General features: G+C 31.8%; 51 protein-coding genes, 1 tRNA gene and 1 rRNA gene. 26 read left to right on the top strand and 27 right to left on the bottom strand.

Annotation, left to right across the window (positions count from 1 at the left end; all coding sequences use genetic code 11):
* The 7 genes from B0A81_RS21740 to B0A81_RS04870 all read left to right on the top strand — a co-directional run.
* Positions 1–224: hypothetical protein (locus tag B0A81_RS21740; RefSeq protein WP_208861305.1), on the top strand; the 224-nt coding region annotated here is incomplete at its 5' end.
* Positions 221–958 carry a YqjF family protein gene (locus tag B0A81_RS04895; protein WP_089056987.1) on the top strand — a complete coding sequence of 246 codons (738 nt, stop codon included), beginning with the start codon at positions 221–223 and terminating at the stop codon, positions 956–958. The genes B0A81_RS21740 and B0A81_RS04895, both read left to right, overlap by 4 nt.
* Before the next feature lie 35 nt (positions 959–993).
* Positions 994–1,353: a hypothetical protein gene (locus B0A81_RS04890; RefSeq protein ID WP_089056986.1), complete on the top strand. Its 360-nt coding sequence runs from the start codon at positions 994–996 to the stop codon at positions 1,351–1,353.
* Between the two features lie 5 nt (positions 1,354–1,358).
* Positions 1,359–1,745 carry a hypothetical protein gene (locus tag B0A81_RS04885; RefSeq protein ID WP_089056985.1) on the top strand — a complete coding sequence of 129 codons (387 nt, stop codon included), beginning with the start codon at positions 1,359–1,361 and terminating at the stop codon, positions 1,743–1,745.
* A 107-nt stretch (positions 1,746–1,852) separates the two neighbouring features.
* Positions 1,853–2,761, top strand: a complete 909-nt coding sequence (locus B0A81_RS04880; RefSeq protein ID WP_089056984.1) for a TIGR01777 family oxidoreductase — start codon at positions 1,853–1,855, stop codon at positions 2,759–2,761.
* Positions 2,762–2,916: 155 nt separating this feature from the next.
* Positions 2,917–3,372, top strand: coding sequence for an SRPBCC family protein (locus B0A81_RS04875; protein ID WP_089056983.1), 456 nt, complete (start codon positions 2,917–2,919; stop codon positions 3,370–3,372).
* Between the two features lie 57 nt (positions 3,373–3,429).
* Positions 3,430–3,825, top strand: coding sequence for a DUF1090 family protein (locus tag B0A81_RS04870; RefSeq protein WP_089056982.1), 396 nt, complete (start codon positions 3,430–3,432; stop codon positions 3,823–3,825).
* A gap of 36 nt (positions 3,826–3,861) precedes the next feature.
* On the opposite strand, the gene B0A81_RS04865 is transcribed toward B0A81_RS04870, so the two are convergent.
* A complete protein-coding gene (locus B0A81_RS04865) occupies positions 3,862–4,674 on the bottom strand; it encodes a UbiA prenyltransferase family protein (protein WP_089056981.1) in 813 nt (270 codons plus the stop codon).
* A 225-nt stretch (positions 4,675–4,899) separates the two neighbouring features.
* Here B0A81_RS04865 and gcvP point away from each other — a divergent pair, with 225 nt between their 5' ends.
* The 6 genes from gcvP to B0A81_RS04835 all read left to right on the top strand — a co-directional run bounded on the left by gcvP (position 4,900) and on the right by B0A81_RS04835 (position 12,303).
* Positions 4,900–7,749: an aminomethyl-transferring glycine dehydrogenase gene (gene gcvP / locus B0A81_RS04860; RefSeq protein ID WP_089056980.1), complete on the top strand. Its 2,850-nt coding sequence runs from the start codon at positions 4,900–4,902 to the stop codon at positions 7,747–7,749.
* 311 nt (positions 7,750–8,060) lie between these two features.
* The gene (locus B0A81_RS04855; protein ID WP_089056979.1) at positions 8,061–9,119 is read left to right on the top strand and encodes a 3-oxoacyl-ACP synthase III family protein; all 1,059 of its coding nucleotides are present in this window, start codon (positions 8,061–8,063) and stop codon (positions 9,117–9,119) included.
* A gap of 134 nt (positions 9,120–9,253) precedes the next feature.
* Positions 9,254–9,781 (top strand): methyltransferase, encoded by a 528-nt coding sequence (locus tag B0A81_RS04850; RefSeq protein ID WP_089056978.1) that lies wholly within the window; start codon positions 9,254–9,256, stop codon positions 9,779–9,781.
* An 87-nt stretch (positions 9,782–9,868) separates the two neighbouring features.
* Positions 9,869–10,717, top strand: coding sequence for a glycosyltransferase (locus B0A81_RS04845; protein ID WP_089056977.1), 849 nt, complete (start codon positions 9,869–9,871; stop codon positions 10,715–10,717).
* Between the two features lie 78 nt (positions 10,718–10,795).
* Positions 10,796–11,542, top strand: coding sequence for an MlaE family ABC transporter permease (locus B0A81_RS04840; protein ID WP_089056976.1), 747 nt, complete (start codon positions 10,796–10,798; stop codon positions 11,540–11,542).
* Positions 11,542–12,303: an ABC transporter ATP-binding protein gene (locus B0A81_RS04835; protein WP_089056975.1), complete on the top strand. Its 762-nt coding sequence runs from the start codon at positions 11,542–11,544 to the stop codon at positions 12,301–12,303. The genes B0A81_RS04840 and B0A81_RS04835 overlap by 1 nt, the downstream gene beginning before the upstream one ends.
* A gap of 86 nt (positions 12,304–12,389) precedes the next feature.
* Here the strand turns inward: B0A81_RS04835 and B0A81_RS04830 are convergent, their stop codons facing one another.
* The 11 genes from B0A81_RS04830 to B0A81_RS04780 all read right to left on the bottom strand — a co-directional run bounded on the left by B0A81_RS04830 (position 12,390) and on the right by B0A81_RS04780 (position 20,696).
* Positions 12,390–12,986, bottom strand: a complete 597-nt coding sequence (locus B0A81_RS04830; RefSeq protein ID WP_089056974.1) for a SprT-like domain-containing protein — start codon at positions 12,984–12,986, stop codon at positions 12,390–12,392.
* A gap of 76 nt (positions 12,987–13,062) precedes the next feature.
* The gene (locus B0A81_RS04825; protein WP_089056973.1) at positions 13,063–13,740 is read right to left on the bottom strand and encodes an SDR family NAD(P)-dependent oxidoreductase; all 678 of its coding nucleotides are present in this window, start codon (positions 13,738–13,740) and stop codon (positions 13,063–13,065) included.
* Between the two features lie 35 nt (positions 13,741–13,775).
* On the bottom strand, positions 13,776–14,750 hold the full coding sequence (locus B0A81_RS04820; RefSeq protein WP_089056972.1) for a M20/M25/M40 family metallo-hydrolase: 975 nt from the start codon (positions 14,748–14,750) through the stop codon (positions 13,776–13,778).
* A gap of 246 nt (positions 14,751–14,996) precedes the next feature.
* Entirely contained in the window at positions 14,997–16,031 is a 1,035-nt protein-coding gene (locus tag B0A81_RS04815) for a D-alanine--D-alanine ligase (protein ID WP_089056971.1), read from the bottom strand.
* An 11-nt stretch (positions 16,032–16,042) separates the two neighbouring features.
* Positions 16,043–16,753 (bottom strand): NRDE family protein, encoded by a 711-nt coding sequence (locus tag B0A81_RS04810; RefSeq protein WP_089056970.1) that lies wholly within the window; start codon positions 16,751–16,753, stop codon positions 16,043–16,045.
* Complete coding sequence (locus tag B0A81_RS04805) at positions 16,741–17,229, bottom strand: DinB family protein (RefSeq protein ID WP_089056969.1); 489 nt, start codon at positions 17,227–17,229, stop codon at positions 16,741–16,743. Before B0A81_RS04805 ends, B0A81_RS04810 begins: the two co-directional genes overlap by 13 nt.
* 20 nt (positions 17,230–17,249) lie before the next feature.
* On the bottom strand, positions 17,250–17,618 hold the full coding sequence (locus tag B0A81_RS04800) for a DoxX family protein (RefSeq protein ID WP_089056968.1): 369 nt from the start codon (positions 17,616–17,618) through the stop codon (positions 17,250–17,252).
* A 7-nt stretch (positions 17,619–17,625) separates the two neighbouring features.
* Positions 17,626–18,084, bottom strand: a complete 459-nt coding sequence (locus tag B0A81_RS04795) for a YHS domain-containing (seleno)protein (RefSeq protein ID WP_089056967.1) — start codon at positions 18,082–18,084, stop codon at positions 17,626–17,628.
* Positions 18,085–18,090: 6 nt separating this feature from the next.
* Positions 18,091–18,687, bottom strand: a complete 597-nt coding sequence (locus tag B0A81_RS04790; protein ID WP_089056966.1) for a peroxiredoxin-like family protein — start codon at positions 18,685–18,687, stop codon at positions 18,091–18,093.
* Between the two features lie 91 nt (positions 18,688–18,778).
* Positions 18,779–19,456, bottom strand: a complete 678-nt coding sequence (locus B0A81_RS04785) for a Crp/Fnr family transcriptional regulator (protein WP_089056965.1) — start codon at positions 19,454–19,456, stop codon at positions 18,779–18,781.
* Positions 19,457–19,553: 97 nt separating this feature from the next.
* Entirely contained in the window at positions 19,554–20,696 is a 1,143-nt protein-coding gene (locus B0A81_RS04780) for an acyl-CoA dehydrogenase (protein ID WP_089056964.1), read from the bottom strand.
* A 469-nt stretch (positions 20,697–21,165) separates the two neighbouring features.
* Between B0A81_RS04780 and B0A81_RS04775 the strand changes: the two genes are divergently transcribed.
* The 3 genes from B0A81_RS04775 to B0A81_RS04765 all read left to right on the top strand — a co-directional run bounded on the left by B0A81_RS04775 (position 21,166) and on the right by B0A81_RS04765 (position 24,318).
* Positions 21,166–21,741, top strand: a complete 576-nt coding sequence (locus B0A81_RS04775) for a chalcone isomerase family protein (RefSeq protein ID WP_089056963.1) — start codon at positions 21,166–21,168, stop codon at positions 21,739–21,741.
* Between the two features lie 142 nt (positions 21,742–21,883).
* Entirely contained in the window at positions 21,884–23,110 is a 1,227-nt protein-coding gene (locus B0A81_RS04770) for a Glu/Leu/Phe/Val dehydrogenase dimerization domain-containing protein (RefSeq protein ID WP_089056962.1), read from the top strand.
* A gap of 302 nt (positions 23,111–23,412) precedes the next feature.
* Positions 23,413–24,318 carry a hypothetical protein gene (locus B0A81_RS04765; RefSeq protein WP_089055378.1) on the top strand — a complete coding sequence of 302 codons (906 nt, stop codon included), beginning with the start codon at positions 23,413–23,415 and terminating at the stop codon, positions 24,316–24,318.
* A 376-nt stretch (positions 24,319–24,694) separates the two neighbouring features.
* On the opposite strand, the gene B0A81_RS04760 is transcribed toward B0A81_RS04765, so the two are convergent.
* Together B0A81_RS04760 and B0A81_RS04755 are read right to left on the bottom strand one after the other, a co-directional pair.
* Complete coding sequence (locus B0A81_RS04760) at positions 24,695–25,090, bottom strand: ExbD/TolR family protein (protein WP_089056961.1); 396 nt, start codon at positions 25,088–25,090, stop codon at positions 24,695–24,697.
* A gap of 3 nt (positions 25,091–25,093) precedes the next feature.
* Positions 25,094–25,786, bottom strand: a complete 693-nt coding sequence (locus B0A81_RS04755) for a MotA/TolQ/ExbB proton channel family protein (RefSeq protein ID WP_089056960.1) — start codon at positions 25,784–25,786, stop codon at positions 25,094–25,096.
* A 131-nt stretch (positions 25,787–25,917) separates the two neighbouring features.
* Between B0A81_RS04755 and B0A81_RS04750 the strand changes: the two genes are divergently transcribed.
* The 4 genes from B0A81_RS04750 to B0A81_RS04735 all read left to right on the top strand — a co-directional run bounded on the left by B0A81_RS04750 (position 25,918) and on the right by B0A81_RS04735 (position 29,047).
* Positions 25,918–27,153, top strand: coding sequence for a bifunctional folylpolyglutamate synthase/dihydrofolate synthase (locus B0A81_RS04750; protein WP_089056959.1), 1,236 nt, complete (start codon positions 25,918–25,920; stop codon positions 27,151–27,153).
* Positions 27,154–27,260: 107 nt separating this feature from the next.
* Positions 27,261–28,067 (top strand): hypothetical protein, encoded by an 807-nt coding sequence (locus tag B0A81_RS04745; RefSeq protein ID WP_123922161.1) that lies wholly within the window; start codon positions 27,261–27,263, stop codon positions 28,065–28,067.
* A 162-nt stretch (positions 28,068–28,229) separates the two neighbouring features.
* Positions 28,230–28,307 (top strand) — tRNA-Val (locus B0A81_RS04740).
* Positions 28,308–28,642: 335 nt separating this feature from the next.
* Entirely contained in the window at positions 28,643–29,047 is a 405-nt protein-coding gene (locus tag B0A81_RS04735; protein WP_089056957.1) for a helix-turn-helix transcriptional regulator, read from the top strand.
* Between the two features lie 79 nt (positions 29,048–29,126).
* Here B0A81_RS04735 and B0A81_RS04730 read toward each other — a convergent pair whose 3' ends face one another.
* The gene (locus B0A81_RS04730; protein WP_089056989.1) at positions 29,127–29,486 is read right to left on the bottom strand and encodes a MerR family transcriptional regulator; all 360 of its coding nucleotides are present in this window, start codon (positions 29,484–29,486) and stop codon (positions 29,127–29,129) included.
* Between the two features lie 298 nt (positions 29,487–29,784).
* Between B0A81_RS04730 and B0A81_RS04725 the strand changes: the two genes are divergently transcribed.
* On the top strand, positions 29,785–30,348 hold the full coding sequence (locus B0A81_RS04725; RefSeq protein WP_089056956.1) for an adenylate kinase family protein: 564 nt from the start codon (positions 29,785–29,787) through the stop codon (positions 30,346–30,348).
* Between the two features lie 118 nt (positions 30,349–30,466).
* Here B0A81_RS04725 and B0A81_RS04720 read toward each other — a convergent pair whose 3' ends face one another.
* Both B0A81_RS04720 and B0A81_RS04715 read right to left on the bottom strand, forming a co-directional pair.
* Entirely contained in the window at positions 30,467–31,252 is a 786-nt protein-coding gene (locus tag B0A81_RS04720) for a TlpA family protein disulfide reductase (RefSeq protein ID WP_165768035.1), read from the bottom strand.
* A gap of 162 nt (positions 31,253–31,414) precedes the next feature.
* Entirely contained in the window at positions 31,415–32,884 is a 1,470-nt protein-coding gene (locus tag B0A81_RS04715; protein ID WP_089056954.1) for a serine hydrolase domain-containing protein, read from the bottom strand.
* Positions 32,885–33,611: 727 nt separating this feature from the next.
* Between B0A81_RS04715 and B0A81_RS04705 the strand changes: the two genes are divergently transcribed.
* Positions 33,612–34,343, top strand: a complete 732-nt coding sequence (locus tag B0A81_RS04705; RefSeq protein ID WP_089056952.1) for a hypothetical protein — start codon at positions 33,612–33,614, stop codon at positions 34,341–34,343.
* A complete protein-coding gene (locus B0A81_RS04700; RefSeq protein ID WP_089056951.1) occupies positions 34,344–34,760 on the top strand; it encodes a hypothetical protein in 417 nt (138 codons plus the stop codon). It begins immediately after the preceding gene.
* A gap of 163 nt (positions 34,761–34,923) precedes the next feature.
* Here B0A81_RS04700 and B0A81_RS04695 read toward each other — a convergent pair whose 3' ends face one another.
* The 7 genes from B0A81_RS04695 to B0A81_RS04665 form a co-directional block, all read right to left on the bottom strand.
* Complete coding sequence (locus B0A81_RS04695; RefSeq protein ID WP_089056950.1) at positions 34,924–36,009, bottom strand: serine hydrolase domain-containing protein; 1,086 nt, start codon at positions 36,007–36,009, stop codon at positions 34,924–34,926.
* 133 nt (positions 36,010–36,142) lie between these two features.
* The gene (locus B0A81_RS04690) at positions 36,143–37,282 is read right to left on the bottom strand and encodes a helix-turn-helix domain-containing protein (protein ID WP_089056949.1); all 1,140 of its coding nucleotides are present in this window, start codon (positions 37,280–37,282) and stop codon (positions 36,143–36,145) included.
* A gap of 251 nt (positions 37,283–37,533) precedes the next feature.
* Positions 37,534–38,910, bottom strand: a complete 1,377-nt coding sequence (locus B0A81_RS04685; protein ID WP_089056948.1) for a hypothetical protein — start codon at positions 38,908–38,910, stop codon at positions 37,534–37,536.
* A 64-nt stretch (positions 38,911–38,974) separates the two neighbouring features.
* Positions 38,975–39,538 (bottom strand): DUF4256 domain-containing protein, encoded by a 564-nt coding sequence (locus B0A81_RS04680; protein ID WP_089056947.1) that lies wholly within the window; start codon positions 39,536–39,538, stop codon positions 38,975–38,977.
* A gap of 39 nt (positions 39,539–39,577) precedes the next feature.
* A complete protein-coding gene (locus B0A81_RS04675; RefSeq protein ID WP_089056946.1) occupies positions 39,578–40,171 on the bottom strand; it encodes a YdeI/OmpD-associated family protein in 594 nt (197 codons plus the stop codon).
* Positions 40,172–40,308: 137 nt separating this feature from the next.
* On the bottom strand, positions 40,309–41,640 hold the full coding sequence (locus B0A81_RS04670) for a sensor histidine kinase (RefSeq protein WP_089056945.1): 1,332 nt from the start codon (positions 41,638–41,640) through the stop codon (positions 40,309–40,311).
* Between the two features lies 1 nt (position 41,641).
* Positions 41,642–42,991: a sigma-54-dependent transcriptional regulator gene (locus B0A81_RS04665; RefSeq protein ID WP_089056944.1), complete on the bottom strand. Its 1,350-nt coding sequence runs from the start codon at positions 42,989–42,991 to the stop codon at positions 41,642–41,644.
* Positions 42,992–43,269: 278 nt separating this feature from the next.
* On the opposite strand from B0A81_RS04665, the gene B0A81_RS04660 reads away from it, so the two are divergent.
* Genes B0A81_RS04660 through B0A81_RS04650 form a run of 3 tightly spaced genes read left to right on the top strand, consistent with a single transcriptional unit; the run spans position 43,270 to position 48,836 of the window.
* Positions 43,270–43,983, top strand: a complete 714-nt coding sequence (locus B0A81_RS04660) for an ABC transporter ATP-binding protein (protein WP_089056943.1) — start codon at positions 43,270–43,272, stop codon at positions 43,981–43,983.
* Between the two features lie 4 nt (positions 43,984–43,987).
* Positions 43,988–46,411, top strand: a complete 2,424-nt coding sequence (locus B0A81_RS04655) for an ABC transporter permease (RefSeq protein ID WP_089056942.1) — start codon at positions 43,988–43,990, stop codon at positions 46,409–46,411.
* Position 46,412: 1 nt separating this feature from the next.
* The gene (locus tag B0A81_RS04650; protein WP_089056941.1) at positions 46,413–48,836 is read left to right on the top strand and encodes an ABC transporter permease; all 2,424 of its coding nucleotides are present in this window, start codon (positions 46,413–46,415) and stop codon (positions 48,834–48,836) included.
* A gap of 102 nt (positions 48,837–48,938) precedes the next feature.
* Here the strand turns inward: B0A81_RS04650 and lpxA are convergent, their stop codons facing one another.
* The 3 genes from lpxA to rrf form a co-directional block, all read right to left on the bottom strand.
* The gene (gene lpxA, locus B0A81_RS04645) at positions 48,939–49,712 is read right to left on the bottom strand and encodes an acyl-ACP--UDP-N-acetylglucosamine O-acyltransferase (protein WP_089056940.1); all 774 of its coding nucleotides are present in this window, start codon (positions 49,710–49,712) and stop codon (positions 48,939–48,941) included.
* 64 nt (positions 49,713–49,776) lie between these two features.
* On the bottom strand, positions 49,777–50,340 hold the full coding sequence (locus B0A81_RS04640) for a Crp/Fnr family transcriptional regulator (protein ID WP_089056939.1): 564 nt from the start codon (positions 50,338–50,340) through the stop codon (positions 49,777–49,779).
* A 592-nt stretch (positions 50,341–50,932) separates the two neighbouring features.
* Positions 50,933–51,042 (bottom strand): 5S ribosomal RNA (gene rrf / locus B0A81_RS04635).
* Positions 51,043–51,104 lie beyond the last annotated feature (62 nt).

Below are 51,104 nucleotides of genomic sequence, written 5' to 3'. Positions count from 1 at the left end.
TATTTATCGGGCTATTTCAAATTATTGTTAGTGGATATATGTTATTTAAAGAGCCTCAAAATAAATATCTTCAATTGTACATCATAGGAGTTGTTTTTTATTTTGTTATGATTTGCATCGATCCTTTTGCATCTCCTAATCTCAAAACTTATTTCGGAATCGGAATACCAACAATACTGGCATTTTATCTTTCAATATTAATCTATAAAAAAGCTGAAAAATGAATTTCTTAAAAGCAGAGTGGAAAAATTTAGCCTTATTTAACTTTGAAGTTAATAGCGGAATTTTAGAAAAATATCTTCCAGCAGGAACTGAAATAGATATTTGGAACAACAAATGTTATGTCAGCTTAGTTGGATTTATGTTTAAAAACACGAAAGTTCTAGGTTTTAAAATTCCTTTTCATATCGATTTCGAAGAAGTCAATTTGAGATTCTACGTAAAACGTTTTGAAAATGGCGAATGGAAACGCGGAGTAGTTTTTATTAAAGAAATTGTTCCTAAAAAAGCGATCACTTTTATTGCAAATACTCTGTATCAAGAACATTACGAAACTCAAAAAATGAAACATAAACTCATTGAGAATAAAAACACCAATACTTTTATTTATCAATGGAAAAACGACAAAAAATGGAATACAATTCAAATAGAGACCAAAAACAATCCTACAGAAATTGAGATTGATTCTGAAGCAGAATTTATTACAGAGCATTATTTTGGTTACACAAAAATCAATACTAAAACCACTTTTGAATATGAAGTTCAACATCCAAGATGGGAACAATTTGAAGTTTTAGATCATAAAATTGACATTGATTTCGAGAAAACTTACGGAGGCGATTTTGGATTTCTCCAAAACAAAAAACCGACATCAGTTTTCTTAGCCAAAGGATCAAAAATCACTGTTATGAATAAACGAAAATTAGAACCGGTAAAAGTTTCAGAACAAATGACATAATAGTTTCTCATTTAATAATTTATAAATCGACAGCTATGAACTTTAATATTACAGGCTATTTTGTATATCTCAGCATTACGATTTTCATTATTCTAAGAGTTGGAAAAATCTGTTATAAAAACGGAAACATTTATGTCGCAGATTTGATTCCGAATCACGCTGATATCTGCCAGAAAATCAATCAAATTTTGCTTTTAGCATACTATCTTTTAAATATTGGCTATAGCGCTATGACTTTAATTTCCTGGCAAAAAATTACTTCCTCTACTCAATTAATTGAAACAATCTGTACAAAAACGGCTGTCATAATTTTCATTATTTCAATCCTGCATTATTTCAATATTTTAATCATAACCAAGTACATTCAAAAAATTATTCATAACAACAAAAACTAAATATCATGGAAACTACAAAAATCTTAATCGGTTACGGAATTTATTTACCAATCGCTTTATTTCTTACTTATTACGTTTCTAAAACTCTTTTCAAAAACGGAAAAATCTTTATGCTCGATATATTTAAAGGCCGTGAAGATATTGCGCAGGCAACCAACAAACTTTTTGAAACTGGATTTTATCTTTTAAACATTGGTTTTGCATTAATGATTTTAAAATTGCAATTATACAGCAACAGTTATCAAGAATTAATTGAGAATTTAAGTTATAAAATCGGCGGATTTTCTATTTATCTTGGCGTTATGTTATTCTTTAATTTGTATTTCTTTTTTAGAGGAAAAAGAAAAGCAAAAGAAGCACAACGAGAAGAAAGATTAGTTTTTAAAGCTTAAAATTAAAATGGTTTGCCACGAATTGCGCAAATTAAACTCCAAGTTGACTTTATACATTTTTAAAAATTTGTGAAAATTTGTGTAATTCGCGGCTAAAAAAAACTCAGATGAAAAAACTCATAATCGCAGCAGGAACAGGATTTTTGGGACAGGTTTTAGTCAATCATTTTCAAAATAAATTTGAAGAAATTGTCATTCTAACACGAGGAAAATCGCAGATAATTAACGGAATTAAATATGTAAACTGGAATGCCAGAACTTTTTCGGGCTGGGAAAATGAATTAGAAAATGCCACGGTTTTAATTAATCTTGCAGGAAAATCTGTTGATTGTCGTTATACGAAAGACAACAAAAAAGAAATTCTTTTATCAAGAATTAAAAGTACCAAAATACTCAACAAAGCTGTTTTAAACTGTAAAAACCCGCCGAAACATTGGCTTAATTCATCGACGGCAACTATTTATCGCTTTTCTCTTGACAAACAAATGGATGAAGTTGACGGCGAAATCGGAAATGATTTTTCTATAAATGTGGCACTTTCTTGGGAAAAAGCATTCTTTAAAACCGAAACTCCAAATACTTTAAAAACCGCTTTAAGAACTTCTATCGTTTTAGGAAAAAATGGCGGAGCTTTTATTCCGTTAAAGAATTTGGCGAAAACTGGTTTTGGCGGAAAACAAGGAAGCGGCAATCAATTTGTAAGTTGGATTCATGAAGACGATTTTGCCAATGCAGCTGCTTTTATTATTGAAAAAGAAATTTCTGGAATTATAAATGTCGTTTCTCCTGAACCTGTCCAAAATATAGTTTTTATGCAGAAACTTCGAAAATCAGTTGGTTTTCCTTTCGGAATTCCATTAAATAAATTCTTTCTTGAAATTGGAGCATTTTTTATTCGAACAGAACCCGAGTTAATTTTGAAAAGCAGAAACGTAGTTCCGAAACGTCTTTTAGAAAATGGATTTCAGTTTAAGTTTGGAGATATTGATACGGCTTTTCGAAACTTACTTCGCTAAAAATGCACGCTTTTTTGTCATCCCGAGGAACGAGGGATCACACTAGAGAATCGACAAAGATTAGGTATTTTGATTGTGGTATTTCTAGTGTAATTTCTAGTGTGATTTCTCCTCCGTCGAAATGACAAGATTGCGCAAAAATAAAATGCAAAACAATGGCAACAATAAACCTGACAACTAAAATAAAAGCTCCAAAACAAATCGTTTTTAACGCTTCACGAAATATTGATATTCATCAGCAATCAGCAAGTCCATCAAAAGAAAAAGCAATTTCCGGCGTAACATCAGGATTAATAAACCTAAATGAAACGGTAACTTGGCGAGGCAGACATTTTGGTTTTTATCTTACACACAAAAGCCGAATTACGGCAATGAATCTCTATGATTATTTTGTGGATGAAATGGAAAAAGGCAAATTTAAATCGTTTAAACATGAACATTTTTTTGAGGAAGAAAACGGCATTACAATCATGAAAGATAAATTACAATATGAAACGCCATTTGGAATTCTAGGAAAACTATTCGATGTTTTACTTCTCAAAAAGCATCTTACTAACTTTCTTTTGGAGCGTAATAAAGTTTTAAAAGAAGTTTCAGAAAAATCTATTTAAAATAAATTTCCTACTTTTAAATAAAATAAATCTTAAAGGGAACTAAAAAATTAAAATATGAAATTGAAATTTATACTATCAACCCTTCTATTAGCTTTTTCTTTTATGGGATTTGCACAAAGCAATTGCAAAGATTTAAAAGGATGTGAAAGAAAATTATGTGAATTAAACATAAAATTAGTTGCAGCTAAAAAAGCTGGAAATCAAAATCAAATCAAAGGAGTTCAAGATGCAATCTCACAAACCAAGAAAAATTGCACCACCAAAACAGTCAATAATGATCTTGACAAGAAAGTAAAAGAGAAACAGCAAAAAGTCAATGAAAGAACTGCCGATTTGAATGAAGCCATCAAAGGAAAAGAAAGCAAAGAAAAGATCGATAAAAAAAGGAAAAAACTAGATGAAGCAAAAGCTGAATTAAACAAGGCCTTGGCTGAACAAAAAACAAAATAAATTCAATCTAAACCGATGCTGCTGCTTCGGTTTTTTTTATAAAAAAATCACCATCAGCCACCAAAAAATTGGTACGCTTTCGACCCAAAAAGAGGTATAATATTTGGAACGATTTGGATTAGCAAAAACAATAAACAACATCAATGTAATTACCATTATCAGACTAATGAAAAGATCATGAACATTAAATGTTGAAATAAAAAGCTCCAAAGAACAAAATGGCACTAAAAGAAGTAACCCTAAATATTTTGTCCATTTGACTCCAATCGTCTGCGGTACAGTTTGAAGATGCGGATCATCATTTGCCAGATCAATTATTTCGAAAACCAAAATCAAAACAAAAACTAGAATAAACCGTTGTATGCATTTTATGAAGAAGTCGGTTGTAAACGGAATTTCGGCATTAATTAACGGCAAAACCAAAGTCGCACCAACCCAGCAAAGTGCTACAATATAAATTTTTACTCCTGCCCAATTTCGGGCATTTTTTCTATTTGGAAAAAAAGGCAAGGTATAAAGCGCGGTTATCGCAAAAATGCCTACCGAAACAATCTGTGTAATTCGCTGCAAATGGAAAAAATAATACCCTACTAAAACCACCGAAACGAGACTCAAAAAAGCAATAATCTTTAGTTGATTTCCTATTGGATTTTTCTTTACTCGAACCAAAGCATCATATTTCACAAAATTATACCCGACAATTGTTCCGAAAAAAACAAACAACGCCATTGGCTCATCATACTGAATATGAAATACATGAAACGTAATTCGCACCAAAGCATAACACGACAAAGCCACGTGAATACTGCTGTTTAAATAAAAATCAAAAATTTGTTTTAGAAGTTTCATATATCCAAATCTAATCAATTGGTAACAAATCAACTCTTTAGTTATAAAATTGATAAAAATTGAAGTTAAAAATACCTATTAAATTATTAATAATACTTAATTTTGCCCCACAAAAAAACAACACATTTACTATAAAATGTAATAAACCTTGTGTTACATGAGATTAGCTCAAATAAAAACACTCGGCAAATTACGTTTTGATCTTTAAAAAATAGACTGCTACAAATGAAAACAGATGCTTTTGCTTTAAGACACATTGGTCCAAGAGAAACAGATCTTCAACACATGTTACAAACCATTGGTGTTGACTCGATTGAACAACTAGTTTATGAAACCCTTCCGGACGATATTCGTTTAAAAGCGCCTTTGAATTTGGATCCTGCAATGACAGAGTACGAATTCGCAAACCACATTCAGGAATTAGGAAAGAAAAACAAAGTATTCAAATCATACATTGGTTTGGGTTATCACCCAACGATCGTTCCAGCTCCAATTCAAAGAAATATCTTTGAAAATCCAGGATGGTACACAGCTTACACGCCTTACCAAGCAGAAATTGCACAAGGTCGTCTTGAAGCAATTTTAAATTTCCAAACTACTGTAATCGAATTAACAGGAATGGAAATTGCAAATGCTTCTTTACTTGACGAAGGTACCGCTGCTGCTGAAGCTATGGCGTTATTATTTGACGTTCGTACACGTGATCAAAAGAAAAACAATACAAATAAATTCTTCGTTTCTGAAGAAATTTTACCACAAACTTTATCAATACTTCAAACACGTTCAACTCCTATTGGAATTGAATTAGTAGTTGGAAACCACGAAACATTTGATTTTTCAAATGAATTCTTTGGAGCTATTTTACAGTACCCAGGAAAATATGGTCAAGTAAATGATTACAGCTCTTTTGTTGCTAAAGCAAAAGAAAATGAAATCAAAGTTGCCTTTGCTGCCGATATTTTATCGCTTGCTGCCTTAACTTCTCCAGGAGAAATGGGAGCTGCAGTAGTTGTTGGAACTACACAACGTTTTGGTGTACCAATGGGTTACGGTGGACCTCACGCTGCATTTTTTGCAACTAAAGATGAATACAAACGTTCAATGCCGGGTCGTATCATTGGAGTTTCTGTTGATACAAATGGAAATCGTGCTTTACGTATGGCATTAGGAACTCGCGAGCAGCACATTAAACGTGAAAAAGCGACTTCTAATATCTGTACAGCTCAGGTTTTACTAGCAGTTATGGCAGGAATGTATGCTGTTTACCACGGACCAAAAGGTTTACAATATATTGCAAACAAAGTTCATGCATCGGCAGTTACTACTGCTGAAGCTTTAAATAAATTAGGAGTTTACCAAACTAACACAGCTTATTTTGATACTATTTTGGTAAAAGCAGACGCTCAAAAAGTAAAAGCTATTGCTGAGAAAAACGAAGTAAACTTCTTCTATCCTGATGCCGATACAATTTCTATCTCGTTCAACGAAACGACTTCAATTGCGGACATCAACCAAATTATTGCAATTTTTGCAGAAGCTTTAGGAAAAGAAACTGTTATTGTTTCTGAATTAACTGAAGCTAGTCAATTACCTGCTTCATTAGAAAGAACATCTTCTTTCTTAACGCATGATGTATTCAACAATCATCATTCAGAAAGTCAGTTAATGCGTTACATCAAAAAATTAGAGCGTAAAGATTTATCATTGAATCACTCAATGATTTCATTAGGTTCTTGTACGATGAAATTAAATGCAGCTTCAGAAATGCTGCCTTTATCAATGCCAAACTGGAACAGCATTCACCCATTTGCACCAGTTGAACAAGCTGAAGGTTACATCACAATGCTTAAAAAATTAGAGCAGCAATTAAATGTAATTACTGGATTTGCTGGAACAACATTACAGCCTAATTCAGGAGCACAAGGAGAATATGCTGGTTTAATGGCGATTCGTGCTTACCATTTATCAAGAAACGAAGGTCACCGTAATGTATGTTTAATTCCTTCATCAGCTCACGGAACAAATCCTGCTTCTGCAGCTATGGCCGGAATGAAAATCATCGTTACTAAAACTACTCCAGAAGGAAATATTGATGTAGAAGATTTAAGAGAAAAAGCGATTGAGCACAAAGATGATTTATCTTGTTTAATGGTAACGTATCCTTCTACTCACGGAGTTTACGAATCTTCAATTATTGAAATCACAAAATTAATCCACGAAAACGGCGGATTAGTATATATGGATGGTGCTAATATGAATGCTCAGGTTGGTTTAACTAATCCAGCTACAATTGGTGCTGATGTTTGTCACTTAAACTTACACAAAACATTCGCTATTCCTCACGGTGGCGGCGGACCTGGAGTTGGACCAATCTGTGTTAACGAAAAACTAGTTCCTTTTTTACCAACAAACCCAATCTTAAAAGTAGGCGGCGAACAAGCGATTACAGCTATTTCATCTGCACCTTACGGATCTGCTTTAGTATGTTTAATCTCTTACGGATACATCACAATGATGGGTGCTGACGGATTAAAAAGCGCTACTGAACATGCAATCTTGAATGCTAACTATATGAAAGCTCGTTTCGAAGGACACTACCCAATTCTTTATACTGGAGAATGTGGAAGAGCCGCTCACGAAATGATTTTAGATTGTCGTTCATTTAAAGAAAACGGAATCGAAGTTGGTGATATCGCAAAACGTTTGATGGATTACGGTTTCCACGCTCCTACAGTTTCTTTCCCAGTAGCAGGAACTTTAATGATTGAACCAACTGAATCTGAAGATTTAGCTGAGTTAGATCGTTTTTGTGATGCTCTTATTTCAATTAGAAAAGAAATTGAAGCAGCAACTGCTGATGATAAAAACAATGTATTGAAAAATGCACCGCACACATTAGCAATGTTAACTACTGATAATTGGGATTTCCCTTATACTAGAGAAAAAGCGGCTTACCCATTAGAATATATTGCTGACAATAAATTCTGGCCATCTGTTCGTCGTGTTGATGATGCTTACGGTGACAGAAACTTAGTTTGCAGCTGTGCTCCTATTGAAGCATACATGGAAAATTAGTCTTAGATTATTTCTATAAAACAAACCCGATAACATCATCGTTATCGGGTTTTATTTTTTTATAACATTCTTAAAAAAGTTTGTTACTTTTTATAACACATTAAAATAATAAAACAAAATAAAAATAGTTTCTAAAAGCGATCTCAAACGTTTGAAATCTCTATAAAATTAAAAAATCATTAAAAAATAGCCAATATATTACTCAAAAAACAATTATTTCACAATTATATGCATGCATAGTATTTTTTATGATAGTTATCATGATTTTATTTATACTTTAGCAATAAATTTATCGGATAATTAAAGGAAAAATGAAAATAAAAATAATTGGCATCGGGAGTTATATTCCTAATTTAGAAGTAAAAAACACAGACTTTGACAAGCATATTTTTTTGAATGAAGATGGAACTCCTTTTGGTTACCCGAATGAAGTCGTTATTAAAAAATTTAAAGGTATTACCGGAATCGAAAATCGCCGTTATGCCGAAAAAAATCATACTGCTTCAGACTTAGCATTTTTCGCTGCTGAAAAAGCAATTGCAAATGCAGGAATCGATGCTGAAACTTTAGATTATATTATTTTCGCACATAATTTTGGTGATGTAAAAGCTGGAACCAGCCAATCTGATATTTTACCAAGTTTAGCAACGCGTGTTAAGCATAAATTAGGCATTAAAAACCCTAAATGTGTTGCTTACGATATTCTTTTTGGATGTCCTGGCTGGATTGAAGGAGTGCTTCAAGCGAATGCTTTTATCAAATCTGGAATGGCAAAAAGAGTTTTAGTAATTGGTGCAGAAACTCTTTCAAGAGTTGTTGATGACCACGATCGTGACTCGATGATTTATTCTGATGGAGCTGGTGCTTCAATCTTAGAAGCTTCAACAGACGAATCTGGACTTCTATCTTACGAAAGTGCAACTTATGCTAATGATGAAGCTAATTTCCTTTTCTTCGGAAAATCATATAATCCAGATTTAGATCCAGATACTAAGTACATTAAAATGTATGGCCGTAAGATTTACGAATTTGCTTTAAGCAACGTTCCTTGTGCTATGAAAAGCTGTTTAGACAAAAGCGGAATCTCAATTGATGAAGTAAAGAAAATCCTTATTCATCAGGCAAATGAAAAGATGGACGAAGCAATTATCGAACGTTTTTATAAACTATACGACAAAACTGCCCCTAAAGACATTATGCCAATGAGTATTCATGATCTAGGAAACAGCAGTGTTGCAACTGTTCCTACTTTATACGACTTGATTCTTCAAGGAAAAATCGAAAATCATACTATTAATAAAGGCGATGTTGTAATTTTTGCTTCGGTTGGAGCGGGAATGAACGTTAATGCTTTTGTATACAGATATTAGTATTCCGTTTACACTCACAGTAATCAATTTTCACACTGAAAACTGTAACTGAACACTGCAAACTAAAAAAGTCCGCACTATAAGATGCGGACTTTTTTAGTATATTTGCGCCTTTGTTGTTTAAAACATATATAATGTACGAAAAAACATTTCCGAATAAAAGATTCAAACTTACCTTAAAGTTTTTACAAAAGCACGTAAACACATCAGAAACCATTTTTGATTTTGGCGTACCAAATCCGTTTTCTAAAATAATGGAAGAGAATGGTTATACCGTAAAAAACACAAAAGGAGAAGATTTAGACAACGATCAAACTGCACTGCAAACAGAAGAATATACTGTTTTTACAGCATTTGAAATTTTCGAACATTTACTAAATCCATACACAATTCTAGAAAACGTAAAATGCGACAAATTGTTAATTTCAATTCCGTTACGTTTATGGTTTTCTCCAGCATATCGCTCTAAAACTGATATGTGGGACAGACATTATCACGAATTTGAAGATTGGCAGTTAGACTGGCTTTTAGAAAAAACAGGATGGAAAATAACGGATCGTCTGCAATTTACACATCCGGTAAAAAAGTTTGGATTTAGACCATTATTAAGATATTTCACTCCAAGATATTATATTGTTGCAGCGGAAAGAGTTAAGAATTAAGATTGCAGATTAACGATTTTTGATTTTTAGATGATTTCCAAATAATCTAAAATCTAATCCCGAGGCTTCGGGACTAAAATTTTTCACATGAAATACTACATCGTCATTCCCGCTCATAATGAACAGGATTTAATTGGATTGACTTTACAATCTTTAATTTCTCAAACTGTTTTACCTTCAAAAGTTGTGGTTGTAAACGACAATTCTACAGATAAAACGGAAGAAGTTGTATTGAGTTTTGCAAAGGAAAACCCATATATTTCTGTTGTAAATAAAACTTCAGACGCTATTCATTTACCGGGCAGTAAAGTAATTCAGGCGTTTCAAAAAGGTTTTGAAACTTTGGATTCTAATTATGACATTATTGTAAAAATAGACGGCGATTTAATCTTCCCTCCTAATTATTTTGAAACTGTAATCAAACATTTCGAATCTGATCCTAAAATAGGAATGGCGGGCGGATTTTGCTATATCGATAAAAATGGTGAATGGGTTTTAGAAAACTTAACCGATAAAGATCATATTCGCGGTGCACTAAAAGCATATCGCAAGGAAACTTATCAGCAAATTGGAGGTTTAAAACCTGCTATGGGCTGGGACACAGTTGACGAATTATTGTGTAAATATTACGATTGGAAAATTGTTACTGACGAATCGTTACATGTAAAACACTTAAAGCCAACTGGCGCAAACTACAACAAAACAGCTAGATACAAACAAGGAGAAGCTTTTTATACTTTAGGTTATGGTTTTTGGATTACAGCAATTGCATCGGCAAAATTGGCTATGATGAAGAAAAAACCATTCTTATTTTTAGATTATATAAAAGGATTCTGGAAAGCAAAAAGCGCCAAAACACCTTTATTAGTAACTCCTGAACAAGCTAAGTTTATTAGAAATTATCGTTTACAGAAAATTAAACAAAAGCTTTTTTAATCTTAAAAAAATTAAAAAACTCCAAACTGAAACTATAAACTGTAAACTAATCCTTAATTTAGCCAATATTTAAAACTTATGATGCTAATTCGTTATTTATCTCAAATAGGGAAATATTTTTTAATGCTGAAAGAAATTTTCAATAAACAGACCAAATGGCCTGTTATGAAAAATTTAATTTACAAAGAAATTGATGATTTGATTATTGACTCTCTTGGAATTGTCTGCTTTATATCCTTCTTCATTGGTGGAGTTGTAGCCATTCAAACAGCACTAAATTTAACCAACCCCTTAATTCCAAAATATTTAATTGGTTTTGCTACACGTCAATCTGTAGTTTTGGAGTTTGCTCCTACTTTTATTTCGGTAATTATGGCTGGAAAAATGGGATCTTACATTACTTCTAGTATAGGAACGATGCGTGTTACAGAACAGATTGATGCTTTAGAAGTTATGGGAGTTAACTCCGTAAATTATCTTATTTTCCCAAAAATAATAGCTTTATTAATGTACCCTTTTGTAATTGGTATTAGTATGTTTTTAGGAATTTTTGGTGGATGGCTTGCGTGTGCATACGGAGGATTTTCAACTGGTGATGATTTTATCATGGGAGCTCAAAAAGATTTCATACCCTTTCATATTACTTATGCATTTATCAAAACTTTAATCTTTGCCATGCTATTGGCAACAATTCCGTCTTTTCATGGATACTATATGAAAGGCGGTGCATTAGAAGTAGGTAAAGCAAGTACAACATCGTTCGTATGGACGTCTGTTACCATAATTCTTCTAAATTATATATTAACTCAATTATTACTAGGATAATGATAGAAGTAAAAAATGTAGAAAAATCATTTGGTGACAGCAAAGTTTTAAAAGGCGTTTCGACGGTATTTGAAACTGGAAAAACCAACTTGATTATTGGACAAAGTGGATCTGGAAAGACCGTTTTATTAAAAACCTTGTTAGGAATTCATACACCAGACTCTGGAACAATTGAATTTGACGGAAGAGTTTATTCTGATTTAGACAAAGATGAAAAACGTGAATTAAGAACTGAAATTGGAATGGTATTTCAAGGAAGTGCTTTATTTGACTCAATGACAGTTGAAGAAAATGTTGCTTTCCCGCTAAAAATGTTCACCAACAATAACAAAGCGCAAATACAAGAGCGTGTTGATTTTGTTTTAGAAAGAGTAAACTTAATCGATGCTCATAAAAAACTACCTTCTGAGATCTCTGGAGGAATGCAAAAACGTGTAGCTATTGCCCGCGCTATTGTAAACAATCCTAAATATTTATTTTGTGATGAACCCAATTCAGGTTTAGATCCAAATACCTCAACTTTGATTGACAATTTGATTAAAGAAATTACGGAGGAGTACAATATTACAACTGTAATTAATACGCACGATATGAACTCGGTAATGGAAATTGGCGAGAATATTGTTTTCTTAAAAAAAGGATTAAAAGCGTGGCAGGGAACTAAAGAAGAGATTTTTAGAACAGACAACAAAGATATTGTCAAATTTGTTTACTCTTCTAACCTATTTAAAAAAGTAAGAGAAGCATATTTGAAAGACTAAAAGCTTTACAATATTCAAAAATATAAAATCCCAAATTCCAAACTATTTAAAATTGGAATTTGGGATTTCTCTTTTTATTTGAGTTCTTAATCTATAAGCTCTACTTCGGCATTTGGATTAAAAAGATACGTTCGTCCTGAGCTTATTTCTATACATTCAAATCGTTTGGTTCTAACAGCAAGTTTCTTAAAGATTTTACCATTTTTTATTCGGAAAACGCTTCCGTACGGTATTTCGAAAACATAATTTTTATCACTTGCAGAATCATATTGTTTTAATGCCAAAGACAAAGTAGTATCTGTATCACTGCTTGCTGATGGATTTTTAAAATGCCTAGCTAATAACGGCAGCAATTGACTTGGAAATATCTCCGGCCTGATAAACGGAACCATCGTTCTTTGAAAGGTGTATTTCCATTCATTGCCGTGTGGTTTTATATTTCGTCCAAATTTTTCGAATGCAACCAAATGTGAAATCTCATGAATTAGGGTAATCAAAAACCTGTATTTGTTTAAACTCGCATTAACCGTTATTTCATGTTTACCACTAGGCCCGCGTCTGTAATCTCCATGCCGCGTTTGACGTTCATTTACAATTTTCAAATGAACCTGATTGGATACAATCAAATCAAAAACAGGCTTTACAGCATGCTCTGGAATATATTTTGCTAAAGTTTCGCTCAATTTAGGTTAAATGTTATTTGTTAAACGTCAAAAGTTCATTTCTATTTGAATCTGGAATTTAACTATTGAAATTTTCTTATGGATTAGTTGAAGAAACCTCCAATACCTTTCCGTTAAAATACTTATTTCCGTTGAGTGTAAAATCATAAATGTAAGTTGCCATTCCTTCGGCAGAAATTGGCGCTTGATAACCTGGAAAAGCTTCGTTCAACATTTCTGTTTGAACAGAACCTAAAGCCAGCACATTGAATGAAATACCGCGTTCTTTATATTCTTCAGCTAATAATTCTGTTAAAGTAATTACAGCACCTTTACTAGAACTATATGCTGCCAAACCAGCAAACTTAAGACTTCCTCTAACGCCGCCAATTGAACTGATGGTTACAACGTGACTTCCTTTTTGCAAATAAGGCAGACAAACTCTTGTAAGGTTTGCAACTGCAAAAACATTTACTTTATAAATACTTTCAAAATCGGCTTGAGTAGTTTCTGCAAAAGGCTTCAATAATAAAGCTCCTGCATTATGAACTAAGGCATCGACTTTTTTCCATGTCGAAGCAATAAAATGCTCTACTTCCTGCAAAGCGGTTTCATCTGCTAAGTCGATTGATAAGCAGGTTACATTTTTATGTTCTAAAAGCGTTTTTGGTGTTTTTCTAGAAATAGCTAAAACCTGATTTCCAGCATTTGCAAACTGCAAAGCCAGCTCATAACCAATTCCTCTACTCGTTCCTGTAACAATAATATTTTTCATAAAGCAAAAATAAACAAATACAATAGAAAGAAAGACTATTTATTCATTGTAATTTCTTCAGTTGGAGTAACTGCAATTTTTGTAACCGCTGGCAAAAACTCTTGAATAAATGAAGTAATATGAGGAATATCCATCACTTTGAACTCATCAGAAACATGGTGATAAAACTCAAAATTTTCAAAATCAAAAGTACTTATAGATTGACATGGTTTCTTGAAAACTTCATAAAACGAGTAGTTATCTGATCTATAGAATAATTCGTATTCAGCTTCTTTTGGCAGGAATCCGATTGTTTTTTTACCAGTATATTGATTGATTTTCTCCGCCATGTTCGATTTATCAAAACCTGTAACATAAGCCAAATAATCACGTTTCATTGGAACTCCAATCATTTCAATATTTAATTGTGTGTACAAATTAAAATTTTGCTTTTTTAGTTTTTGAACTAAACTTTTTGAACCAAGCAATCCTTTTTCTTCTCCGGCAAAAAACACAATTAAAATGCTTCGTTTATTCGATTTTGTTTCTGCAAAGTATTTAGCCATTTGAGCAACAGCAGTTACACCAGAAGCATCATCATTTGCTCCATTATTTATAACATCTGCTTGCTGCTTTTTCTCTATACCAATATGATCGTAATGTGCACTTAGAACTACATATTCATTTTTCAACGTTGGATCTGTCCCTTCAAGAACACCGACAATATTAAACGCTGGAGATTTAAAATTTGTTAATGTATCTCGATATGTTTTAAAATAAGGCTTGACATTGTTCTTCTTTAAAAAATCCTCTAAAAAAACAGCCGCTTTTTCGATTCCTTTTGTTCCAGTTTCACGTCCTTCCAGTTCATCTGAAGAAAGATATTCTAAAAAATTAGAAACTTCATTTTGATTGACTTTATAAGTAACTTCAATAGGTTTACTTGACTTTGATTTTTTTTCGCTTACAGCAGTAGGGTTTGTTTTACATGCAAAAAAAATAAATGGCAAAAGAAAGTAGAGTTTTTTCATAATAATGATTTAGATTTCTATAGAAGACTGGTTAAAATACGTTTTTAATATCTGTTGATTTTTTAAGACAAAAAACGGTATTGCAAACTTTGAAAACTGATCTCTATTTGAAAATGAACTTGTTAAATCATAATCAAACAAGCGTTTCAAAAAACAGCTGTCAAAGTTCCTGCAATATAATACTATTTTAACTTTTTTTCAATTGCAATCTACTTTCTGGTAAGTAAATATAAATTCAGATAGATTTCAAAAATTTACGATCTTATTGTTTTGAAGTACATGAAGTTTGTATTCTCGCATTCCAACTTTATAATCTAAATATGGAACTCCCATTTTATGATTCTGCGCACTTATTTCGTACATATAGGTAATATGTTTGGCAAGTTCTCTCCAGGCAAACCAAACTGAATGTTTGGGATCGTAGATATGCGTTGGCTCGCTTGCAGCTCCATTAAGTTCTACTATTTGAAATTTCTCTCCTCTTTCTAACTCTTCAAATGTATTGTACATGATATCAAAACGCCCATAATAAAACTCTGGAATCTGATCTGCAATTTCATTAATCATTTCGGTTAATTTTGGCGTGATTAAATTACTTCCGTCAAGAAATTTAGCACCGCGAGCATGATTGCCAAACGGAACTAAATTTGTGACTTCTCCATTTTGTAAAACACGCTGCAGCTGATCGCCATATTCTTCTTTTAAAACTTCAAACTGAATATGAAATCTTGGTGTTTTATATATCAACTCTTCAATAGTCGAAACTCCATCGCCCATAACATTCAAAAATTCTTTATAAACAATTCCTGTAATCTTTCCTTTCTTTTGTGATGGATAACGCACATAAAAAATTCCAACTTCATTTTTAAACGGAATTAAATCTTGAATTAAAAAATCAAAGTTTGCTTTATCTGCATATCTTTTCAATTCAGAAACCGTTTTAATCAATTTTACTCCAGAACCACGAAGACCAATATCTGGTTTAGCAATTAAGGGAAAACAAATTTCATGTTCGATTATAGTACTTACAATCTTTTTTAAATCTGTGTTTTCTTTAATTAAAATTGTTTTAGGATAATGCTTTTTAGGAAGTAAATCATAAATTCTCTTTTTGCTTTCCATCAAAAAACCACCGTTTTTAATTCTAGGATTTGAGGCATTAAAGAAGAAAACTGATCTTGCTTTAACGGCATAATACGCCCAAAGAAAATATATGGGAAAATAGAGAACCTGAAACGGCCAATACTCCCAATTAGTAATTTTATGAAAGAAGAGTTTCATCTTTACGTTTTTTAAATACTTATAAAAGAGGTTGAAAAATCTTGTGCATTCACTAAATCACAATACCTGATTGTTCCTTTATTTTTTATGATAATCACTTGTGTTACACTCAGCGTTTTTATTGTATTTTCTCTATTGATAATCAAACCATTTCTAGAGTCATCACGTTTTGTATAACGATGAAAACCAAAAATTTCTGAAGCCGAAACTTGATTTTTCTTACTCAAAAAATCAAAAAACCAAGAAGCTCTTTCTTTTCTAGTTTGATCTGAATATAAAGTTGCAGAAGACCAGATATAATTTTGCAATTCATTTAATTGCGTTGTTCTTTTCTTCAAACCATCCCAAATTAACTCATACAATTTGTGCTGTTGACACAGAATCAAGGTAAACGGTTCGATGTTTTCTAAATCAATCAGTTTCCAAAAATCCTTTGGTGATTCGCTAGAAATAATCTCCAAAGCAATTAATCCTCTGCTTTTTCGATAAGCAAACGAAGAAATATGCTTTTTAAGACCTCCGTTTAGAAGTACCAAAACATTTCCGTATTCATCTACAGCAAACCAAGTTCCTCCAGCTTTAGGATCTTTTGGATACGTGATATTTTTACCATTGTGGTAATAATTTCTAGGCGAAATTGCTTCTGGCCGAATCACCTTCTCGTCTCGATTTGAAGTTATTATCACAACTCCATTATTATTTACATAACTTACTGTGCACATTGTTTTCTATATTCAATGGTTGAACGAGCTACACCAAAATTTTCATCAATCAAAATATTCTCAAATTGTAAAACAGCCACTTTTATCAAAGCTTGATGATGAATGCAATGTTCTAGATTATAAAGTAATTCTCGGTAATAAGTACTCTGAATACTAAGAGCGGACTCGTCACTTTTCTGTTCTAAGTAAATAATTTTGTTTTCGCTTTTCAATCTTGATTTTATTTCAATAATTGATTGCTTTGCAAATGCGGTTTGAGTCTGAATTTTGTTGTTTCTTTCTCGATTATCATAATTCAAAACACCACAATCATAGCCATTTTCGAGACACTGAAACATTTCGATAATATGTCTCGTATGCTCGCCAATTGTTGCATTACTTAAAGCGATGCAAGATTTAGAATATTCTTTATCTGATAGTTGATCTAAAAGATAAATTAATTCGTCTAAACTGTTCTGTATCGATTTTAATAGCATAGTTTTTACATTTTAGAAAATTAAATATTCTGTTTTTTATTGAAGTAAAGCAGTCCTGCGCAGCATATTAATGTAATAATGGCTAGTATAAAAAGAAAACCGTTGTCATTTTGCACTTCTATGCCTAGTATAAATAAATGCGACAAAATTGCTGTTATCATGATTAAGCATCCGCCCAAAGCACCAATAAATGTTGTTTTGGGAACTAGAATTAAAATTACTACAATTAACTCTGCTATTCCAGAACCAATTCTTCCGTAAGGTTCTACTCCTAAGGTCGAAAAAATATAAATACTTTCTGCTGCTCCTCCGAATTTAAAAAATAGTGTCTGCAATAAAATTGCTGCGGCAATAATTCTTAAAATCCATGTTATTTTTTCCAGTTTCATCACATTCTTATTTATTTATTTTTCTCCAATTATTATCCGCTTTAGCCATCAAACTTGTTTGGTCTTTGTTCCAGCTTTTTAATGTATTATTAAAATAGGCGTTGTAAAACAAGTAAAGTCTGCCTTCAACAATTTTAAAAGTTTCAGGATTTATTTCAACCTTTTCTCCACTGCTTCCCATTGCGTATGCACACCATCCGCCATATTGAGGTTCATATTTGGAAGGGTTTTTCAAGAATGCTTCTTTATTTTGAATGGATGAAAATTTATAAACAACTCCTTGATAAGAAACTGCCAAATCATTTTTTCCTTTAATTGCTTTTCCTTCATTAAAATATCCAACAGGATCATAACCTTGAATTGCGATTTTATTTTTGAGATTAAACTGATCCGTTCGTCTTGTATCGTTTTGAGCAAATGAAATACTCGAAACTAGAATCAATAGTAGTATTGCTGTCTTTTTCATTTTCCTTTATTTAAGAGTTTTCAATACCGAAACAAGCAATTCATTTGATATGCGATGTTTGAAATTTGGAGAAATATATTCGAATAAAATCTCGCCTTCTTCATTGACAATAAATACAGACGGAACTGGCAGAAAACTTTTGTTCTCGCCATTAGAATTTGCATTAATTACTGTTTTATAGTTTTCTGGGACTTGAAATGCAATTCCCATGGCGTTTATAAGTTCTCCTTTTGAATCAGAAAGCAGTATATACTTTACCTTATCTTTTTCCTCTGTTGATTTTAAATTTTTAGGCGCGTCTGGGCTGACTGCGACAATTTGGTATCCTAAATCCAGTATTTCTTTTTCGGCTTCAGCCAATGCTTGCAAATGCATATTACAATACGGACACCAGCCGCCGCGATAAAAAACTAAAACTGTTTTTTTCTTTTTAAGTAAATCCGAAATCTTTACATCTGTATTCTCAGATGTTTTTAAAGTAGCGTTTGGTATTTTTTCTCCTATCAATAAAGGAGCAATATCTAATGCTGTTTTTGGAACAGTATTTTGAGCATTAACAGTTGAAGTTACAACTGCTAAAACCATAAAAAATAACTTTTTCATAATTTTTAATTTTACATCTTATTCGATATTGTAAAATTACTTTAGTCTGAAAAAGCAAAATGTCAGCTAATTTACACTTAGCTTAAAATAGTTATATTTTGGTGATATCCTGAATTATAATTTCTTTCCTGTTATAACTTAATAAATTATTAGATTCCATTTCATTCAATAATTGTGTGGCGGTCTGTCTAGAAGTACAAATAATTTGAGCAATGTCATTTTGTGTCAAATAATTTTCGATCGTAACAACATTCCCATTTTTACTGCCTTCTTGTTCTGCCCAGTTTTTTAGAAACTGATGCAACCTTGTTTTTGCATCTTTAGAAATTAAATTGGCGTAGCTGTTTTTTATTCGTTTCATTTTCAAGCCTACGAATTTTGTATACGAAAGTGCCAGTGTTGGATTTTTAAGCAATAAGTCCTCAAAGTCAGACATTAAAAAACTGCAAATTGTCACATCGTCTGAAAGGACTTTTGCATATTCTTCATTTTTATCATCCGATTCCAAAGTCAATTCGCCAAACAAATCACCTTTCTGGATAATATCTTTTATAGTTTCATTACCTTCATCATCAACAGCAACAATTTTAATATTGCCTTTTTTAAGTAAAAATATACGCGGCAGATCTGAAGTCGAGAAATAAATAATTTCGCCTTTTGATGCTTTTTTAAAACCAGTAATAATGCACAACTGTTTGATTTGAGCATAACTCAAAGTTCGAAACAGTTTATGATCTCGCAAATACCAATACTTTAAATCTTCGTACATAAAAAACTTTCTTTTAGTAAAGATAACCAATTAAAAAAGAAAACCCTTTCAGACCAAGAAGCCTGAAAGGGTTTTACTGAAAATACTATAAATCTAATTATCCTGCGATAACTGATCTTGAAATTACAATTTTCTGAATTTCAGAAGTTCCTTCATAAATTTGAGTGATTTTTGCATCACGCATAAAACGTTCCACATGGTATTCTTTTACATAACCATTTCCGCCATGAATTTGAACAGCTTCAACCGCAGTATCCATTGCAACCTGCGAAGCAAATAATTTTGCCATTGCACCGCTTACATCATAGTTTTTATGCTGATCTTTATCCCAAGCTGCCTTCATACATAAATGACGCGCTGCTTCGATATTAACTGCCATATCTGCCAATTTGAAAGCAATTGCCTGATGATTGCAAATTTCAGTTCCAAAAGCTTTACGCTCTTTAGAATATTTTAAAGCCAATTCGTAAGCTCCAGAAGCAATACCCAATGCTTGAGAAGCAATACCAATACGTCCTCCAGCAAGTGTTTTCATTGCAAATTTAAATCCGAAACCATCTTCACCAATTCTATTTTCTTTTGGAACTTTTACATCACTAAACATTAAAGAGTGTGTATCAGAACCACGAATTCCCATTTTCTGTTCTTTTGGTCCAATTGAGAAACCTGGCATATCTTTAGTCATAATCAAAGCATTAATTCCTTTATGCTTTAATTCTGGATGTGTTTGAGCAATAACTAAATATACAGATGCAGTGTTTCCGTTTGTAATCCAGTTTTTTGTTCCGTTTACCAAATAATGGTCGCCCATATCAACAGCAGTAGTTTTTTGCGAAGTTGCATCACTTCCCGCTTCTGGTTCACTTAAACAAAAAGCACCGTGAATTTGACCTGAAGCTAAACCTGGTAAATATTTTTGTTTTTGTTCTTCTGTTCCAAATTCTTGTAATCCCCAGCAAACTAAAGAATTATTTACCGACATTACTACTGAAGCAGAAGCATCAACTTTCGAAATTTCTTCCATTGCAATTACGTACGAAACTGCATCAAGTCCGCTTCCGCCGTATTTAGGATCAACCATCATTCCCATGAATCCAAGTTCACCCATTTTTTTAACTTGTTCAGTTGGAAAAATTTGCTTTTCATCACGTTCAATAACTCCTGGCAACAATTCATTTTGAGCAAAATCTCTTGCTGCTTGCTGAATCATTAAATGTTCTTCGGTAAGATTAAAATCCATAGTTTTTTAAATTATTGTTTTTTTACCATCAAATGACAATGCACTGTGGCTGGTTTGTTTTTAAGTTTTCTTGAAGTCCTTTTTTTTCACAAAAAGGCTTTCAAAGATAAATTTTAAATGTGAAATTTACAATGCGCGCATATAAAATTGAAAGATCGACAATATTTACGATAACGTTTTCGTTAATATTTAGCTTTTTTGACCAAGTAACAATAATCATGCAGCTTTTTTTCTAAATTTTAAGATTAAAAATGCAGATAAAAAATCGGAAAAATTAAATTCTAAGCACAATTCTTACTCTAAAAAAGTCATATTACTTATAAAAGACGCAAACTCACGTAAAATTAGTCCTACTAATTTGATTACTAAAACAATACGTCGAAAAACTCAGAAAAAAAGATTCTCAGAGAACGTAAATTTTTGACAAATTAACATTATTTTTGCTCAAAAAATATATAATTGATAGAATATGAAAAAGATTTTACTATTGCTTACACTCCTTTTAAGTCTACAATTTTCTACAGTTTCTGCACAAACTCAATTAGAGGTAAATGGTGTTACTGTTCCAAGAAAAATAGAATTTCAAAACAAATCTTTGCAGCTTAATGGTGCCGGCGGAAGATCAAAAATGTGGTTGGAAGTTTATGTGCAGGCTTTGTACTTATCGCAATTAAGCCAAGATCCACAATTTATTATTGACAGTGATACTGAAATGGCTATTAGAATTGAAATTACCTCATCGATGGTTTCTTCTAATAAATTAACAAAAGCAATGAATACTGGATTTGAAAAATCTGCAGGAAGCAATCTTGAGCAGCTGCGTCCGCGAATTGAGCAGTTTAAAACATACTTAAGCGACGCAATTACAGAGAAAGATGTCTTTATCTTATTTTATAATCCGCTTGACCAAACTGTCAATGTTTATAAAAATGAAGTTTTAAAAGGAAAAGTTCAAGGATTTGATTTCAAAAAAGCATTATTTGGCATTTGGCTTTCAGACAAGCCAGTTGACGAAACTTTAAAAAAGCACTTATTAGGAATATAATTCTTAATTCTTTAACATATTCGAAAGCCGAAAACCATATAGTTTTCGGCTTTCTTTTTTGTTTTAATAAATTTGAAGCAAAATACATTATTCGCATTATTCTATTTTATACTTTTACGCAAACTAAACATATCTCAACAAAATGAAAGATTTATTACAGCAATTTGAAAATAAAGCACCTGAAATTGTTTTTAACTGGAAAGATTCTGAAACAGAAGCTGAAGGATGGACCGTGATTAACTCTCTGCGTGGTGGAGCTGCCGGCGGCGGAACTAGAATGAGAAAAGGCTTAGATATGAACGAAGTTTTATCATTGGCAAAAACAATGGAAGTAAAATTCTCTGTTTCCGGCCCTGCTATTGGAGGTGCTAAATCTGGAATAAACTTTGACCCAAATGATCCTCGCAAAAAAGGAGTTTTACAACGCTGGTATAAAGCTGTTTCTCCATTATTAAAAAGTTATTATGGAACTGGAGGCGATCTAAATGTTGATGAAATTCATGAAGTGATTCCAATGACAGAAGAATGTGGTGTCTGGCATCCGCAAGAAGGTGTTTTCAACGGTCATTTTAAACCAACAGAAGCAGATAAAATTAATAGAATCGGACAATTACGTCAAGGCGTTATTAAGGTTATTGAAAACCCAAAATTCTCGCCAGACGTAACTAGAAAATATACTGTTGCGGATATGATTACTGGTTTTGGCGTTGCTGAAGCTGTTCGTCATTTTTATGCAACTTATGGCGGAGAAATAAAAGGTAAAAAAGCAATTGTACAAGGTTTTGGAAATGTTGGTTCTGCAGCTGCTTTTTATTTAGCCGAAATGGGCGCAAAAGTAATTGGAATTATTGATCGCGACGGAGGTCTAATCAAAGAAGACGGTTTTTCTTTTGAAGAAATCAGAACTTTGTTTTTAAATAAAGACGGAAATAAATTAGTTGCCGACAATATGATTCCGTTTGAAGAAATTAACTCTAAAATCTGGACAATTGGTGCAGAAATTTTTACACCTTGTGCAGCTTCAAGATTGGTTACTCAAAATCAAATTGACAGTTTAATTTCAAACGGACTTGAAGTTATTTCGTGTGGTGCAAACGTTCCTTTTGCTGATGCAGCAATTTTCTTCGGTCCTATTATGGAAGAAGTAGATCATAAAGTAAGTTTGATTCCAGATTTTATCTCAAACTGCGGAATGGCAAGAGTTTTTGCTTATTTCATGGAGAAAAAAGTTCAAATGACAGATGAGGCTATCTTCAACGATACTTCTGAAACTATAAAAAATGCGATTGTAAAAGCTCACGCTTTAAATTCATCAAAAACAAATATTAGTGCAACAGCTTTTGAAATTGCATTGAAACAATTAGTGTAATTAATTTTATACTTTATTTCTAAAGCGGGCTAAATTATTTAGCTCGCTTTTTATTTAGATCTAACCGTAAAGTTCACAAAGATTTCTCTCATTTTATGTCATTTCGATCCCGAGGCTTCGGGATCGAAATGACAAACAGTACGGTTTTAAACAATGTTTAAAAAAAATATTTGTATTCTTTGTATAAAACCTTAACTCCCGATCGCTATCGGGATTGTCTTTAAATTCCCTCTTTCATTCTAAACAATTTTTACTACTTTTAAGCGTTTTTAAAATTATACATTTCAAAATTCAGAATTAAAATGAGTTTCACTATTTCTTCAGATCAAAAGAAATCCTTACTCTTCACGACAGCTATATATGCGGTAATATTAATATTACTGTTTTTCATACGTTTTTGGCCTCCTTACAATCCAGATAACAATGTTGCTCTTGCAAGCGGAGGCGGCGGAGGCGGTGTTACTGTAAATTTTGGCGACAGCGATTTAGGTTCTGGTGCTAATTACAAAAGTGAAGTTCTTGAGGTAAAAAACAATGTAAAGCAGGCACCTGCAAAAGCAACTCCGGAAGAAGAAGCTATTATTACTCAGGAAAACTCAGTATCTGATAAAGCAGATGTTATTATTCCAACAAAAGAAAAACCTAAGAAACCTGTTCCTGTTGAAAAACCAATACAAAAACCAGCACCTGAAAAACCAAAAGTTTCAAATTCTACAAATGATGCTTTATCAAGTATTTTAAAAGGATCAAATAAAGGTGGCGACGGTGATGATAAAGTTGCAGGAAACAAAGGAAAAGCAGGCGGAAGTTTAGGCTCTAATGGATATTATGGAACTGGAGGTTCTGGCGGAGGAACTGGTGGCGGTAATGGAACTGGAAACGGCATAGGAACCGGAAGCGGTTACGGAGCAGGAAGCGGCGGCGGCTCTGGAGGAGGATCAGGTTATTCTCTTGGAAACAGAAAAGCCTTATCTAAACCTGCACCAAAATACACTTGCAATGAAGAAGGAAAAGTTGTTGTTGAAGTAAGTGTTGATCAAAATGGAAAAACAATAAGCGCAACTGCAGGAATTAAGGGTACAACGAATACAGCGAAATGTTTACTTGATCAAGCACGAATTGCAGCAATGAATACAAAATGGGAATCTGATAATGATGCACCTGTAAAGCAGGTTGGGAAAATTATTTATAATTTCAGTTTGAATTAAAACACGGATTTCACGGATTTACACGAATAACGTTTATATAAAAAAGGCTTTCTGATGATTTCAGAAAGCCTTTTTTTTCGTCTAGTTTGTCATTTCGTCCGAGGGGAGAAATCTTCGCAAGAAACGCTACAAAGATTGGCATTTACTTTGAGGAGCTACTAACGAAGATTTCTCCTTCGTCGAAATGACAAGATTGTGTTATACGTGAGATTTCTTCACTCATCGCAATGATGTAGTTTGTTTTTATCTTTCGCGTGAGGGATAGAAGGAAGCTACCGAAGTAGCCCGGATAGCACGACCACAATAAAAAAATGGGCCTATCAACGCTTTGCTGATTAGCCCATTTTTTTATTGTGGTCACGCCCTATTGATTATTCTACTTGGGACTTGTAGCAATTACAAACTTCAAATTGTTCTTTACTCCTATTTGCAAAACATCAACTAAATCTTGAACCTGCAAATTAAACGGAATTCTAACGACAACTGTTTGATCTTTATCAGCACCAATTTTTGTCATTAAACTGGTTTCTAGATTTTCAAAATCTACTGGTTCTTTGTCGATGTAGAATTTTTTATCTTCGGTAACGGATAAACTTATTAATTGTTTATTTGTTTTTTCATTTGCCTTGGCTTTTGGCAAAGTCATCTTGATAACATTAGGGTTTGCAAGTGTTGAAATAATTAAGAAAAACAACAGCAGGAAAAACATAATATCACTTAGCGATGAAGTTGCTACCTCAGCATGAAATCTTCTTTTTCTCTTAATAGACATACCTTATGCTCTTTGAATTATGTTTACAAATTCTAATATTTGTTTTTGAATTTTTAAGGCAAAATCATCAATTTTTCCATTCAATAAATGATAAGCACTGTAGGCAATAATTCCAACAATTAATCCTGATCCCGAGCTGATCATTTTCTCGTACAAACCTCCAGAAATGTTTCCAATACTAATATTTTCTGTTACTGAGATACTGTAGAAAATTTTAATAACTCCCGAAATTGTTCCAATAAATCCAAGTGTTGGTGCAATACCTGCAATAAGTCCAAGATGACCTAAACGACGTTCCATTTCACCAATTTCAATATCGGCAGCACGATCCATATTTGATTCGATTTCGGCAATTGGTCTTCCAATAACCAGAACTCCTTCTTTCAAAATGTTTCCTGCAGCGGTATTACTTCTTTCTACAATTGTTCTAGCCAATTCAATATTTCCTGCATTCAATTTATCACCAACATCCTGCATTAATCGGTTATCAATTTTTGAAGCTTTACTGATATACATATAACGCTCAAAGATGATGTAAATAGTATAAAATAATAAAAGCGCGATTGGAATTAGGAAGAAACCTCCTTTTAAGATAAAACCTAAAACAGAAATTTCGGTATTTGGAGCAATTTTTTCGATAACTACGTTAGATGCGTTTGCAATGGTATCTGTTTGTAATTGAATGAGGCTAAACATATTTTAATTCTTGTTTTTAATAATTAATTCTAAAAAATATTTCAATTTTGCAATAAAGATAATTTTCATTGTAATATTAAACTAAAAAAAACGAAAATTATTTCAATTACCAACTATTTTATCCAAATAAAATGAACTATCAAGAGACTACAAACTGGATGTTTAATCAATTACCAATGTATCAGCTTCAAGGTGCTTCGGCATACAAAGAAGATCTCACAAACATAAAATTACTGGCGGCGCATCTTGGTAATCCGGAAACGCAGCTAAAGTGCATTCATGTTGCTGGAACAAACGGAAAAGGTTCAACATCGCATATGCTTGCTTCGGTTTTACATGAAGCTGGATATAATGTAGGTTTGTACACTTCGCCGCATTTAAAAGATTTTAGAGAACGTATTAAAATTAACGGTCAAGAAATTTCAGAAGATTTTGTGTGCACGTTTATCGAAAAACATAAAAGCTTTTTTGAAGCAAATGATATGAGTTTCTTCGAAATGTCTGTTGGTTTAGCATTTGACTATTTTGCAGCCAAAAAAGTAGATATTGCTATTATTGAGGTTGGTCTTGGCGGAAGACTTGATGCTACTAATATTATTACTCCATTAGTTTCTGTAATTACAAACATTGGACTAGATCACACTCAGTTTCTAGGAAATACACTCGAAGCAATTGCCGGAGAAAAAGCAGGTATTATAAAACCAAATGTTCCTGTTGTTATTGGCGAATATACTATTGAAACACAGCCTGTTTTTTTAGCTAAAGCCGAAGAAAAAAAGGCACCTATTTATTTTGCGTCTGATTTAATTACCCAAGTATTCCCATCTGACTTAATTGGAGATTATCAGTTTCACAATAAAAAAACGGTACAGCAGACTATTAAAATTATAAACGAAACTACTGACTTTAAAGTTTCAGAAGAAAGTGTAAAATCTGGTTTATTGAATGTGGTAAAAAATACGGGATTACTGGGAAGATGGCAGCAGCTTGGCGAGAATCCGAAGATTATTTGCGACACTGCACACAATAAACATGGATTAACGGTTGTAATGAACCAGATTCAGAAAGAAACCTTTGAAAAATTACATATTGTTCTAGGCGTTGTAAATGATAAAGATCTAGATTCTATTTTACCGCTTTTCCCTCAAAATGCACATTATTATTTCTGCAGACCTGATTCATCAAGAGGTTTAGCTACTGAAATCCTCCAAGAATCTGCCAAAAAGTATAATTTGTTGGGGGATAAATATGATTCTGTGGAAAAAGCTTTCTTAGACGCGAAGAAAAAAGCCGCAAAAAATGACTTTATTTATGCAGGCGGAAGCACATTTGTTGTTGCTGAACTCCCACTAAATAAAGAGATTTAATTTTCGACCGAATATAACGGCTAAAATTCGCAATAAATCACACAACTACTTGATTTTTAATGTTTTAAATTTGTTAAGTTTTTTTAATAACCATAACAAATTTAATCATGAAAAAAAGATTCACCCTGGCGATAGGGATCATCTGTATGATGATTCTTATTGGCGCCAAAATCAGCGCGCAAGAAAAAGAAAAACCTGTATTTATTACGGTAACGACCCAGCATAGAAATTTGGACACTAAATGGAAAGCACAAGACTGGAAAGCAGCAGAACAAGAATATTTCGACAAGGTTACAAGCAAGAATAATTTAATTATTGGTTCAGAGATAATGACGCATTATTATACTGATGATAATACTGAAGTTCTCTTAGTAAATGTTTACAAAACCTGGGAAGATATTGAAAAAGCAAATGCTGTCAGCGATGAATTAATCATGAAAGCTTGGCCTGACGAAAAAACCAGAAAAGCATTTTTTGATAAATACAATACTTTTTATAGTCCTGTACATTCTGATGAAATTTATCAAAGCATTACTTCTATTGGAGAAAAGCCATACAAAGCTGAAGCTAAAAAACCTATGGTTATCTATTTGAGAAAATCGCAGATGAACATGCAGGGAAAAGGAAAAAACCTGAAAGAGTTTAATGAAAAAATCACTTTCAAAGATCCGTATATAAAAGCGTATTATCCGTTTCGACATTCATGGGGTTCAAACAGCACCGATTTTTTAGAAGCTTTTTTCTATGATTCGCTGTCCGATTTAGAGAAATCAGGCGAAAAAGTCGACGAACTTATTAAGTCTACTTGGCCAAATGAAAAAGATGGTGATGCTTTTTTTGAAGAATTGGAAAAATCTTTTACCGGAAAACATAGTGATTACATCTATAAAAACATTCCATCGCTTTCAAAATAGAAAATTATTCAAAAAAAGTGAGAACATAACTTTTTACATCCCAATGAGATAGAAAAAAACTTAAAAAAAACTTTAAATTTTTACTGCATTTTCTTTGGAGAACTCGAAAACTAGCGTATATTTGCACTCGCAATCACGAAATGATAGCGACCTAGTAAAATAGGGCGATTAGCTCAGCTGGTTCAGAGCACCTCGTTTACACCGAGGGGGTCGGGGGTTCGAACCCCTCATCGCCCACCAAGAAACTCCTTAAGAAATTAAGGAGTTTTTTTTTTTTATAATTTATCTTCATAACTTTTTATAAACGCAAAGTATTGTCATTTCGACTGAAAGAAGAAATCACACTCAGATATCAACAAATATTGGCGATATACTTTACGGAATTTCTAGTGTGATCCTTCGTTCCTCACGATGACAAATCTTTATCTAAAATTTAAGTCTGAGAAACAGAATTCAAAAATACTTACCATAAAAATCGTATTTTTGTTTACCGCTCCCCAAGAAAATCTGTAACATACATTTAAAATCTGTTTTTTACAGTTCTGGTTTATTCACTTAATTATTATCTTTGAATTATGAGCACACTATCAAGACCAAAACACATCGGAAGAAACATAAGCCGTATTCGCGAACTTCGTGACATGAAGCAGGAAGCATTGGCACAAGCTTTAGGTACAAGTCAGCAAACGGTTTCCGCTATTGAAAACAGCGAAACTATAGATGACACTAAACTGGCTGAAGTTGCAAAAGCACTTGGCGTGACTTCGGAAGCTATCAAAAATTATAGCGACGAAACCATATTAAATGTCATAAGTAGTCATGACAATTCTACAATAACAGCAATTAACATTCAACCTAGCTTTAATCCACTTGATAAAGTTGTAGAACTTTATCAAGAAAAAGAAAAGCTTTATGAACGCTTAATCCAAGCTGAAAAAGATAAAGTTGAATATCTCGAAAAATTAGTAAAAGAAAGATAGCCTTTTAAAGCATAAAAAAACTCCATTATTTCTAATGGAGTTTTTTTATGCTTTCAGATCGGACAATCAATATTCACGATCAATCATTACTTTGTAATTTCTCACATACTTTTTCAAGAAGCTTCTTAGTCTGTTTAAAATACCTCATCTTATCATCTATCTCTTTTATTTTTGACTGAAAAAGTTCAAGTGTTTCAGGCTTCGAATCAGTACTTTCAAACCAAGTGGTTAATATTTTTTTTATTTCTGCCAAGGTAAAACCAACTTCTCTAGCTTCTATAATGATTTCTAAACGTTCAACAACATTATCATCATAATTCTTATAATTATTAGATTTCACTTCTTCATTAACCAATCCCTTGATCATTCCTAGATTTTCATAATATCTAATAGTATGAATTGATAATCCCGTTTTCTTTGACAATTCGTTTATAAGCATAGCCTTATTTTTTTTAAATAAAAAACAATAAACCATAGAGTATAGTTTATACTTTATGGTTACAAATATACTAATTGTTTTTGCTTTTTTAAATTTATAAAACACAAAAAAACAAGAGGTAAAATAATTTCAAAAACAGAAAACACAGGCAGAATTAAAAAAAACTTTATTTCTAATGGAGTTTCTTTTATGCTGTGAAAACAGCTTAGGTTTTGTAAATTCGTAACTCTTTGTTTGAACGAAGAAAATCATTCCTAATTTTTAAGAATAGCACAGAATTAAAAACATTATAAATAAAATGGAAATATTAATAATAACAGGTCCTCCGTATTCTGGAAAAGGTACACAATGCGAAATTTTAAAAGACGAACTTAAATTTGAGCATATTTCAACTGGCGACAGATGCCGTTTGGAAAAACAAAATGAAACGGAAATCGGCAAAATAATGTCTCGATATGAAGAAAAAGGAGATTTGGTTCCTGATACTATAATGAAAAACCTTTTTAGTAATATATTGGATGAAAATATAACTGCCAATGGAATTATTTTAGATGGATACCCAAGAACTGAACCACAAGTAAATGATTTACTAGAGCTTGTTAAATCTAAAAATCTTAAAATTGGAAAAGTAATTAATATTGATGTTCCAAAAGAAGAACTTTTAAAAAGAGCAAAAAAAAGAGCTGAAACTTCTAATCGAAAAGATGATAAAGATGCGAGCATTCATCTTAAAAGAATTGAAGTTTTTGAAAGTTCAACCAGACCTGCAATTGAATATATGAAGTCAAAAATTAAAGTTTTGACTTTTGACGGAATGGGTACAATTGAAGAAATTACAAAACGAATTAAAGATAGTTTATAAAACAATCCGCTTTTATTCAATAAGCGCTTAAAAAAAAACTCCAAAATCTAATGCTTTTGGAGTTTTTTAATAGCTATCATTTTCCTAAAGACTCAATTTGTATAAAGGAATCAAAAAATTATTTAGCCAGCAGTTTTTTTATTTCGGCTGCAATGTTATCTAAATTGTCCGGAGTATTTCCTGTTGACATAAATCTTAAAACTCCATCTTGATCTAATAAAAAGTTTTTTGGAATTGAACCTTTTCCAAACTCATTCCATATTTTCTCATTTGGATCAATTCCGAAATTAAAGTCCATTCCGTCTTTTCTAAGTTTAGTAACTTTTTTCGAAACAACTTCCTGAGTTTCACCTCTTGAAACTGCTAAAAACACAAAATTTTTATTTTTATTGGGCTCAATAATTTTCGATGGTACATCATAAAACTCCATTAAACAAGGTGCGCACCAAGTAGCCCAGAAATTTACAAGAACCACTTTCCCTTTTAAATCAGAAAGTTTTACTTCTTTACCATCTACCAATTTCAAAGTAAAGTCTTTTGCTTTTTCGTTTAATTTTAAAATATACTCGTCATCTTTTACAAGCTTTTGGCTTTTTTCAGACTGAGCAGCAATTTTTTTATCATTTTCAACTTTTTCTTGCTCACTGAAAATCCCAATTAAAATTATGAACTCCTTATCTCCTATTTTATCTCCAAACTTTTTGGCTAGTTCATTTCTTTCGCTTTCAGAAACTCCTTTAACCATAGATTTAACATAACCCTCAGCACCATATTTTTCAACATCTGCCATTGTACCAATCTCGTTGTTGATTATCAATACATATTCAGGCTTTTTTGTCACTTTATCCTGCCCGTAAAAAGATTGAGCAATTATTATAAAAACAAAGAAGAATAGTTTTTTCATATTTTGATTGGTATTTAAGAGGATTATTGTTTTTATAAACAGCAAACACATAGTCCTGAAGCTTCAAGACTATGTGTTAAAAAAATACTTTTTGCTAATATAAGAAATATCTTTATTTGTAATAATTTAAAATTCAGAGTGATAAACATTACTACGAAACAACTATTTCCCTTTATTGGTTAATTCAACTTTAGTATTAAGATTATCTCTTGTTAAGGTTACAGAATTTACTTTTCCATCGCTGAAACCAAATTTTAGCAAATTAGGATAATCAATAATTTTAAAATATCCGTTTTTAAGATATACCAACTCATTATCGTTTTTTCCTTTAAAATGATCTAATAATACAGATTCAACATAAAGACGATTATTTTTTTCTACAATTTTTGTTTCTACACCTTGTGCATAAAGGAAATCATCGTAAGTCCCAACTAGTTTTTCTTTTAGACTTGAAGGCATCTCCTGAATTTCCTCATTAGAGGTCTTATTTTCCCAACCCATCACTTTTAAAATCGTTTTTTGAGTTTTTCCCATCACAGGAAAACGATTCTTTTTTTCGCCATTGGTTAAAAATGTAAAGCCGTTTCCATCTGTCATCGTTGCAAAAATACTTCCACCAACTCCTGTATTCGAACCGTTACATATAAACCAATCGTAGTTATTGTAACCAAAAGACTTTTGCCATCCATAACTCCATCCGCCAACAGCATCTTTTAAAGCTGTAACTTCTGTTACTTTTTGAGCAACATCATGAGAAATCACTTTATTATTTTTATTGCGCAAAGCATTTTGCATTTCAATAGCGATTAAGGCTAGATCAGTTGGCGTAGACCACATTCCTGAAGCTCCAACTTGCGGTGTAATTGGCAGACCTGTTCTAATAACTTTTTCATTTTCATCATGTACAAGAGCTACATTTGTTGGAAAGCCTTTTTCATTTGGCTGTATCATTGTAGTGTTTTTTAATCCAAGAGGCGTAAAAATGTACTCTTTTGCAAGTTCACCTATAGATTTTTTAAAAGTATCTTCTAAAGCCATTTGAACAATTACATAACCTCCGCCGCTGTATGCCCAATCTGTTCCTGGTGCAAACAAAAATTCAATTTCTTTATCGTATCTCGGAATTTTCCCTAAAAGACTTTCTTTTATTGTCGGGATTGTATCGCCTTCATAGTGATCTGCAAATCCGCTTTGACTTGTACCAGCCGTATGATTTAGAAATTGTTTCCATGTTGGTCTATTGTTTTCGATAAACTTACTTTTTGGTAAATGCCAGCGTTTTAAGTAACCATCGATTGGATCGTCTAATTTAATCAATCCTTTTTCTTCAAGAATAAAACAAAGAAGCGCTGTAATTGGTTTTGAAATTGAAGCCGTAGAAAAAGCAGTGTTTTGATCTATTTTTTCTTTTGAGTCTATTGATTTTACACCAAATTGGTTCGAGTACACAATCTTGTAGTTTTCGAAAACAACAAGACTAAATCCCGCAAGTTTATATTTTTCTAATTGTGGATCAATATTTAAACTGTCTGTTAGAAAGCTATAATCTTTACTTTTTGCAGATGCTTTTTTATTTGTTTGAGCACTTGCGACTGTTACTATAAGAAGTAATAAATAAATAATGTTTTTCATGGTATCGTAAATTTTAAGGTTAGAAATTTATTTCGGTACAAAGATGTGGGAGAAATTAAACCTATGCGACCGAATAAAACTATTCGAACGCATTTGTCTCCAATAATAAGTACGAATAATTACAAACCCTTTAAAAACAACACATTGAAACAACAAACAAATACATTTTTGATAGGCGTTTTTTTTATTCGGACTATAAAAAATCTCTGTTTCTAAAAATTCGAACCTCAATATTCTTTACAAAACAGATAAAATTGTTTGATTTCTTCTAAAACGAAAAGAGAGAACCAAGAAAGGAAAATACAATTTATTCTACTTTCCTATTTATTTATAAATACATCCGATAAAGAAAAAGATAATTTGAATACAGGTTTATCAAAACATAAAACCTTTTGTAGAAAGGAAACTTAATGCTAAAATTAAATTTGCGGTAAATGTAATAATATAGCAGACATGGATGCAACTGAAAAAATTATAAAAGTGCTAGATGATTTAGGTAAGCCTGGTGTTAAGACTGCTGAAGCAATGAGAATTGCTTATGATACACGCAGAAGCAGAAAGACTGGTAAAAATCTAATACACAGGTTTACTGAAAGTAATTATCAGAATCTAGTTTCGTTTATAAAAAAAACAAACTGAAAATTTAGGCGAATAAGAAAACATTTTCTGACTCTAGGAGATTTAAAATCATATATTTGTAAATATTTACTTATTATTTTGTAAAATTATGAATGAAAAATTTTTAAAAATAAAAACTGATTTAAATCCTTCAGAGTATAAAAATTTATTTGGAGATCCTTTTTGGAATGAGCAAGGGAGTTCAAAGGCTAAAAGCTTTTATCTTCAACTAGACGAAAAAGAAAAGGCTTTAATGTTAAAGGCTAATTACCTTGAAATGATTAAAAAAGCACGGGAAAGGAATTTTAATATGGCAGCCGATTGTTTGCAATGGTGGCTGGATGGTACAGGATTTACAAAAAACATCAATTTTCAGTGGTTAAGAGGTAATAATGAAGTTCTTGTTGCCGAAAATACAAATATAGAGCGCTTTGAAAAGGATCCTAATTTAATCACTTTTCTAAAGACTTTAACAGATGGAAAAACTGATAATTATGTTGCTCATTTTGACCGTATATTTACAGGAGGAATTTTCAGGGAATTATATTATGTTTGTGGGACAAGTACAATAACTTCAACTTGTTATTTTCATATCACTAGAAAAAAAAATAATTTTGTTTTATCAGGTAAAATAATCCATAAATGGTGGGATAGATATGATTGGCACAAAGGCGCAAATGCCTACATTCCTAATTTTGGCTATGTTAAAGACTCAGATGCTTTATTGGTAGAAAAATATTGTGGAGCCAGACCATATGAAATGAGAGGAGAATGGCAACAAAACTTCAATAAAACATTTCAAATGGATTCTTCCCGAAATATAAATCTTAAATTAAGATAAATGAACAAAAAGATATACTTAATATTAGCAATTCCAATAGTTCTATTTTCAGCTTATTATTATTGGGAAAACAGATATGTAGAACTCAGACCAGTAATTCCAAAAGAATATACCCGCCAATTAATATTTTTTGATAATGATCTTTATAAAATTGCCAAGCCAAATGAAGTTTCGCCAAAGTATTACAAAAATATAAAATTTGTTTTAGACCGATCTAGTCAAGAATATATCATAAAAAAAGGACTGATTTATGTTAAATTTAAATATATGCATGACATGAATCTCATGTGGAATTATACAACTAGAGCTACTGATCCTACTTGGTTTAATTTAAAAAGAGAAATGGATAGTATTAATGGTAATGTAAAAGGTCAAAGAGAAATGGATAGTATTATTAAAACATTCAACCTTAAATAACTTAAGCTGTTCAATTCGGACAGTTTTTTTCTTCAACCTGTCTAGCAAGTTAACTCAGGAACTGATTTTACCCGTTTTTTTTCGTTTTCTGTATAAATAATAGATGCTGTCCAAAATAATTTTCGGACAGCATCTTTGCATTGTATTTTAAAGATTATGTCTGTTACAAATTTGTATTATCAGGTTTCATATCTTTCAAGATTGTATCATAAATTGAATTCAGAAGTGTTTGTCTCATTTTTGAGTTTCTATAATCTAACAGTATTATGATTCCCCAATTTTTAGCTCTGTCATAACATATTATTGAAGATTGTCCCATTGAGTCTCCCGATTTCATATAAATTGTGTTTTTATCATCTGTCATAATATTTAACCCCAATCCTAATTCTCTCTTTTCATCTTTATAAAATATTTTTTCAGTAATCACAGCTGCCTTACCTACTTTATTGTCTTTGTTTAAAACTGCTTTTAAATATGTAACCATATCAGAAGCATTCGATTTAACTAATCCTGCTGGTGCAGTAACATTCCAATTAAAAAACTCTTGAATTCCTCCTTCAGGATTGTGAGCAACTGTACGGTTTTTTACATTAAAATCCTTAGTTAAAGTATTGGTCATTTTTAATGGTTTTATCATTTTGCTTGTGATAATCTCATCATAACTTTTATTATATACTTTCTCTAATATTTGTCCAAGTAAAGTAAACCCAATTGTAGAATAACGGTATTTACCATAATCTTTTAATTCAGAACAGTTATTTACCATTTCAACCAATGATTCTTTAGTTACACTACTCACAGGCTGCTGTGGATTTAACTCCATTAGTTTTCCAAAATCGATATCTGGCAAACCTGATTGATGAGAAGCTAAATCTGAAATTCTAATTTTGTTTTTAAGATTGCTTTGCAGTACATATTCTTTTGGAAGATAGCTGTCTATATAATCTTCTAATTTCAATTTTTTCTCAATAGCGGCTTGTGCTATTAAATTTGAAGTTAAAATTTTAGTAATTGATGCTATTTCAAATATAGAGTTCTTGTCAATTTTAGTTTGACTCTCTGCGTTCAAATTCCCGTATGCGGTATAATATTCTTCATTGTTTAGAACAAAGCCTACACTAATACCTACATTGGGATTTTTTTGATGACTATCTTTTATTATCGAATCTATTCTTTGAGAAATTCCTTGTCCAAAAGAAAAGTTAGTTACTAATAAAAGTGCTGCTAAAAATTTTACTGAAGTTTTCATCGTATCGTATTTTTATGGTTATAAATTTATTTCGATACAAACTTGCGAAAGAAACTTATGATACGCGACCGAATAAAACTACTCGTACGCATTTGTTTAAAAAAACGCGTACGAATAATTACAAAACCATGAATTACAACGCCTTGCGGAAATCAGTAGGAGTAAAACCGGTATGCTTTTTAAAAGCAGTATTGAAAGAAGATTTTGAATTAAAACCTACTTCGTACAGAATTTCTAAAATTGTCACTTTACTTTTTGCAACATCTTTTAAAATATTTTTTGCATTTTCGATACGATAGGCATTAATAAAATCATAAAAATGCTGTTCTAATTTATGATTGATTAAAAGCGATAAGTCTCGTACCGGAATTTGAGTATCATTTGAGACATCTTGTATTGTTAAAGAAGGATTAAGAAAAGGCTTTTCTTCATTCATATATTGCTGCAGTTTCAATAACTCTTCACTGTATACTTTTTCAGTTACAGCTGTGGGTGTATTGATTTTTTCTTCAGAAACAATGTCTTTTACCAGTTTTAATTTTGAATCAATATTCCTGAATAGATCCGGATTATTTAAAGCTTTAAATAAATACCAGCAAATAATAAAAGGCTGCATTACCATAATTCCAGCTTTTATCCATTCGGAGATATCTGGATATTCAGAAAACTTAAAAATATTTTTTACAATAGCAACTACATACAAGATTGAAAGAAGTGTCGCAAACTGAAATAACCAATTATAGGAATTAATATGAGTACCTGCATTATTTTCGAGATACAGTTTTTTAGCTCTTTTTAATAACATAAAAATGGCCGCAAAATAAACAATGATCTGAACATGAATTAAAACATGAATAAACTGCAATTCGATCATACTTTGACGATTTATTATAAAATCCATTTTTGCAGCATCATCTACAGCATAGAAACGCGGTACCAAAACAGCATTTACAATTAAAAACGGGATTGCATGCAGAAGAAATTTGGGCTTAAATTTAAAATCAGAATAAGAAACTGATAATACATATAAGTAAAAAACCGGGATTTGAAGAAAAGCAATTGTAGATCTGAATATTCCCAAATTTGAAGGTCTGTCGAACATTAATCCGAACAAAGGCTCACTTGAATCGATTGCATTTATTAATAGAAAAACAGCAAAAAGAATATTACTTGTTTTGTCTTTTGTTTTAACTGTGAGCAGAAAAAATATTAGCAATAATGAAATGAACAAAGTAATTATGGTTGCAACAATTAATAAATTAATCTTATCCATTTTTGTTTTTTAGTGGTATTATTGTTTATAATTAACCTGCTTATTTATATCAGCCTCCAAACATTAGTACATTTTTCTGACTGTATTTCAGCAGTAAGCATGTTCTTTTTCAAAGCGAATATATGAAATATTTTCACTTTTTATTATTTCCTTTTTCTTGAAATAGAAATAATTTCTTACTGTTCTAATATTGCCTTTTTCTTAAAACCAAGCACAAAAGTAAAACCTTGAAATACTGAATTTTACACTTTTTACTCTTGTTTTAATGATTTAAAAAGAGTTTCAAGTGTAGATTTTTTCTGATTCACTATTATCAATTGACTCTTATCATTTAAGAAAATCATATCTATAAACTCCTTCTCTGGATTAAATTTATATTTTTTCAACTCTGCAAATTTTCTTTGTACCAACTTTAACTTCTCTGCACTGTTTTTTGAAACAATTATAACCTTAGTAAGTGGTGTTTTTTGCATTTTGTCAATACTTACTTCTGTTAATTCCGAATCATATTCGGTTCTTGAACGATAACGAAACATTCTTCTTATCGCACTTACATCTTCTTCATTTTCAGAAAGAACATATCTATAAGCCATGATATTATCAAGGTCGTTTATCCAATTTGGATAATTTTTCTCATACAGATTGATGTAATTATCTATAAAACTCTTGTCAATTGGTTTCTTCTGATTAATATATTCAGTAATCATTGGATAAATTTGTTTTGCCATAAGACTAATATATTTTCTATTATACCAATCTCCAGCATCAATTTTTCCGTCTAATTGTTCATAAACATATCCATTTCCTAATGCTGTTGCTAAAACTTCATTCATCAGCTGATAAGCATAATTACTGCACTTTGATTTATTTTGTTTAAAGTAAGAATCTATATCTTTTTTTACTTCAAGCGATTGTTCGTCATAAATGATATGATAGGTTTCGTGCAGCATAACACTAAACAAATCTTTGTATGAATCTAAATCGGTCTGCACAGCACTAATAAAGTTATTGCAAAAAGCCTGCGCAGTAAATCCTTTAGAATTAGGCAGCGGATAAAAAGCTATTTCGAATGGAATTGAAGTATCCCAGCTGGAATTATAAAACGTGAGTCCCGTTTGAAAATACTTTTCCATGTCATGTTCCTTAGCGTATTTTGTGATCTCTACAAGCTGCTTTTCGAATTTCTCTTTGTTTGGATTATAAATCAGCTCGTTGTAAATAGGTGTAAATTCTAAAATACTTGCTGCTAAATCATTCAGCTGTTTATTAGGAATAAAACCGATTGATCGTATTTTGAAATCTTTTAAATTATCAGTTTCAATCAAGTTCTTTTTCACTATATCTTCCGTTTGCATCGACTTTTTTAAGCCGTAAGGATAATCATCAAATGGAAAACTATAGTAAATATTTAAAAGGTCAAATTTTGACGCTGTACTTTTATATTTCTCCGTATAATATTTTGATTTTTGAAATTCTGTCTTGAAAACATTCTCAGGAGAATTCTCTGCAAGATTTTGCAAAAAAACAAAAACAGCCAATTGTTCTGAATATTTAATTTTAAAAACTGCCTTTTGTCCAAATGCCAAAGTTGTCAAAAGTAAAAAGAAAAGCGAAAATTTATTTTTCATACACTCTATTATGATTTATGCTAATTATATAATTTATTGAAATTATGAATCAAATTTTATTTCTTCAAACCCTTAACGAACCGCGAAATCCTCTGGCGGCATAATACGAATCTGCACCATTATGATATACAAAAACGGTGTTATAACGAAAATCTGAAAAAACAGCACCGCCAAGTTTTCTAATATCAGCAGGCGTTTCGATCCAACTTGAAGTTTTAGCATCAAACTTGCCCAGTTTCTGAAGCTCTCGATATTCTGATTCGTTCAAAATTTGAATTCCCATTTCTTCTGCCATGTTTATGGCACTATCTTTAGGTTTGTGCTCTTTTCGTTTTTCAAGCGCTTCATGATCATAACAAATACTTCGACGCCCTTTTGGACTTTCTGGTGAGCAATCATAAAAAATATATTCTCCTGTTTTCGAATCGTAACCTACAACATCTGGTTCGCCTTCTGTCCTTTCCATTTCATCAAGCGACCATAATTTCTCTGGATTTGCTTTTAGTTTTGCCTCCACCTTACTCCAATCAATTCCTTTGTGTCTATTCAAATTTTTCAGAAAACGAGTTTCCAAAACCCGAAGCAGTTCTTCAGTTCCTTCAGCCGATAATTTTTTATTAGTATTCATGATCTTGTATTTTTTGTTTTGAACTTTCCATTAAACAAATTAATCTTTCAATCCTTTTCCTTCTAAAATTTGAGGAATATTTTTTTCGACTCTTGACTCTCTGGTTTTAGATTGTTTTGGCTGCGAAAAATGCAGTAAATAAGCCCTTTGTCTTCCCGGCGTTAAGGCTTGAAACGCTTCTTTTAAATTAGGCATTTCATCTAATTTTGCTTGAAATTCTGCAGAAACCTCAAAATCTGTTGTCTCTTTCAATTCGACTTTCAAACCCGCTTTTTCGATTTCTATTGCTTGATAAATGTATGTTTTCAGAATTGTCTTTTGATCGATTATTTCTTTAAGATTAGTAAATCTAATTTGACGTGCGGCCTGAACATTCTCAGATTGTTGAATTAAAATACCGTCAGTATCTTTTAATAAAGCACCTTTAAAAAACAAAAAAGCACAATATTCTTTAAACTCATGAATCAAAACAATATTGCTTTTTCCTAAAGTATAACAAGGAGTTCCCCATTTTAATTCTTCGGTAAGCTGACAATCGAGCGCAATTTTTCTGAGTTGCTCCAATTCCTTTTGCCACTTTTCAACTTTATCAAAATAAAAATCAACTTTAGGATTCTCGTTGCCTTTTGTCATGAAATTTTACTTTATGTTAGTCCCTTTTTAAACTATATACTTTTGCTAATTTAGAAAAAATCCTACTTAAGAAATATGCTGCTCAATAATTTTTAAAAGCATAATAAACGAATAGACTATTACATTTTAATGAAATATTATTCAATCAAACAAATCTCGAAAACAGTTTTCCCATTTTCATTCTTATTTGCAATATAGCCTCCGTGCGCTTCAACAATATTTTTAGACAATGTTAGACCAATTCCTGCACCTTCATTTCTTGTTGTAAAAAATGGCAGGAATATTTTGTTCTCAATTTCCTTTTCTACTCCAATTCCAGTATCAGTTATTCTAATAAAAGTTCTATTTTCTTTGGCTTCAGCCGAAATCAAAATTTGTTTTTCGCTGCTGTTTTTTAAAGCATGAATCGAATTTGTCAGCAAATTGATTAATACTTGTTCCATTTGATGCGCATCAATATTAATCCAGTATTTAAACGAAATTGCATTTACAACATTTATTTGCTGCTCGACAAATAACGGATTCATAATTTGAATACAATTGTCGATTAAATGTCTCAACTCTATTTTTTCTTTATTAGGAGAAGGCAGCATTGCGAGTTTTCGATAACCTTCGACAAATTTTTGCAAATGATCGCTTCGTCTCAGCATAGTTTCAACACTATTTTTTACATCTTCTAAATCTTCTGCTGACAGTGAATCTTGATCGACTAAATCTTGTAAGTTTTGGCAAATAGATCGAATTGGTGTTATCGAATTTAAAAGTTCATGCGAAATCACTTTCATTAAATTTACCCATGCTTCCTTTTCTTTTTTCTCAACAACATTCTGAATCGAATCGAGCAAGACAATACAATAATCACGTTCAAAAATCTCAGTTCGCGAAGCCTGTAAAACAAACGTCTGCTGATTTTGCTCGTTTACTCGAATTTCTATTGATGTTTTTATTTCCTGAAAATCATCCTTTTCAATGATTTCACATAAAGTTGGAAGTTGGTTTTTAAGATATTTCCATCTTGAAACTTTTGGAACATTGAAATAGGAAGAAAAATAATCGTTCATTAAAAAAACGTTCCAGTCCTTTTCTTGTTTTTGCAGAATAACGATTCCTGTTTCAATATTATTTAAAATCGAACGATAAATAATATCTTTTGAAACTTGCTCGTTTTGTCTATTCTTCATCGTATCATACAACAGAAACAGCTCTGCATATCTTTTGTCCGTTTTATGTTTGGTAAAATCTGATGTGAAATCATTTTGCAAAATTGAAGAAATGGTTTTGTCGTACAGCAAAACAAAATTGCGGACATAAAAATACATTTCACGAACTATTAGGAAAACAACAAAAAGTCCAAAAACACCAGTGAACAACAATCCTGTTTTAAAAAAATAAATAGAAAATTCGATTCCAATCACAATTAAAATCAATCGGAAAAACAGCAATTTATAAGTTTGAAAAGCTTTAAACATATTAACCAATATTGATATTATACTTCTCTAAACGTCGATACAACGAACCTCTTGACAATCCCAATTCATCGGCAGTTTTACTAATATTATTGCCGTTTTTAAAAAGCGCCTTTTCTATAGCCGTTTTTTCTACTGAAGAAAGCTGAATATCATCTGGATTTTCGTCATAAGGCGTTATAATTTCCAAATCTAAATCGGAGACAGAAATGCGATTGTTTTCGCACAGAATTACCGCGCGTTCAATTTTATTTTCCATTTCACGAATATTCCCATTCCAAGCATGTTTTTCAATTTGTTCCAAAACTTTTTTATCAAAAGTAATTTCATCTCTTTCATACTTTAAAGCCATTTTTTCTAAGAGATATTCAGCCAAAGGAATTTTATCTTCGTTTCGCTCTCTTAACGGAGGCAGAACAATTTCCATAGTATTGATTCGATAATACAAATCTTCCCTGAAATTTTTGTCGGCAGCTTCTAATTTTAAATTTAAATTAGTTGCCGTAATAATCCTGACATTTAATGGTCTGGCTTTTGTTTCGCCTAATCTTGTTACGGTTTTAGTTTGAATAACCTGTAATAATTTTGATTGCAGATGCAAAGGCACATTTCCTATTTCATCTAAAAAAATAGTTCCGTTTTGCGCCATCTCAAAACGTCCCGGCGTATCGATTTTTGCATCTGTAAAAGCACCTTTTGCATAACCAAACAATTCACTTTCAAAAATATTTGAGTTCAACGAACCTAAATCAACAGCAATAAAAGGATTGTTTTTTCTTTCAGATTTACTGTAAATATGATGCGCAAGAACAAACTTCCCAGTTCCGTTTTCACCAAGAATTAAAACATTCGCATCCGTTTTTGCTACTTTATCAGCCAATAAATAAGCCTTTTTTATAATCTCTGAAGTTCCAATAAAAAAGTCATTTTCGATTTCGACCGTTTTTTGTTTTTTCTGATCCTTTCTCGATTTATCAACGGCCTGTTTTACTGATTCTAATAGTTTTTTATTTTCCCAAGGCTTTAAAATATAATCAAAAGCTCCCGATTTTAATCCTTCAACTGCTGTTTCTACTTTACCAAAAGCCGTCATTAAAATCACAACCGTTTTTGGAGAAAGTGTTTTTATTTCTTTCAAAAGATACAAACCTTCCCTTCCGTCTTCAAAACCAATTCTGTAATTCATGTCGAGTAAAACAACATCAATGCTTTTTTCTGATAATAATTCGACAACATTTTTTGGATTATTGAGCGTATAAATCTCTTCAAAGTACTTTTTTAAGTACACTTTTGATGCAAAAAGAATGTCTTCTTGATCGTCGATGATTAATATTGAAGCGTTTGTTTTTTTCATTTTTGTTCGGTTTTGGACGAAAGCTGTCCATTTTTGGACAGTTTAGTTTGCATTGAAAAAATAAAAACGTAAAAATAAAGCAGTTACAGATTTTAAATTTTTGGCACGAAAATCACATTTAGAGTATTAAATCATCAAATATGAGAATCTTTTTTGCTGGTAAAAGTAACAAAAATAGGCATTTATCAATTATATTGTAAACATCTTAATTTTAGAACTGTTTCTTTTACTTCGGCACTAAAAATAACCATCAAACACCAATCTTTAAAACAACAATTATGATCAGTATTACAAAGCTTTCAAAAATTTTTAGAACTGAAGAAGTAGAAACAAAAGCATTAAGCGAAATTTCCTTAACAATTAATCAAGGTGATTTTATTTCGATTATGGGACCTTCTGGAAGTGGAAAATCGACTTTATTAAATATCATCGGATTATTGGACAGTGCTTCTGGCGGAAGTTATAAGTTGTTGGATCAGGAAATGATTGGCACTAACGAAAAGGTAAAATCGAAAGCAAGAAAAGAAAACATTGGTTTTATTTTTCAAAATTTCAATTTAATTGATGAGTTATCTGTTTATGACAATATTGAATTGCCATTGATTTACAATAACGTTCCAGCATCTGAAAGAAAGAGTAAGGTGAATGAAATTGCAAATATTCTTGGTATTGCACACCGTTTAAAACATTTTCCGCAGCAGCTTTCAGGTGGTCAACAGCAGCGTGTTGCAGTAGCAAGAGCTTTGATTAATGATCCTAAAATTATTCTTGCGGATGAGCCAACTGGAAATCTAGACAGTAAAAACGGAAATGAGGTGATGGAATTGCTAACAGATCTTCATGCAAGCGGCTCAACAATTTTAATGGTAACGCATTCTGATTACGATGCTTCTTTTTCGCAAAAAACAATTTTAATGAAAGACGGAATCATACTTTCAGAAAAAATAAATAATAAAAATGTTGATGTTTTTGCTGCAAACTTAAGCAACTAAAATCATGCTGAAAAACTGGATCAACATATTTATATATCACATCAAGAACAACAAGCTCTTTACGGGTTTGAATGTTTTGGGATTGAGTATTGGAATTGCAGGATTGATATTTGCGATTTTGTATTGGAACGACGAACAGAGTTACGACCAATGGAATCCAAACAAAGACAATATATTTCTAGTCGCAAATCAGATGGATCCTACTACATATTGGGCTTCAAGTTCAGCTCCAATTGGATCTACAATAAAAAACATAAGTCCTGAAGTCGAATCTTATTGTTATGTAAACGGAAATTATGATAATGAGATTATTCATTTTGACGATAAAAAAATACAGTCTGACAAAATTCTTGTTGCCCAAAAAAACTTTTTTGACTATTTCCCCTATCAATTTACCGAGGGAAATCCAAAAACAGGTTTACCAGATACGAATAGTATTTGTTTATCTGAAGATTTGGCAGCGCAGCTTTTTGGAAATAAAAGTGCATTTGGCAAAAAAGTAGTTCTTCAAAATCAGGTTTTGGTTGTTCGAGGAGTTTACAAACTAGACAAAAAGTCGATTTTTAATCCTTCTTGTGTAATTAATTTTATGGATGTACGAGTAAAAAATACTATCCAGCAATGGGGGAATTTTCAGTTTATCCTTTTATTAAAACTAAAAAATCCAAATAATACCGATTTAGTTATCAAAAGTCTGTCTAAAACGTACTATGATAATATGACCGTACCTCAAGCCAAATTTCAAGGTATGGCTCCAAAAGAGTTTATTAAAAAATATGGAGAAGTAAAGCCTCATTTAGAATCTTTGGCCTCTATTCGTTTGCATACCAAAACTGGCGGCCTTATAGAAACCAATGGAAATTATCAGCTTTTATTAATCTTTGTAGGTTTATCAATTTTAATCTTGATATTATCTATTGTCAATTATGTAAATTCTGCTACTGCAAATGCTGTAAAAAGAGCTAAGGAAATTGGCGTACGAAAAGTTATTGGAGCTTCTAAAGCGAATATAATACAACAGTTTATTTTTGAAACGGCAATAATTTTATTGTTTTCAATTTTGATTTCTCTTGTAATTGTCGAACTTTCAATCCCTTATTATAATACTTTCTTAGAAAAAAATCTCATATTGCAAGGCGGACAATTCTATCTTCAGTTAGCTGTTATTTTTATTGCGACTGTAATTATAGCTGGAATATTTCCTGCAATTTATGTTTCGAATTTCGAAGTTTTAAAAGTCTTAAGAGGAAATTTTATTCGGAGTAAAAGTGGTGTCTGGCTTCGTAACGGAATGTTGATATTTCAATTTGCCGTAGCAGCTTTTTTTATCATCGGGTCTTATATTGTATATCAACAAATTGATTATATGAATTCAAAAGACCTAGGTTTTAACGGAAACCAGGTTCTTAATATCTCTTATCGAAATATCTATGGCGAAAAAATCACAGATAAAAATCAATTTAGCAGATATAACAGTATCAAAAACCAATTGCTTCGCGTAAAAGGCGTAAAGCAAGTTGCAGGCGGTGGCTTTGTTATGGGAAGAGGTGCAAAATCTGTAATTTCATATCATTACAAAGACATAAATATAGATGGGAGTAATATTCCTATAGATTTTGGACTTCTTGAAATGATGAAAATAAAAATAGTCAAAGGGCGCTATTTAAATCCTGCATATTCTCAGGACACCATTAATTCAATGTTAATTAATGAAACCGCTTTAAAACTATTAAACGAAAAAGATCCTATAGGAAAAAAAATAAACTGGAATGGACAGGACGCAATTATCGTAGGAGTTGTAAAAGATTTTAATATTGGACATCCCGGCGAAGCTATTCCACCAATGTCTATATTTCATTTTAAAAGTGTATCGTGGTTTAACGGTCTTTTGAACAATATTTATATAACAGCAGATCCCAAAACTATGCAGCAGACTATTGCTGATATAGAAAGTTTATGGTTAAAGAAAGTTGACACAGAATATCCTTTTATATATGATTTTGTAGATAAAGAATACAAAAGATCGTATAGTGGTTATGTTAAACAAAAGAATCTTTTTTCATTACTGAACGTGATTGTTATTATAATTGCTCTTATTGGTTTATTTGCGCTGGCTTCTTACTCCATCGAAAGACGCATGAAAGAAATCGCAATTCGAAAAACGCTTGGTGCCGAAACTAATGTTTTATTGAAAGAGCTTTGTAAGCAATATATTCTTTTCAGCATTATAGGATTTATGATCGCTTTATTCCCTGCTTATTATTTATTGAACAAATGGTTAGAGAATTTTGCTTATAGAGTTTCTATTTCCATTTCTCCCTTTTTAATTGGTTTTACTATTTTGTTACTGCTTACTCTCGCAGTAGTTATTTCTCGAGCTTATCAAGCTACAAAAGTTGATGTTTTACAATATTTAAAATACGAATAACATGCTAAAAAATTGGATTAACATATTTATCTATCACTTCAAAAATAATAAGCTGTTTTCAGCTTTAAATATCTTAGGATTATCAATCGGAATTGCGGGATTAATTTTTGCATTACTTTATTGGAATGACGAACACAGCTACAATGCTTGGAATCCTGAAAAAGATTCTGTTTATCAAGTATTAGTTCAATTAACTGACACACCTGTTGGGACTGATCATCCTGTGCGATTTAAACCGTATTTAGAAAAAGATCCAAATGTCGAGAAGGTTGTTTTTGCAGACAGCTGGTATCAAAAGAGTAAAATAATTTATAAAGGAAAAAAAGAATTCGTTGATAAAATAGTCAATGTCGAAAGTGATTTCTTTTCGCTGTTTCCTTTTAAAATTATTCAAGGAAATGGCAGCGATGCAATAAAAGACGGAACAAGTATTGCCATTTCCGAAGATCTTGCAAAACGTGTTTTTGGCAACGAAAACCCAATTGGCAAACAAATAAATTGTTTGGATAATTTGTTCGTAGTTCGTGCAGTATATCAGATTCCTGGTAATTCATCAATTGCGCCAAATGTTGTTGTAAATCAAATGAAAGATCTGGTAAATCCAGATAACAGTCGAAGTTTATTTGCTTTAAAAATACTTTTAAAACTTAAAGATCCATCAAAAGCAGAGCAAACGAGAAAGATGCTCGAAAGAACATATTACGAGGAAGTAATTGTGAAGGAAGGTAAACAAGCTGGTTTTACTCCTGAAGAAATGGAAAAAAAGATAGGACATTTTAGTGTTTTCATGGAACCGCTTTCAAAAGCCAGATTACAATCTGTCACAGATGGTTATCCTGAAGGCCGAGGCAACTATCAGTTCCTTCTGATTATGTTAGGATTATCAATTTTGATTCTCGTTTTATCTATAGTCAACTATATAAATTTGGCTACAGCCAATGCAATAAAACGCGCTAAAGAAGTAGGTATTCGTAAAATTGTTGGCGCATCGAAAACTAATATTATATTCCAATTTATATTTGAAACGATCCTGATTAGTTTGTTCTCAATTTTATTGGCGTTAGTAATTGTAGAATTGACTTTACCGTATTACAACAATTTTTTAAACAAGAATTTAATGATTATTGGAGGTCAGTTTTACTTACAATTGATTCTAATTTTTGGCATTACTATTTTAGCTGCAGGAATATTTCCAGCCATTTATGTTTCAAATTTCGAAACACTAAAAGTCTTGAAAGGTAATTTTTCAAGAAGCAAAAACGGCGTTTGGTTACGTAACGGAATGCTGATTTTTCAATTTGCTATTGCAGCTTTCTTTATTATTGGTTCAAACATTGTCTATCAACAAGTAGAATACCTTAACGATAGAGATCTTGGTTTTAAAGGAGATCAGTTGATTGCTATTGACTTAAATCTTCCGCCTTCTTATTATGAAGGAGAAAATATTGGTCAAACCATTTTCACAAAATATAATACAATAAAGCAAGAGATAAGTAAAATTCAAGGAGTTGAAAACGTGTCAACCGGACTTGTATCCTTTGATGGTTCAGACAACACTTTAGCACCGCTTTTATATCACGATGAGCTTTTTAAAGCAAAACACATCGGAGTAGATTTTGGAATGCTTGAAATGTTAAAAACTAAAATGGCAAAAGGTAGAGGACTTGATAAAAAACTTGCTTCAGATACCATAAATTCAATCATGATCAATGAAACTGCTGCCAAGTTAATGAACATGAAAAATCCGATTGGCCAAGAGATTCTGATTAGAAATCAAAACTTAAAAATTATCGGAATTGTAAAAGATTTCAATTTATTAAGTCCAGAAGTTCAAGTTCCTCCAATGACATTTTTTCATATGAAAACCTTACATCTCGCTGAAAATATGAATGTCGTTTATGTAAAGTTAAAATCAAAAAATATAGAAAACACTATCGCCGACATTGAGAAATTTTGGACTGCAAATGTTGATAAAGAATTTCCTTTTAAGTATGATTTTGTAGACAAACAATATGCGAGAACTTACGAAGCATACGTAAAACAGAAAAATCTTTTCTCATTGTTAAACATAATTGTAATTCTTATTGCTTTGTTCGGACTATTTTCTTTGGCTTCTTACTCAATACAAAGACGAATGAAAGAGATTGCAATACGAAAAACTCTAGGCGCAGAAACGAATGTATTAATAAAAGAATTATCAAAACAATACATTCTATATTGCATCGTAGGATTTTTAATTGCTTTATTTCCTGTCTATTATTTATTAAATAAATGGTTGCAGAATTTCGCCTTTAGAATAGATGTCTCACTCTTTCCATTCATTTTCGGATTCATAATTTTATTAATTCTAACCCTAATAATTGTATTATCTAAAGCCTATGCAGCAACAAAAACAGATATTCTGAAATATTTAAAATACGAATAACAGGAATATAACAAAAACATTTTTAAATTAAATTGTTTATAATTAGTCGCGAAAGGCTCCTTAAGAAATTAAGGAGTCTTTCTAGTTATAACAGTTTAGACTTTAATATGAAGAGCCTTTTACAATTCCTCTTTTTGATTGTTTTATAAAATCGAGAATCGAATTTCGCTCTGTACTTTCTTCAAATTGACTTTCAATTAATGCCAAAGCCAAACTTGTATTCCTTTTTTCTTGAAAAATAATTCTATAAATTTCCTTTAATTCATTGATTTTCTCTACATCAAATTTTCTTCTTTTCAAGCCAATGCTGTTCAAACCAACATAACTTAAAGGTTCATGTGCAACTGTAATATAAGGCGGAATATCCTTTACAACTCTGCTCATTCCTGAAATCATGCTATGATCTCCAATATTTGAAAATTGATGTATTGCAGAAAAACCACTAATATTAACCCAATCTCCAACAGTTACTTCTCCAGCTATTCCCACATTGAACCCGATAACACAATTATTGCCAATTAAACAATCATGACCAATATGAGCATTTGCCATAATCAAATTATGATCTCCTATTATAGTTCTCCCTTTAGAAGCCGTTCCTTTATTTATCGTTACAAACTCACGAATAATTGTTTCATTTCCAATTTCAAGTAATGAATATTCACTTTTAAACTTTAAGTCCTGCGGATTTCCAGCTATTACAGCTCCAGAATGTATTTCGCAATTTTCTCCAATTCTAGCACCGTTTAACAAAGTAACATTATTTCCTATCCAAGTATTATCTCCAATTACAACATCGTTTTCAATCGTAGAAAAATTACCAATACGAACATTGTTTCCAATAACAGCAGAATTACCAACAACACTATTTTTCAATATTTACTAATTTAATAAGAACACAAATATTGAAAAAAAGAAACTACAATTTCTTGATCTAATGTCAAGTAATTGAAGCCCGAATTCTGCTTAATGTTTCCTGGCTGACACCAATAAGTGAGGCAATGTCTTTCAGCTTAGCTTTTCTAATAATTTGAGGAAATGATTTAAGAAGATATAAATATTTCTGCTGAGCACTCATTAATCTAAACTGATGATGAAATTCATTTATTTTAGAAAGATAAAGCCGAAGCAATTTCAAGTGAAAACTAGAAAATAACGGATAGCTTAGCAAAATTTGTTCATCATCGAAAGACAGCGAATAAACAGTAGTTTCTTCTGAAGCTTGAAAACTCTCAAATGATGGTTTTTGCTCAAAAAAACTGCTCATCGAAGTAACAAATTGATTGTCCGTATAAATCCATTTTGTTACCTCAATGCTTTCGTCTATAGAAAAGCGACGAATAATACCAGATTGAATAAAATAGACTTTATCACATACTTTTCCTTCTTCAATGATAACTTCGTTTCTCTTAAACTTTTCTTCAACAAAATATTTTTTTACTGCTTCTTCAGTCTCTTCATCCAGCTTTTGAAAGCTATTTATTACATGTAGTAGTTCCGTCATATCCTAAATTATAGTAATCCAAATTTATCAATATAATTAACAAGCTTCAGAATTTCTTTTCGATCCAACAAAAGCAGCTTCTTCCCTAAAATAAAAGCCACAGAATAACTTTTTTCATCCGAAGATAATCTTGCTCATAAAAAACAAAAAACAGCTTTAAAACTGCCAAAAGCAAAAACTGCCTATCAACTACTACAATTTAGGGCGTTTCCCTTCGGGCCGGGCTGTCCGCTGTATCTTTTGCAAAGAGCTTTCAGTTGAAAAAAGATCTTTATGTTCCCGCAAAAGGATGCCGCTTCCATCCCTAACGCTAACAAATTACAAGATCTCTTTCTGTCTTCCGTCTGATTCTATCAATAAAAAAGATAAACTCAAGTTCGTATTTTCGACTGCCGAGATACAATCTGTATTTCACGGCACTGACTTCTAAACCACTATAAACCAAAAAATCCCTATCAATTAAATGATGTGGATTCTCAAAAGAAAGGCGACGACCCCGATGGCTGTCGGGGCTCCCGCAATACACCATACTTTTGGGTATTTGCGTAAAAACAAAAAATCCTCATCAAATAAATGATGAGGATTCTTAAAAGAAAGGCGACGACATACTCTCCCACATAACTGCAGTACCATCTGCGCAGGCGGGCTTAACTACTCTGTTCGGGATGGGAAGAGGTGAGCCCCGCCGCAATAACCACCTTAAGGTTGTTAGTTGCTTTAGGCAACTTTTTTAACTAACAATTCATTATGAACAATTGATAATT

This window comes from Flavobacterium plurextorum (assembly GCF_002217395.1).
In the GTDB taxonomy this organism is placed as follows: domain Bacteria; phylum Bacteroidota; class Bacteroidia; order Flavobacteriales; family Flavobacteriaceae; genus Flavobacterium; species Flavobacterium plurextorum.
This window is presented reverse-complemented; position numbering and strand designations above follow the sequence as displayed.

What these genes read in the sequence shown, in the direction of transcription:
- B0A81_RS04790 (WP_089056966.1), bottom strand. Translation starts at nt 18,687, where the DNA reads ATGAAAAAGTTATTTTTTATGGTTTTAGCAGTTGTAACTTCAACTGTT.
- B0A81_RS04875 (WP_089056983.1), top strand. Translation starts at nt 2,917, where the DNA reads ATGGCAACAATAAACCTGACAACTAAAATAAAAGCTCCAAAACAAATC.
- B0A81_RS04820 (WP_089056972.1), bottom strand. Translation starts at nt 14,750, where the DNA reads ATGAAAAAACTCTACTTTCTTTTGCCATTTATTTTTTTTGCATGTAAA.
- B0A81_RS04770 (WP_089056962.1), top strand. Translation starts at nt 21,884, where the DNA reads ATGAAAGATTTATTACAGCAATTTGAAAATAAAGCACCTGAAATTGTT.
- B0A81_RS04880 (WP_089056984.1), top strand. Translation starts at nt 1,853, where the DNA reads ATGAAAAAACTCATAATCGCAGCAGGAACAGGATTTTTGGGACAGGTT.
- B0A81_RS04805 (WP_089056969.1), bottom strand. Translation starts at nt 17,229, where the DNA reads ATGCTATTAAAATCGATACAGAACAGTTTAGACGAATTAATTTATCTT.
- B0A81_RS04745 (WP_123922161.1), top strand. Translation starts at nt 27,261, where the DNA reads ATGAAAAAAAGATTCACCCTGGCGATAGGGATCATCTGTATGATGATT.
- B0A81_RS04650 (WP_089056941.1), top strand. Translation starts at nt 46,413, where the DNA reads ATGCTAAAAAATTGGATTAACATATTTATCTATCACTTCAAAAATAAT.
- B0A81_RS04675 (WP_089056946.1), bottom strand. Translation starts at nt 40,171, where the DNA reads ATGACAAAAGGCAACGAGAATCCTAAAGTTGATTTTTATTTTGATAAA.
- B0A81_RS04750 (WP_089056959.1), top strand. Translation starts at nt 25,918, where the DNA reads ATGAACTATCAAGAGACTACAAACTGGATGTTTAATCAATTACCAATG.
- B0A81_RS04765 (WP_089055378.1), top strand. Translation starts at nt 23,413, where the DNA reads ATGAGTTTCACTATTTCTTCAGATCAAAAGAAATCCTTACTCTTCACG.
- B0A81_RS04755 (WP_089056960.1), bottom strand. Translation starts at nt 25,786, where the DNA reads ATGTTTAGCCTCATTCAATTACAAACAGATACCATTGCAAACGCATCT.
- B0A81_RS04640 (WP_089056939.1), bottom strand. Translation starts at nt 50,340, where the DNA reads ATGACGGAACTACTACATGTAATAAATAGCTTTCAAAAGCTGGATGAA.
- B0A81_RS04800 (WP_089056968.1), bottom strand. Translation starts at nt 17,618, where the DNA reads ATGAAACTGGAAAAAATAACATGGATTTTAAGAATTATTGCCGCAGCA.
- B0A81_RS04815 (WP_089056971.1), bottom strand. Translation starts at nt 16,031, where the DNA reads ATGAAACTCTTCTTTCATAAAATTACTAATTGGGAGTATTGGCCGTTT.
- B0A81_RS04895 (WP_089056987.1), top strand. Translation starts at nt 221, where the DNA reads ATGAATTTCTTAAAAGCAGAGTGGAAAAATTTAGCCTTATTTAACTTT.
- B0A81_RS04870 (WP_089056982.1), top strand. Translation starts at nt 3,430, where the DNA reads ATGAAATTGAAATTTATACTATCAACCCTTCTATTAGCTTTTTCTTTT.
- B0A81_RS04730 (WP_089056989.1), bottom strand. Translation starts at nt 29,486, where the DNA reads ATGCTTATAAACGAATTGTCAAAGAAAACGGGATTATCAATTCATACT.
- B0A81_RS04780 (WP_089056964.1), bottom strand. Translation starts at nt 20,696, where the DNA reads ATGGATTTTAATCTTACCGAAGAACATTTAATGATTCAGCAAGCAGCA.
- B0A81_RS04775 (WP_089056963.1), top strand. Translation starts at nt 21,166, where the DNA reads ATGAAAAAGATTTTACTATTGCTTACACTCCTTTTAAGTCTACAATTT.
- B0A81_RS04685 (WP_089056948.1), bottom strand. Translation starts at nt 38,910, where the DNA reads ATGAAAAATAAATTTTCGCTTTTCTTTTTACTTTTGACAACTTTGGCA.
- gcvP (WP_089056980.1), top strand. Translation starts at nt 4,900, where the DNA reads ATGAAAACAGATGCTTTTGCTTTAAGACACATTGGTCCAAGAGAAACA.
- B0A81_RS04680 (WP_089056947.1), bottom strand. Translation starts at nt 39,538, where the DNA reads ATGAATACTAATAAAAAATTATCGGCTGAAGGAACTGAAGAACTGCTT.
- B0A81_RS04825 (WP_089056973.1), bottom strand. Translation starts at nt 13,740, where the DNA reads ATGAAAAATATTATTGTTACAGGAACGAGTAGAGGAATTGGTTATGAG.
- B0A81_RS04760 (WP_089056961.1), bottom strand. Translation starts at nt 25,090, where the DNA reads ATGTCTATTAAGAGAAAAAGAAGATTTCATGCTGAGGTAGCAACTTCA.
- B0A81_RS04725 (WP_089056956.1), top strand. Translation starts at nt 29,785, where the DNA reads ATGGAAATATTAATAATAACAGGTCCTCCGTATTCTGGAAAAGGTACA.
- B0A81_RS04665 (WP_089056944.1), bottom strand. Translation starts at nt 42,991, where the DNA reads ATGAAAAAAACAAACGCTTCAATATTAATCATCGACGATCAAGAAGAC.
- B0A81_RS04865 (WP_089056981.1), bottom strand. Translation starts at nt 4,674, where the DNA reads ATGAAACTTCTAAAACAAATTTTTGATTTTTATTTAAACAGCAGTATT.
- B0A81_RS04785 (WP_089056965.1), bottom strand. Translation starts at nt 19,456, where the DNA reads ATGTACGAAGATTTAAAGTATTGGTATTTGCGAGATCATAAACTGTTT.
- B0A81_RS04670 (WP_089056945.1), bottom strand. Translation starts at nt 41,640, where the DNA reads ATGTTTAAAGCTTTTCAAACTTATAAATTGCTGTTTTTCCGATTGATT.
- B0A81_RS04850 (WP_089056978.1), top strand. Translation starts at nt 9,254, where the DNA reads ATGTACGAAAAAACATTTCCGAATAAAAGATTCAAACTTACCTTAAAG.
- B0A81_RS04890 (WP_089056986.1), top strand. Translation starts at nt 994, where the DNA reads ATGAACTTTAATATTACAGGCTATTTTGTATATCTCAGCATTACGATT.
- B0A81_RS04720 (WP_165768035.1), bottom strand. Translation starts at nt 31,252, where the DNA reads ATGAAAAAACTATTCTTCTTTGTTTTTATAATAATTGCTCAATCTTTT.
- B0A81_RS04855 (WP_089056979.1), top strand. Translation starts at nt 8,061, where the DNA reads ATGAAAATAAAAATAATTGGCATCGGGAGTTATATTCCTAATTTAGAA.
- B0A81_RS04655 (WP_089056942.1), top strand. Translation starts at nt 43,988, where the DNA reads ATGCTGAAAAACTGGATCAACATATTTATATATCACATCAAGAACAAC.
- B0A81_RS04845 (WP_089056977.1), top strand. Translation starts at nt 9,869, where the DNA reads ATGAAATACTACATCGTCATTCCCGCTCATAATGAACAGGATTTAATT.
- B0A81_RS04700 (WP_089056951.1), top strand. Translation starts at nt 34,344, where the DNA reads ATGAACAAAAAGATATACTTAATATTAGCAATTCCAATAGTTCTATTT.
- B0A81_RS04810 (WP_089056970.1), bottom strand. Translation starts at nt 16,753, where the DNA reads ATGTGCACAGTAAGTTATGTAAATAATAATGGAGTTGTGATAATAACT.
- B0A81_RS04705 (WP_089056952.1), top strand. Translation starts at nt 33,612, where the DNA reads ATGAATGAAAAATTTTTAAAAATAAAAACTGATTTAAATCCTTCAGAG.
- B0A81_RS04885 (WP_089056985.1), top strand. Translation starts at nt 1,359, where the DNA reads ATGGAAACTACAAAAATCTTAATCGGTTACGGAATTTATTTACCAATC.
- B0A81_RS04660 (WP_089056943.1), top strand. Translation starts at nt 43,270, where the DNA reads ATGATCAGTATTACAAAGCTTTCAAAAATTTTTAGAACTGAAGAAGTA.
- B0A81_RS04695 (WP_089056950.1), bottom strand. Translation starts at nt 36,009, where the DNA reads ATGAAAACTTCAGTAAAATTTTTAGCAGCACTTTTATTAGTAACTAAC.
- B0A81_RS04795 (WP_089056967.1), bottom strand. Translation starts at nt 18,084, where the DNA reads ATGAAAAAGACAGCAATACTACTATTGATTCTAGTTTCGAGTATTTCA.
- B0A81_RS04835 (WP_089056975.1), top strand. Translation starts at nt 11,542, where the DNA reads ATGATAGAAGTAAAAAATGTAGAAAAATCATTTGGTGACAGCAAAGTT.
- B0A81_RS04690 (WP_089056949.1), bottom strand. Translation starts at nt 37,282, where the DNA reads ATGGATAAGATTAATTTATTAATTGTTGCAACCATAATTACTTTGTTC.
- B0A81_RS04840 (WP_089056976.1), top strand. Translation starts at nt 10,796, where the DNA reads ATGATGCTAATTCGTTATTTATCTCAAATAGGGAAATATTTTTTAATG.
- B0A81_RS04715 (WP_089056954.1), bottom strand. Translation starts at nt 32,884, where the DNA reads ATGAAAAACATTATTTATTTATTACTTCTTATAGTAACAGTCGCAAGT.
- B0A81_RS04735 (WP_089056957.1), top strand. Translation starts at nt 28,643, where the DNA reads ATGAGCACACTATCAAGACCAAAACACATCGGAAGAAACATAAGCCGT.